The organism is Streptomyces sp. NPDC057565 (genome assembly GCF_042801455.1).
GTDB classification, from domain to species: Bacteria; Actinomycetota; Actinomycetes; order Streptomycetales; family Streptomycetaceae; genus Streptomyces; species Streptomyces yanii.
In genome coordinates this window covers 206936-262970 of sequence record NZ_JBHVFU010000006.1, presented here as the reverse complement: position 1 = coordinate 262970, position 56035 = coordinate 206936, and the positions used below count along the sequence as shown (strand labels likewise).

Here is a 56035-nt window from a genome sequence, read left to right as displayed (position 1 = left end):
TGGAAGGACTGGTCGGCCAGGGCGACCACTGGGGGCCTGAGGCATGGCGTGGCGTGCTCGACGTGCTCCTGCACGCGCTTTCGCCGCACTGCGCCCGCGAGTTGCGCGCAGTGCTCGCCCCACTCGACGAGCGGTTCCTGCGGCACACCCTCAACGATCCTGCGGCCGGATCAGCGGACACCCCGTGGTGGCTGAGCCGCCTGAAGTACCCCTGACCCCGCACCGGTTCCTCAGCCCTGCTGCGGCTGGAAGTACAGGGCACCCTTCTCGATGAGGTGCCCGGCGTACGCGCGCCCGATGGCCGGCTTCCCGCGGTACAGCCCCACGTACCCCTGCGCCGTGTCGACGACGACCGGACGGGCGAAGCAGGCGAACTTGTTGCGCTGCTTCTCCTCCGCCCAGGCCATTGCGGCCGGGTCGATCCGGTCGCTGACCAGGAGGGGGAAGCAGGCGACACCGGTCTGCATGCCGACGGGCAGCCCGCCCTTGTTCTTCTTGGCGTACGCGAGCACCTGTGTGGTGAACGTGTCGATGACCGGGACGGTGATCTCGGGCACGGCGGCGGCCACGGTGAACAGATGCAGGTTGGTGGCCGCCCACCGCATCCGGAAGTCGGCCCGCCGGCCGACGAGAACCGGCACGCCCGCCCAGTCCTCCCAGCGCGGCCCGCAGCCGTCGGCCGCCAGTCGGCCCTCGACCGAGGCCAGGTAGTTCCGTATCGACTCTTCGCTCATGGCGGCGATTGTCCACGGGCCGGGCACGCTCCGGAAGCCCGAGGCCGCCCTGTGGGTTCACAGGGTGCGCCGAGGTCGGCTCCGTAACGGTCGTCGACGCGGTGTGGGGCCCGCTCCGGCAGGATGGCCACCATGACGGACTGCAGGAACAGCCGCGCGGAGCTACTGCAGCGAGCCGGGCGCCAACTGGCCCTGGACGACCCGGAGTCCACCGCCGACCTGGTGGAACGCTTCAGCCGGGACACCCATGAGGAGGTACGCCACCGGGCCGCGACCGACCCACGCCTGTCACCCGTCTCCGCGGTACGGCTCCTCAACGACCCACGGAGATCGGTCCGGCACGCCGCCGCGACCCACCCGCGCCTGCCGGCCCGCACCCTGATCCGGCTGCTGCGGGACACGGCCACGGCGGATTCCGCGGCCCAGAACCCGGCGCTGCCGGTCGCCGTCATGCACTGCATGCTCGACTCGGCCGCGGCCGGACCCGCTTCCCCGCGCGGGCGGTGAGCCGGGCCGTGCCGCCCGGCTTCCCGTATGCGGAACTGCGCCCCCGCCCGTTCCTCGGAACCGGCGTCTGCTGAGAATCGGGGCCGGCATGGGCCCGCGCTGTGCAGGTCCGCCTCGCACATCAGACGCTCACGAAGCCGCAGCGGCACGCAGGCGGAGCAGGACGGTTCCGATGAGCTTGTCCTCGGGGCAGTAGCCCCACTGTTTGGAGTCCGTCGAACCCGGCTTCTCGCCCAGGAGGACGAGCATGCCCGGCGGCACGTGGGTACCGGGGCATCGGCCGGCCCAGTGCGGTACGGGCTCTCCGGCGACGGCGACGATGCGTTTGACGTACCAGGAGTCGGGCGTGGTGCTCGTGACGGAGTGCCAGCCGTGCTCGGGGTGGGGTGCGACGACGACGGCCACCCGGCCCGTGGCGACACGGCGTCTTCCACGGAGCATGAGGATCCGGTCGCCGGGCATGAGGGTCGGCGACATGCTGTGTCCGCGGACGGTCACAGCCACCAGCCGCCCACGAGCCAGCAACAGGGCTGCGGCGAGGACGAGGAGTCCTGCGAGGGCGAGGAGCACCGCGGCTGCGGCGGTCATCGGACGGTCTCCTCGTAGCCTTCGGCTTGCGTGGTGAAGAGCTCGGCATAGGTGCCGTGGGCGGTCATGAGCTGTTCGTGGGTGCCTGTCTCCTGCACGGTTCCGTCGGCGATGACGACGATGGCGTCTGCGGCGCGGACGGTGTTGAGACGGTGGGAGACGAGAATGCTCGTCGCGCCCTGGCGCAGTGAGGTGAGCCGGTCGTGGACGTGGCGTTCGGCGACCGCGTCGAGGCCGGTGCTGGGTTCGTCGAGGATCATGAGATCCCGTTCGGAACGCATCAGGGCCCGGGCGAGCGCGAGGCGCTGCCACTGGCCGCCCGACAGCTGGACACCAGGGCTGGTGTCTTCGGTGTCGTCGGGGAAGAACATCCGGCTGAGCATGGTGTCGTACCCCTGTGGGAGGCGGGCTAGGGCGGTGTGGATGTCCGCGTCGGCGGCGGCGGCGTGGATGCGCCCATGGTCGTGGAGAGAGCCGAGGTCACCGAGACCGATGTTCTCCCCGGCGGTGAGGTCGTACTCCATCGGGTCCTGGAAGACAACGCTGACTCGCCGGCGCAGCTGGTCCGCAGGGAAGTCCTTCAGGTCGATGCCGTCCCAACGGATGCTGCCCCGCTGCGGGTCGTAGAGGCGGCACAGCAGTTTGACCAGGGTGCTCTTGCCGGCGCCGTTGAGACCGACGATGGCCAGGCTGGTGCCGTGCGGGATGGTCAGACTGATTCCGCGGAGGATCCACGGTCCGTCGTCGGTGTAGCGGAACCAGACGTCCCGGAGTTCGATGCCGTGGCTCAGGGACGGTGGGGCGATCGGGGCGGCCGGGGCGGGGAGGTCGTCCCGGACCTGGGTGACATGCAAGTAGTGGCTGAACAGCAGGGCCGTCTGGTGGCTTTGGGCGATGCACCCCACCAGGCCGATGAGTGCCGTCTGCATGCCGGCGAGGGCGGCGACGAGGAGGGACACGTCACCGGCGGTGAGGGCGTGGGCGGCGGCCTGGTGCACGCCCCAGACGAGTGCGCCGGTGGAGACGCCGGCTCCGAGGACGGCGAGGGCCGTCTCGTGGGTGACGAGGCGGCGGTCGAGGCGTTCCTCCTGCCGGTTGATGCTGTCGAGATCGGTACGCATGCGCTGCGCGAAGTAGCCGCCGAGGCCGTAGAGGCGGATCTCCTTCGCCGCTTGCGTGTCGGTGAGGAGCCCTCGGTAGAAGATCTGGCGGCGGGCGAGGTTGCTGGTGCGCCAGAACATGTCCGCGCGATGCCGGCTGTTGGCCAGGTGGGCGAAGAGGGCCGGAACGGCCGCGGCGATGAGGATGGCGGCCAGGGTGGGGCTGATGAGTAGAAGACTTCCCAGGAAGCCCGCCAGGGTGAGGACTCCCTGGGCGCCCTGGAGCGCTGCACCGACGAGTCGCTCGGCCCCCTGCGCGCTTTGGATGGCGAGTTGGACGCGGTCGTGGAAGGCGGGCTGTTCGAGCTTGGACAGACCGCTGAGCCGGTTGACAGCCGTGAGCAGGTCGGTCTGGGCCCGGGTGGAGGTGGCGCGGCGTATGCGGCCGTCAGCGTAGGAGGAGACGGCTGAGGCGGCGGCGAGGAGAACAGTGAGCAGGCCGATGCCGGCCGCGGCCCAGTTGAGGTCCGAGGCACGGAATTCATCCGCGGTGAGTCTGTCGACCACGTACTTGAGCAGCCAGGAGGCGGCTACGGGGGCTGTACCCGCGATGACGACGGTGGCGATGCGGACGGCGAGTGCCCCGGGGCAGGACCGCAGCGTGAGGGCGAGTACGGCGGTGAGGCCCCGCAGGAATTCGGCCGTGCGGGAGGTGGACTGCCCGCTCATGCGGTGAGGAGGTTGAGCGCGGGCAGGGAACCTTGGCCGATGCCTGTCTCGGTGATGGTCCCGTCGGCGTCGAGGAGGACGAAGGTGGGGTGGTGGCGTACGCCGAAGGCGCCGGCAACGGGACCGTTCGGGGGTTCGGTGGCGGTGAGTTCGGTGAGCGGGCCGACTGCTTCCAGCAAGGGGCCGGCCTCGGTGGGCTGTCCGTTGATGACGGCGACGAGATGCGCCCCCGACGGGGTGTTCGCCTCGGCCCACCGCTGGATCTCGGGGAGGCTCTCCCTGGTGGGCCCGCAGTCGGGGCGGAGGAAACAGACGAGGGCGGGGTGCCCGGCCAGGGTGGATTCGCTGACTTCGCCTCGGGGGGTTTGCAAGGTGAAAGCGGGGGTGTGGTCACCTTCGTGTACGGCGAGGGCTGGAGGGCCCGAGGCCGCGGCGGCCGGGGCGGGGGCGGCCATCATGGCACGCCAGCGTTTGACGACCGCGAAGGTGAGGAGGGCGTTGACGAGGGTGACCGCGGCGAGAAGGGCGAGGCCGGTGATGGCGTAGCTCACTCTGTGATCGTCCTTTCAGCGTTGGCCGGTGCGGGCGGAGAAGAAGAAGGCGAGGTCGTCGGTGAAGACGGCGAACGCGGTGAGATAGACGGCGACGGCGACGGCGAGCGCGAGTGCGGGGACGCTGACGGGAGTGGTGGTGCCGTGGGTGAGGGCGATGGCGCCGCCGAGGAGGGCGAGCACAGTGAGTGTGGCGTTGCGGGCGACATGCCAGGGGCCCATGGGCACAGTGGTCCTGCTGCCGAAGCAGGGGCAGCCGGCGGAGCTGCGGCTCCGCATGGTGGTGACGGCGACGGCGCTGAATGCCGCGCACAGGGCGGCGGCGACGGCCAGGCCCGCGGTGAGCGTCCGAGGCAGGGCGAGGAGCACGGCGGCGATGAGCTCGGCCGCGGGCACCAGGACGGCGAGAGCCGGCCGGGCGGCTGCCGGCAGGTAGGTGAGGTCGCCCAGTGCCGTGGCGAATCGGCGGCGGTCGCGCAGCTTGGCGAGACCGGCCACGGCCAGCACGCAGATCAGGGTCAGGCGGCAGACGAGCAGCAGGTCGGACAAGGATGACTCCGAAAGAATGGGTCCTGGGCCGGCGGACACGGGGCGGGCCGCGCGCGGCCCGCCCCGTGGTTGTTCAGCAGTAGTTCCAGCTGCCGCAGCTGACCCCGCACGCGCCCGTGTAGCAACAGCGGCGGCACCGCTGGGCGCTGGTGCTCCACTCGGTCCAGCAGTCCGGCGCGCAGCCTGCCTCGGCTTCGGCCTTGGGCAGAATCCGCTCGAGCAGGCGGCCCGCACCGGCCTTGAGTGTGCGCATGATTCTCCTCTTCCTGTGTGGATGGGATGTGCGTACTCCGCGGTGCGACCGCGGTCCGCGGTCGCACCGGGGTTCAGGAGGCCGCCGGTACCGGTTCGCGGCCGGCGGCGGAGGGAGCGGCGACAACGCCGTCCTGGTAGCTGAGGATCGTGGGGAAGGCGGGGACGCGCAGAGCGCGGAACAGTGGTGATGCCTCGGGCCCCGGTACCACCTCGTCCGCCGGCCCGACGAGTTGGGCGGTCAGACTGCTCTCGTCGGCTTCGGCGCCGATCACCAGGGCCAGGACCCGGCCGCCTGCCGCCCGGGCCCGGTCGGCCCGTTCGGCGAAGTCGGGGAGGCTGTCGGTGCAGGCCGGGCAGTCGTGGGAGAAGACACCCAGAAGCAGTTCCCCGGAGCGGAAGTCGTCCTGGGTCAGGGTCCGGCCGCTGAGCGCGGTGGCGGTGAAGTCCGGGAGTCCGTCTCCGGGTTGCGGCCCCTGGGCTGCGAAGTCGTCGCGACGGCGTACGACTTCGAGCTCCTGCCAGCGACGCATGATGACCATGAGCAGGACGAGGTTGAGCAGGGCGACGGCTCCGACGAGCACCAGACCCGCAATGACGTAAGGCAAGTTGCGACCCCCCTGGCCGGTTGCACGGGGGAGCAGTGTGATAGATGAGGCCTGTCGGAAGGATGCCAAAACCTTGCCAGGAACATGACGAGCTGAGCATGATTGCCGCCATGCTTGCCACGGGGTCGCATTTTCGAGTGCTCGGCAGAGTTGAGTGGTCCGTCGACGGACACCCCAGAGCCATCGGCCGCCGCCGCGAGCGTCTGCTGCTGGGTTTACTCCTGCTGGAGATGGGCCGGCCGCTCCCGATGGACCGGCTGATCGACCTGCTGTCGGACGAGGACGAACGACCGCCGTCCCGGACCGATCTGTATGTGCATGTCTGCCGGCTGCGGGCGAGCCTTCGCCAGGGCGGGTGCGACGGGTCGGTGCGGCTGGTGCGGAGCGGTTCGACGTACGCCCTGACCGGCGATCCGCAGCTGGTGGATCTGCACCGCTTCACCCAGCTGGTCAACCGGGCCCAGCGGGCCACCGAGCCGCAGGAGGTTTCACGACTCGTCTCGTCCGCCCTGGCCGAGTGGCGGGGGGCGGTGCTGGAGGACGTCGCATCCGAGCGGACACGCCGAGGTGTCGGCACCGCTTTCGACGAACTGCTGATCTCGGCACAACTACTGCGTGTCGCGGCGGAGTTCAAGCTGCGTAACTACTGGTCGCTTGCCGCGGAGCTCGCGCGGCTCACCGAGGACCATCCGGAACACGAGATGCTCCTGGCCTTCCGTGCGGCCACGCTCTACGAGTGCGGCCGTCGCGCGGACGCGCTGCGAGTGCTGTCCTCGGCGCGAGCACGAATGACCGCGCGGCTGGGGTTGGATCTGAGCCGCGAGCTGCAGGATCTGCGCGAGGCGATCCTGCGGGGCAATCCCATGGACCGCCGCATCTTCCGCTGTGGCGCCCTGGGCGCCGTGTGATGCGCCGCGGCATCCCCACCGACCCAGCACGGTAGTGGTGAGCAGGGGTGACGGGGGACGAAGAATCAGCTTTCCCGGCACCATCCCAGCACGGGAAAAAACCAGGGGCCCGACTCCGAAGAGTCGGACCCCTTCTGACCTGCGTGTTTACCAGATCAGCGATGTGGTGCTAAGTCGCCCGCTACACGTTGAAGCGGAACTCCACCACGTCGCCGTCCTGCATCACGTACTCCTTGCCCTCCATGCGGGCCTTGCCCTTCGCGCGGGCCTCGGCGACCGAGCCCGTCTCGACCAGGTCCTCGAAGGAGATGATCTCCGCCTTGATGAAGCCCTTCTGGAAGTCGGTGTGGATGACACCGGCCGCCTCGGGGGCCGTGGCACCCTTCTTGATCGTCCAGGCGCGGGCTTCCTTCGGACCTGCCGTGAGGTAGGTCTGCAGGCCCAGGGTGTCGAAGCCGACGCGGCCGAGGGTGGCCAGGCCGGGCTCATCCTGGCCCATGGACTGGAGGAGTTCGAGGGCCTCGTCGTCGTCGAGTTCGATGAGCTCGGACTCGATCTTCGCGTTGAGGAAGATCGCCTCGGCGGGGGCGACCAGGGCGCGCTGTTCGTTCTTGAAGTCCTCGTCGACCAGCTCGTCCTCGTCGACGTTGAAGACGTAGAGGAAGGGCTTGGTGGTGAGGAGGTGCAGCTCGTGGAGGAGCTTGCCCTTCTCGGTGCCCGCGGTGATGCCCGCGGCGAAGAGGGTCTGGCCGGACTCCAGGATCTTCTGGGCCTCCTCGACCGTGGCGAGGACCGCGACCTTCTCCTTCTGGAGGCGGGACTCCTTGGTGAGGCGCGGGACGGCCTTCTCGATGGACTGGAGGTCGGCGAGGATCAGCTCGGTGTTGATCGTCTCGATGTCGTCCTTGGGCGAGACCTTGCCGTCGACGTGGACGACGTTCTCGTCCTTGAAGGCACGGATGACCTGGCAGATGGCGTCGGACTCGCGGATGTTCGCGAGGAACTTGTTGCCGAGGCCCTCGCCCTCGCTCGCGCCGCGCACGATGCCGGCGATGTCCACGAAGTCGACGGTGGCCGGGAGCAGCTTCTGGGAGTTGAAGATCTCCGCGAGCTTGCTCAGGCGCGCGTCGGGGACGCCGACCACGCCGACGTTCGGCTCGATCGTGGCGAACGGGTAGTTGGCCGCCAGCACGTCGTTCTTGGTCAGGGCGTTGAACAGGGTCGACTTGCCGACATTCGGCAGACCGACGATTCCGATCGTGAGCGACACGTTGGCGACTTCCTGCAGTAAGGATGGATGGGCCGATTCTCCAGTTTACGGGCGGGGGCAAGCGGGTAGTCACAGATCCGGTCCGGGCCGATCCGGTTCCCGTTCGGCCATGTGGCATCGAACTCATCGCCAAGGTCACCCAAAGGGCGTGTCCCACGCCTCTGTCCTCCCGCCTCGCGACCTACGTTGTCCCGGTGGAGCAGCCCAGAACACGTCCCCCTCGGCACCGGCAGTCACCTCAGCAGCCCCCGCTGTCCCCGCAGGGCACCCTTGACGAGGCCGACACCGTCCATCGGACCGTGGGCTCGCCCCGACCCCGGGAACGCCCGGGGGCGCCCGCCGTGCTCGCGCTGCGCCGACTGCCCAGTCCTCGGCTCACCGGCATCGGTGCCGGATTGTTCGCCGCCGCCGTCATGTTCTCGCTGGCGTGCCTCGACCGGCTGCTGCTCGACGGTTCGCCGATTGTGTACGGGGTGCTGTTCCTGCCGGTCAGCGCGCTGACCGCACTGTGGGTACGGCCGGCGGACCTGGTGACCGCACCGATCAGCGTGCCGATCGCGTTCACCATCGGTGTGATTCCGATCTCCGGCGGCACGGGCGGCTTCGGCGGGCAGACGATGGCGGTCGTCACCGCGCTCGCCGTCCATGCCGGCTGGCTGTACGGCGGCACGCTCGTCGCGGGGCTCATCGCCACCGTGCGCAAGATCCGGCTGATGCGGCAGCGCCGGCGGCGGATGCTGCTGGCCGCGCGGACGGCGCGGTCCACACGGCGTCCGAAGGATTAGCTCCCCCGGTCAGCTGCCTGCCGCGGCCATGGCCGCGCCGACGATGCCCGCGTTGTTCTGCAGCTCCGCGGGGATCATCTCGGCCCGTACGTGGTCGATCAGCGGCAGGAACTTGTCCGCCTTGCGGCTGACTCCGCCGCCGATGATGAAGAGCTCGGGTGAGAACAGCATCTCCACATGGGTCAGGTACCTCTGCACCCGGTGCGCCCAGTGGTGCCAGCTCAGATCCTCGTCCTCCTTGGCCTTCGTGGAGGCGTGCTTCTCGGCGTCGTGTCCGTTCAGCTCCAGATGGCCGAGCTCGGTGTTGGGCACGAGCTGCCCGTCGATGAAGACAGCGCTGCCGATCCCCGTACCGAACGTCAGCATGATCACGGTCCCCTTGCGGCCGCGCCCGGCGCCGAACGTCATCTCGGCGATTCCCGCCGCGTCGGCGTCGTTGAGGACGGTCACCGGAAGGCTCAGCTTGTTGCCGAGGAGCGTGCGGGCATCGGTGTCGATCCAGCCCTTGTCGACATTGGCCGCTGTGCGGGTGACACCGCTGGTGACTACGCCCGGGAAGGTGATGCCGACCGGTCCCGACCAGTCGAAGTGGCCGACCACCTCGGCCACGCTGTCGGCCACGTCCTCGGGCGTGGCCGGATGCGGTGTCAGTACTTTGTGGCGCTCCTGCGCCAGGTCTCCGCGGTCCAGGTCCACGGGAGCACCCTTGATCCCGGATCCGCCGATGTCCACGCCGAAGATCTGCATGCGACCCACGGTACGGGCCCGCGCCGCACCGCGCCCCACTTCCCGGGGCACGGGCCCGCGCCCCGGGGGGTGATGGACGGGTGAGAGGCCGCCCCACCCACGTGCGCGGCCTCCTGCACCAGGTCGTTACTTCGCGGAGAGCGCTGCAGCCTCTGCGCGCAGGTCCCGGCGGAGCTCCTTGGGCAGCGAGAAGGTGATCGACTCGTCGGCCGTCTTCACCGTCTCCACGTCCGCGTAGCCACGCTCGGCCAGCCACTCCAGTACGCCGTCGACCAGCACGTCGGGGACGGAGGCTCCGGAGGTGAGGCCGACCGTGGTGACGCCCTCCAGCCAGGCCTCGTCGATCTCGTGCGCGAAGTCCACCAGATGGGCGGCGGGGGCGCCCGCGTCGAGGGCGACCTCGACCATGCGGATCGAGTTCGAGGAGTTCTTGGAGCCGACGACGATGACCAGCTCGGCGTCCTCGGCCAGCTTCTTCACCGCGATCTGGCGGTTCTGCGTGGCGTAGCAGATGTCGTCGCTCGGCGGCGAGAGGAGCTGCGGGAACTTCTCCTTCAGCGCGTCCACCGTCTCCATCGTCTCGTCGACCGAGAGCGTGGTCTGGGAGAGCCAGACGACCTTCGACTCGTCGCGCACGGAGACACGGGCGACGTCCTCGGGGCCGTCGACCAGGGTGATGTGGTCGGGCGCCTCGCCGCTCGTGCCGATGACTTCCTCGTGGCCCTCGTGGCCGATCAGGAGGATGTCGTAGTCCTCCTTGGCGAACCGGACCGCTTCCTTGTGGACCTTGGTGACCAGCGGGCACGTCGCGTCGATCGTGGCGAGCCCCCGCTCGGCGGCCTCGGCGTGGACGGTCGGTGCGACGCCGTGCGCGGAGAACATCACGATGGAGCCCTCGGGGACCTCCGCGGTGACGTCGACGAAGATCGCGCCCTTCTTCTCCAGCGTCTGCACGACGTACTTGTTGTGCACGATCTCGTGGCGGACGTAGATCGGGGCCCCGTACTGCTCCAGGGCCTTCTCGACGGCGATCACGGCACGGTCCACGCCCGCGCAGTAGCCACGGGGCGCGGCGAGCAGGACGCGGCGCGTGGCGCCCGCACTCGGGTCGGTGGCGGGTGACGGGCTGGGCGTAGCAGTCATGCGTCCCATCGTAAGGCCGTGCCGAACAGGCGCGGGATCAGCCGGGTCGGGAGACTTGCCCATACGCGACGTACGCCACGTACGCCCCGTACGCGACTGTGTCCGCGCGATCTACGGAGGGCTCATGGCCGGCAGCGGTACGGACAGGGCGGGACTGCACCGGACGCTCGGGTTCCGGGATCTGGTGGTGTACGGGCTGCTGTTCATCGCGCCCATGGCGCCTGTCGGCATCTTCGGCACGCTCGACGCGAAATCGGACGGTGCGGTCGCGCTCGTGTACGTCGTGGCGACCGTCGTCATGGCGTTCACCGCTTTCAGTTACGCCCAGATGGTGCGGGTCGCGCCGCTGGCCGGTTCGGTCTTCGCGTATGCGCGCAAGGGGCTCGGGGAGGGGCCCGGGTTCATCGCCGGGTGGATGGCGATGCTGGACTATCTGCTGATCCCGGCGGTCGCCTATCTCTTCTCCGGGATCGCGATGAACTCGCTGGTGCCGTCGGTGTCGCGGTGGGTCTGGACGGCGCTCGCGGTGGTCGTCACCACGCTGCTCAACCTGTGGGGGGTGCGGGCTGCCGCCCGGGTCGGCTTCGCGGTGCTGGCGATGGAGATCGCGGTGCTGGGGGTGTTCCTGGTGTCGGCGGTGGTCGTGCTCGTGCGGGACGGGGCGCAACGCGGCTGGTGGACGCCGTTCACCGGGGACTCCGGCTTCTCGACGTCGGCGGTGCTGGGCGCGGTGTCGGTGGCCGTGCTCTCGTACCTGGGCTTCGACGCCATCGCCTCGTTCGCGGAGGAGGCCACCGGGGGCTCGGAGAAGGTGGCGCGGGCGGTGCTGTTCTGTCTGGTGATCGCGGGGGTCCTGTTCGTGGCGCAGGGCTATCTGGCGGCCCTGCTGGAGCCGATGACGTCGGCGGAGCTGGCCGCCCATCCGGCCAGGCAGGGGTCCGCCTTCTACGACACGGTGGACTTCGCCGTCGGCACCTGGCTGCACGACCTGGTAGCGGTCAGCAAGGCGATCGGGGCGGCGTTCGCGGCACTGGCCGGGCAGGCGGCGGCGGGGCGGCTGCTGTTCGCGATGGCCAGGGAGCAGCGGCTGCCCTCGATGCTGGCCCGGGTCGACCCGCGGTCCGGGGTACCGCGGACCGCGATCCTGATCGCCGCGGCCGTGACGCTGGTGGCGGCGGTCTGGGCGGCCCGGCGCGCCGACGGCCTCGACCATCTGGTGTCGGTGGTCGACATCGGTGCGCTGACGGCGTTCGTACTGCTGCACGCGTCGGTGATCGGCTGGTTCGCCGTACGCCGGATGGACGGGCCGCCCAGCTGGTGGCGGCACGTGCTGGTGCCGGTGGTGGGTGCGGGGGTGCTGGTCGCGGTGATCGCGGAGGCGACGGCGAGCGCGCAGGTGGTGGGGGTCTTCTGGCTGGCGGTGGGGATCGTGGTCCTGGCGCTGCAGTGGGGGCGGCACCCGGCTGCATGACGGCTGCCCCCACGACAGGGAGCCCACTCCCTGTCGTGGGGCGGCCGGAAGGGGTCTCTCGCGTGTCGTCGGGCTGCCTCGCTGTCCGTGGCGGCGGATACGCTCGCTCGCATGGCTCTCAATACGTCCGCGGAAGCTCCGCTACCCGTCGGCGAGGTGTCACGGCTGATCGGGGGATGGATCGACCGGCTCGGCGCCGTCTGGGTCGAGGGGCAGATCACGCAGTTGTCGCGGCGGCCGGGTGCCGGGGTCGTGTTCCTGACGCTGCGCGACCCGTCGCACGACATCTCCGTGAGCGTGACCTGCTTCCGTCAGGTCTTCGACCGGATCGCGGATGTGGTGACGGAGGGTGCGCGGGTCGTCGTCCTCGCCAAGCCCGAGTGGTACGCGCCCCGCGGCCAGCTGTCCCTGCGGGCCACCGAGATACGGCCGGTCGGCATCGGCGAACTGCTGGTCCGGCTGGAGCAGCTGAAGAAGTCCCTGGCCGCGGAGGGACTCTTCGCCCTGGACCGGAAGAAGCCGCTGCCGTTCCTGCCGCAGCTGATCGGTCTGGTCTGCGGTCGGGCGTCGGCGGCCGAGCGCGACGTGCTGGAGAACGCACGGCGGCGCTGGCCCGCGGTCCGTTTCGAGGTGCGCAACACCGCGGTGCAGGGCGTGCACGCGGTGAACCAGGTGGTCCAGGCGGTGAAGGAGCTGGACAACCTGCCCGATGTCGATGTGATCATCGTGGCGCGCGGCGGCGGCAGCGTGGAGGACCTGCTGCCGTTCTCGGACGAGCAGCTCATCCGTACGGTCGCCGAGTGCCGCAAGCCTGTGGTGTCCGCGATCGGGCACGAGCCGGACTCCCCGCTGCTCGACCTGGTCGCGGATCTGCGGGCGTCCACGCCGACGGACGCGGCGAAGAAGGTCGTGCCGGACGTGGGCGAGGAGCTGGAACGGGTGCAGCAGCTGCGGGACCGGGCCCTGCGGACCGTACGAGGGCTGCTCGACCGGGAGGAGCGGGGACTGGCCCATGCGCTCGGCCGGCCCTCCATGCAGCAGCCGCAGCGGATGGTGGACGAGCGTGCGGCGGAGGTCGACGCCCTGACCGGGCGGAGCCGCCGGGTGCTGGGCCATCTGCTGGACCGGGCGGACTCGGAGCTCGCCCACACCCGGGCGCGGGTCGTCGCGCTGTCGCCCGCGGCGACGCTGGAGCGCGGGTACGCGGTGCTGCAGCGGCCGGACGGTCATGTGGTCCGCTCCCCGGCGGACGCCGGGGCGCCGGGCGACGAGCTGCGGGCGCGGGTGTCGGAGGGCGAGTTCACCGTGCGGGTGGCCGAATGACGTACGCGCCGCCCCGCCGTTCCGGCTCGGACCTGGTTGTCGTACCTCACACATAGGGTGGATCGCATGACGGACGACGCGACGACGGCATCTGCCGCCACGGACACGCTCGGGTACGAGCAGGCGCGGGACGAGCTGATCGAGGTCGTGCGGCGCCTGGAGGCGGGCGGCACGACGCTGGAGGAGTCGCTCGCGCTGTGGGAGCGCGGCGAGGAGCTGGCCAAGGTGTGCCGGCACTGGCTGCAGGGTGCCCGGGCCCGGCTGGACGAGGCGCTCGCCCAGCCCGGGAAGGAACAGCCGGACGGGCAGGGCGACGCGGGCTGAGCCCGGTCCCGGAATAGTTCCGGCGCGCCCGGTGGTTGTGCGCCTCGTCAGAAGGCGGGGCGGCCGGGCGCACTTCGCACACGATTGTGGAGTGGGTCACTCAGGTCAGGTTTTAGTTGAACGTTAACCTATCCCTCGGTTACGGTCGCCGTATCGCTTGATCCGTATTCGCCCGGAAGGTAATTCGCAAGATGTCCCTCGTTCTTGACCCCGCTGCCCAGGACCTCCTCTTCCGTGAGGCCCGCACCGCCAACACCTTCACCGACGAGCCGGTCTCCGAGGAGCAGGTCCAGGCGATCTACGACCTGGTCAAGTACGGCCCGACCGCCTTCAACCAGTCGCCGCTGCGCGTCGTCCTGGTCCGCTCCGACGACGCCCGCGCGCGCCTCGTGAAGCACATGGCCGAGGGCAACCAGCCGAAGACCTCCACCGCCCCGCTGGTCGCGATCCTGGCCGCCGACAACGAGTTCCACGAGGAGCTCCCGGCCCTGATGCCGCACTTCCCGCAGGCCAAGGACGCGTTCTTCTCCGAGCGCCCGGTCCGCGAGTCGTCCGCCGCGCTGAACGCCGCCCTGCAGGCCGCGTACTTCATCATGGGCGTCCGCGCCGCCGGCCTGGCCGCCGGCCCGATGACCGGCTTCGACGCCGCGGGCATCGAGAAGGAGTTCCTGGACGGCGACCACAGCCTGCTGATGGTCGTCAACATCGGCAAGCCGGGCGAGGACGCCTGGTTCCCGCGCCTGCCGCGTCTCGCCTACGACGAGGTCATCACGACCGTCTGAGGCATTCCAGCCGTACGGAGAAGGGCCCCGGAGCATGTGCTCCGGGGCCCTTCTCCGTACGCCCGTATGCGGGGCCGTCCGGCTCGCGGCTCAGGACGTCCTGAGCGCGGCGGCCATCTCCGCCAGCCGCTCCGTCGACGCCGATCCGGTGACGACCGTGGTCGCGCCCTTGTCGTGGCGCACGAGGGCGTCGTACTTCGGGCCCTCCCAGTGCTGCCACGCCTCACCGGCGACCTGCTGCGTGCGCCCGGTGTTCCGCGCGTCCCGGCTGACCTCGGACACGTACTTCTCCGCCGGGGACGTCGACTGCTCCACCGCGACGTACTTGCCGTCCGGGTCGAGGAAGCCCAGGTGCCAGCCGTTGCCCGCCTCGCGCTCATAACTGACCGAGGTCGGCTTCCAGTCCTTGGACAGACCGGCCGGAGCAGCGACCGGATACGGGGCCGCGCGCCTGGCCGTCACGAGCTCCACGCGGTAGTCGACCGCCTTGACCGGGTTGGCCTGGTCGTCGTGCGGGACGAAAATGTAAACGACCCCCGCGACGGCGGAGATCACCGCCATCGACAGGATCATGTCCCGCGCTGTCTGCTTGCCTCGCTTGCTTGCCACGGGTCCATGGTCGCATCACGTCCGACGGGGCCGACCGAGGGGCAGGAGGACGCGGCACCCACCCCATCCTGCCGCTCATAAGTGACCCGGTCTGCTCATTTTATCGACCTGGCGATAGAGTCAGAGCACCCTCTTCCGGTCGTCGTCGTACAGAAAGGTGCGCTCCGATGTCCGAGCATCATCTGCCGTCCCAGCTAGAGGTCTCCCCGGAGGCCCCCGACCGCAACCTGGCCCTGGAGCTGGTCCGGGTCACCGAGGCCGCCGCCATGGCCGCCGGGCGCTGGGTCGGCCGCGGCGACAAGATCGGCGCCGACGGCGCCGCCGTGAAGGCCATGCGTACCCTCGTCTCGACCGTCTCGATGAACGGCGTCGTCGTCATCGGTGAGGGCGAGAAGGACGAAGCCCCCATGCTGTTCAACGGCGAGCGGGTCGGTGACGGCACCGGCCCCGAGGTCGACATCGCCGTGGACCCGATCGACGGCACGACCCTCAATGCCAAGGGCATGCCGAACGCCATCGCCGTACTGGCCGCCGCCGACCGCGGCTCCATGTTCGACCCGTCCGCGGTCTTCTACATGGACAAGCTGGTCACCGGCCCCGAGGCCGCCGACTTCGTCGACATCAACGCCCCGGTGGCGGTGAACATCCGCCGGGTCGCGAAGGCGAAGAACTCCGCCCCTGAGGACGTCACCGTCGTCGTCCTGGACCGCCCGCGCCACGAGGGCATCGTCAAGGAGATCCGGGAGACCGGCGCCCGCATCAAGTTCATCACCGACGGCGATGTCGCCGGCTCGATCATGGCCGCCCGCGAGGGCACCGGCGTCGATCTGCTGATGGGCATCGGCGGCACCCCCGAGGGCATCATCTCGGCGTGCGCCATAAAGTGCCTCGGCGGCGTCATCCAGGGCAAGCTCTGGCCGAAGGACGAGGCCGAGCGGCAGCGCGCGCTGGACGCCGGGCACGACCTGGACCGGGTGCTGTCCACGGACGACCTGGTCAGCGGCGACAACGTGTTCTTCGTCGCGACCGGCATCACGGACGGTGAGCTGATGCGCGGCGTGCGGTACCGCAGCGAGACGGCGACCACCGAGTCGATCGTCATGCGGTCCAAGTCCGGCACGATCCGGAAGATCGACTCGACCCACCGGCTGTCGAAGCTGCGTGCCTACAGCGCGATCGACTTCGACCGCGCGCAGTAGACCGCGCGAGGCACGCGTGAGCGGGCCTCGCCCGGCCGGGAGAACGTGAAGAGGCGCCCCCCATGTGCGGTGGGGGCGCCTCTCCGCGTCGACGGCGGGTGGGGGCGGCCCGTCGCGCCCCGCGAGGCCCCTCCGCTCCGCTGAGGTCAGGTCCGCCCCGGTCAGCCGGCTGCGGCGATGTGGCCGGCCGAAGCAGCGGCCTTGAGCTCCATCTCGCGCCGTCTGCGGCGGGCGAGCACCACACGGCGTTCGGCGGCGGTGAGGCCGCCCCAGACCCCGTACGGCTCGGGCTGCACCAAGGCGTGCTCCTGGCACTCGATCATCACCGGACAGCGCGCGCAGACCCGCTTCGCGGACTCCTCTCGTGACAGTCGGGCAGCAGTCGGCTCCTTCGACGGGGCGAAGAACAGCCCGGCTTCGTCCCGGCGGCACACCGCCTCCGAGTGCCAGGGGCCGGCCTCGTCCTCCCGAGCAGGGGTGCGCTGGGTGGGGACGGCGGCGACCTGCAGGGGCTGATGCGGCTGTTGCAGCACGGTCTACTCCTGACGACGGCTTCGCGAGCGAGAGACGATGCAGCAGTCCCTACCCGCTGTGCGTGCGCCTATGCACTGAGTGGCACCGGGTTCCGGGCAGCGAAATGGTGATCGATCGGAAAATTGGCCTGATTGACACGGTGCGGACCGGCGCGACGTGCCGTGGTTCAGTGGCCGAGGTGTTTGCGCAGCTTGTTGTGGAGATCCGTAATCAGTTTCCCGCGCTTCGGCTTCGCCTCGACGTTGCCGAAGACCGAATAGCCGTTGACGATGACCACTGGTGCTTCCGGGTCTGCGGATTCCAGTGTGACCACTTCGAAATTGCCGAAGACGCCCGTCCCACTGCCGCGCAGCGAGATGTTCTCCGGGACCTTGATCTCGACACTTCCGAAGATGGATGTCGCGTTGATGACGGTGAGTCTCTGGCCGAAAAGCGCCTCGGTCAGATCGATCTCCACGCTGCCGAAGAGCGAGAAGGCGTTCGTACGGCCGCCGACCCGCCAACGGCCCTTGCGGGTGGAGCTGCTGAAGATCGCCACCAGGTTGTCGGCCGGGCCGGTGGGGGCCTCGGGGCCGTACGCGTACGGTGCGGCGGACGACGGCAGGGCGCCCCCTCCGGGGGTCGGCAGATCCCGTACCAGCGGTTCGAGTTCACCGACGGTCTTGGCCCGGTAGACCGCGTCGACCCGCTCGGCATGCTCCTCGGCGGTCAGCCGGCCCTCGGCCATGGCATCGCGCAGGATGTCCGCGATCCGGTCGCGGTCCGCGTCGGAGGCACGGATACCCGCGGGCGCGGATTGCGCCGGGGCGGCGGGCTGCTGGGGGTGCTTTTCGAGGTCCACCGGCCAAGCGTACCCAAACGCGATAGATCGCGACTAGAGCCTCTCCGCCGGATCGGCCCGGGGCGCACGGCGGGCCGATCGGGGAGTCGCGCCCGCCGCACCCGGGGCGGCCGCGTGTGTTCGACTGAGCCTTACCTCACAGCTTCGGCACCCTTGCAACGTTCTACCCTGGTGGGTGCGCTGTCCAAGGGAGGCCAGCCGCTGTCGCCGAGTGAGGAATGGCCGTAATGCCAGAGTTTGCGTACTCCGATCTGCTCCCTCTGGGAGAGGACACCACGCCGTACCGGCTGGTGACCGCCGAGGGCGTCTCGACCTTCGAGGCCGACGGCCGTACGTTCCTCAAGGTCGAGCCGGAGGCGCTGCGCACCCTGGCCGCCGAGGCGATGCACGACATCTCGCACTACCTGCGCCCCGCTCACCTGGCACAGCTGCGGCGGATCGTCGACGACCCGGAGGCGTCGTCCAACGACAAGTTCGTGGCGCTCGACCTGCTGAAGAACGCCAACATCGCCGCCGCGGGCGTCCTCCCCATGTGCCAGGACACCGGCACCGCGATCGTCATGGGCAAGCGCGGGCAGAACGTGCTGACTTCGGGTGGTGACGAAGAGGCGCTCTCGCGCGGCATCTTCGACGCGTACACCAAGCTCAACCTGCGCTACTCGCAGATGGCTCCGCTCACCATGTGGGAGGAGAAGAACACCGGCTCGAACCTTCCGGCCCAGATCGAGCTGTACGCCACCGACGGCGGCGCCTACAAGTTCCTCTTCATGGCGAAGGGCGGCGGCTCGGCCAACAAGTCGTTCCTCTTCCAGGAGACGAAGGCCGTCCTGAACGAGGCCTCCATGATGAAGTTCCTGGAGGAGAAGATCCGTTCGCTGGGAACTGCGGCCTGCCCGCCGTACCACCTGGCGATCGTCGTCGGCGGCACGTCGGCCGAGTTCGCGCTGAAGACCGCGAAGTACGCCTCCGCGCACTACCTGGACGAGCTGCCCGCCGAGGGCTCCCCCACCGGTCACGGCTTCCGGGACAAGGAGCTGGAGGAGAAGGTCTTCGAGCTGACGCAGAAGATCGGGATCGGCGCGCAGTTCGGCGGCAAGTACTTCTGCCACGACGTGCGCGTGGTGCGGCTGCCCCGGCACGGCGCCTCGCTGCCCGTCGCGATCGCCGTGTCCTGTTCCGCGGACCGCCAGGCCACCGCGAAGATCACCGCCGAGGGTGTGTTCCTGGAGCAGCTGGAGAAGGACCCGGCGCGCTTCCTGCCGGACACCACGGACGAGCACCTGGACGAGGCGGGTGACGTCGTCAGGATCGATCTGAACCGACCGATGGACGACATCCTCGCCGAGCTGACCAAGTACCCGGTCAAGACCCGCCTTTCGCTGACCGGCCCGCTGGTCGTGGCGCGCGACATCGCGCACGCCAAGATCAAGGAGCGGCTGGACGCGGGCGAGGAGATGCCGCAGTACCTGAAGGACCACCCGGTGTACTACGCGGGTCCGGCGAAGACGCCCGAGGGGTACGCCTCGGGTTCCTTCGGCCCGACGACGGCCGGGCGCATGGACAGCTATGTCGCACAGTTCCAGGCGGCGGGCGGCTCCAAGGTGATGCTCGCCAAGGGCAACCGGTCCAAGCAGGTCACCGACGCGTGTGATGCGCACGGCGGCTTCTACCTCGGCTCGATCGGCGGCCCGGCGGCGCGTCTGGCACAGGACTGCATCAAGAAGGTCGAGGTCGTCGAGTACGAGGAGCTCGGCATGGAGGCGGTCTGGAAGATCGAGGTCGAGGACTTCCCGGCGTTCGTCGTCGTCGACGACAAGGGCAACGACTTCTTCACCGAGCCCGCTCCGGCGCCGACGTTCACCAGCATTCCGGTGCGCGGTCCCGGTCTCGCCTGACCGGCAGGAATCGGCCCGCTTCGGGGGCGTCACGGTTTCGGCCGGGGCGCCCCCGCGGCGCATCCGTGACGGAGTCGGCGCCCGACCGCCTGCGTCCGCGCCCTTTCGTTCAGGTGTCGAGCAGTCCTGACGTGGCGAGCAGATAGCCCAGCTGTGCGCGGCTGTTGCTGCCCAGTTGTTCCGAGACCTTGCGCATGTGCTCGGCGACGCTGCGGCGGCTCATGCCGAGCCTGCGGGCGATCGACGCGTCCGTCTCGCCGCCGACCACCGCCAGCAGAATGGTGCGCTGGAGGTCGGACGTGATGGCCGGGGAGCGCGGTGGCGCGTCCTTCGGGCGGACCGGGACGGAGCGGGACCATGCGTGGTCGAAGTGCCGGACCAGCAGGGCGATCAGGGCCGGGTGCTGGACCCGCAGGGCTGTGTGCGGCTCCTCGTGGACCGGGACGAATGCGACGTCGCGGTCGCAGACGATGACCCGGTCGACGACCTCGGCGAGCGTCCGCACCTCGGCGCCGGCCGACGTGACCTGCTCGATGTACGAGAGCGTCGCGCGGTGCGTACGGACGGTGTGCTGGTAGATCGTCCGCTGTCGCACGCCTCGCCGCAGCATCGCCAGATCACGCGGCAGTGCCTCGCTCAGGACCTGCGCGGGGCGTCCGCCGCCGGGCTGCGCGGTGAGCAGCTCCTCCCGGCAGCTCCCGACGGCGGCGTCGAGCGCCTTGTTGATGACGGCTCTTCCGGCGAGGCGGCTGAGGGCGGGTTGTTCCGTCCGGTGCACATCCGCGTACGGCCCCTCGAAGGCGGCGAGGGCGGCGCGGGTGGCGCGCAGGGTCCGGCGCTGCCGGACGATCGCCTCCTCGATGGGCCCGAGCGCGGCGAAGGAGGCCGTCTCCGGCGGTACGGGGATCAGGGAGCCCGGCGCTTCGCGGTCCGCCACCACCAGCTGGAGGGCACGCAGACAGGCGGGCGCCTCGGTTTCCGGAAGCCTTCCTTCCATCAGGGCGCGCCGGTAGGCCGTCAGGGCGGTGGCACAGGGGCGGTCCGACGACGATTCGCGGCAATCACATGCGCCTGGGGTGGAATGATCGTCCTTCACAAGCATGCAGATTACATTCATGCAAACGGGCCGACATCCGGGTTCGCGGTTACTCGACCACTATGTGCGGGTGACGCTCCGCACCGACCACTCCCCCGACCATTCGGCCGACCGGCCGGACAACTCGGCCCGCGGCGAGCGGCGTTATCGCTTCCTGGTCGCCGGATACGCCGTCTCCTCCTACGGCACGTTCCTGAATATGGTGGCGCTCAATCTGTTCGTCTACGAGACGACGGGTCGGGCGATCGCCATGGGGCTGTTCATGGCGGTACGGCTGGGTGCCGGCTTCGTCGCCGGCATGACGGCCGGCTCGCTGCTCGCGCGTTTCACGGCCAAGGCCGTCATGCTCTGGACGAACGCGGCGCAGGCGGCCGTGATGTTGTTGCTGATCCTCGCGCCGGACGGGCTGCGGACAGCGGCGCTGGTGACTGTGTCCGTCGTGATCGGTGCCTGCGGAACGCTGTTCATGGTGGCGCTGCGCAGCTCCATTCCCGAGATGGTGGACGAGGAGCGGCGCGGATGGGCGAACTCTCTCTCCATCACCGGGCGTTCGCTGGCGATGGTGGCCGGTTTCGCCTCGGCGGGTGTGGTGGTGTCGCTGGTCGGGTACACCGCCGCGTTCGTGGTGGACATGGTCACGTTCGTGCTGTGTGCCGTGACGGTGGCGCTGCTGCCGGTCGCGGGCGGGGGCGGGACGGGCGAGGCCGCGGAGCGGGCGGGGCGGCGGTCGGGGAAGCCTGGCGCGTTCGCCGCGCTGGCCGCCGCGCCCGGTCTCGGTCTGATGGTGGCGCTGCGCGGGGTGGACGCCTTCGGTTCCTCGTCCCACAACGCGGGCCTGCCGGTCCACTCCGCCGACCTCGACCCCTCGCACCCCGCGGTGTTCGTCAGCTCCTTCTGGTGTCTGTGGGCGGTGGGGAACGTCCTCGCGCAGCAGGTGATCCAGCGGTACACGAAGCGCACCGGCCGGTCGGTGGGCGCGCTGGGCTTCGGTTACGGCACGATCGTGATGTCCGGGGCCTTCATCCTCGCGTTCGCGGGGTTCCCGCTCGTCGCGACGGCCGTGATCGCGCTTGTCGCGGGCGCGGCGGACGGGTTCACGGAGGTCGCGTACACCTCGCATCTGCAGACACTCCCGGCCGGCCCGCGCGGTCACGCCTTCGGGCTCTCCGCGACGTTCGAGAATCTCGGCTTCGGTGTCGGAATGATCCTTGTCGCGGCGGCACTTGACCGCTACACCCCGCTGACCGTGGTCGGGTGGTCCCACGGGGCAGCGATCCTCGTCGCGCTGGTGTTCGTGCTCCGGGTGGCAGGGCTGCGCAGAGGGACGGGATTCAGCCAATCTTGAGACCACCTGCGGGAGCCGCGGACCGTATCGGAGCAGGCGGGGACTGCGCCCTGGACCCCGCGCCGCTGTGCCCTCCTCCCAGCGACCCCTGCGACGGGGCCTCGAACGCGACAATCCCGCACCGCCGCTTTCACGCAGGGAGCAGCGGATCGGGCTTGCGTCGCTCCGGGACCGCGCCAAGGGTTGGTGGACGTTCCCGGAGCACTCCGCCGATTCCCCGCGCCGCCGGCCGCGCCTCCACCCGCGTGCCACCCCGCTCCACCCCCTCACTCTCGCTACCGAACACCGGAAAGGTGGACGCCGTATGACGCCGACCCCCCGTCTCAGCCACGCCAGCCGCCGCAGCCACTCCGACGACCTGCTCGCCTTCATCGGCGCCGCCCCGTCCCCCTACCACGCGGTGGCCGAGGCCGCCCAGCGGCTGGAGAAGGCCGGCTTCCGTGAGCTGCACGGCACGGCCGACTGGACGGGCACGACCGGCGGCAGCTTCGTCACCAGCAGCGGCGCGCTGATCGCCTGGTACGTCCCCGAAGGCGTCCCCGCCCACACGCCGTTCCGGATCATCGGTTCGCACACCGACTCACCGAATCTGCGAGTCAAGCCCACCCCCGACACCGGCTCGGCGGGCTGGCGCCAGATCGCCGTGGAGATCTACGGCGGAGTCCCGCTCAACACCTGGCTCGACCGGGACCTGGGGATATCCGGGCGGCTCGCGCTGCGCGGCCGTGGTGGCGCGACCACGTCGCGGCTCGTCCGGATCGACGAACCGATTCTGCGCGTACCTCAGCTGGCGATCCATCTGGACCGTACGGTCAATGACGGTCTGGCGCTCGACCGGCAGCGCCATGTCGCCCCGCTGTGGTCGCTCGGCGCACCCGAGGACGGCGCGCTGGTGCGCCGGGTGGCTGCGGCGGCCGAGGTGGACCCGGCCGATGTGCTGGGCTGGGACCTGATGCTGCACGACGTCCAGCCGCCCGGATACCTGGGCGTGGAGCAGGAGTTCGTGGTCTCGTCGCGGCTGGACAACCTGGTGTCGGTGCACGCGGGCGTCACCGCCCTGGCCGACGCGGCGACGGGCGCCGAGCCGCCCTCGTACATCCCCGTCCTGGCGGCCTTCGACCACGAGGAGGTCGGCAGCGGCTCCGAGACGGGTGCGCAGAGCCCGCTGCTGGAGCGGCTCCTCAGCCGCTCGGTCGCCGCGCGCGGCGGAAGCTCCGAGGACTGGTCGCGCGCCTTGTCGGGTACCTTCTGCGTCTCCGCCGACATGTCGCATGCGGTCCACCCCAACTACGCGGAACGACACGACCCGGATCACCACCCGCTGCCCAACGGCGGACCGGTGATCAAGGTCAACGTCAATCAGCGGTACGCCACCGACAGCACCGGTATGGCGGTCTTCGCGTCGGCGTGCGAACGGGCCGGCGCACCGTGGCAGCATTTCGTCTCCCACAACGCGATGCCGTGCGGCACGTCGATCGGCCCGCTCACCGCGGCCCGGCTGGGCGTCCCGACGGTCGACGTGGGGGTGCCGGGGCTCTCCATGCATTCGGCGCGCGAGCTGTGCGGGGCGGACGATCCGGGGTATCTGGCCGCCGTACTGGGAGCGTTCGTGAGCGAGGCCGCGGGCCGGTGAGCGGAACGGGGCAGGGCGATCGCACCGGGCGGCCGCCCTGCCCCCGTCGGCCGTTACGCGAAGCGCTGCTTCGCCGTCCCGTCGCACGCCTGCAGCTTCAGCGGGTCCTTGGCCGCCGCCAGCGTCAGACACAGGCCGGTCGACGCGGCCGGGCGCACGGTGCCCGACTGCCTGACGAACTGCTGGTTGGCCGCGCCCGAGCAGTTCCACAGGATGACCGTGGCGCCCGCCCTGTAGTCGGCGCCCGGCACATCGAGGCACCGGTCGTGGCTCAGCTCGGTGTGGATGCTCTTGCGGGCGGTGTCGTACCACCAGCCCTGGTTGCGGCCGCCGTGACAGTCCCAGCCGCCGATCGGGGTGTTGTTACGGGTCACCGAGGCGGGGACGTCCACACAGGTGCCGGTGGCCTCGTTCTTGAGGGGCTTGAAGAGCGAGTCCCAGGCAGCCGGCTCCAGGACCGGCTTTCCGGCGCCGGCCGGGTCGGCGCAGCTCGCCTCGCGCAGACCGGAGTTGTAGATCTGGGTCAGGCACGATGCGAAGGCCGCGTGCCCGTTCGCGTTCGGGTGGAAGGACTGCCGGACGGAGTTGGAGTCCGGCGGGAAGTGCGAGAGGTCGATGTAGAGACCGCGGGCCCAGGTGGACTCGCTGCAGACCTCGTGGCCGTGGAAGAGACGGGAGTTGTCGAGGTAGACGGCTCCGGTGTCGGCGGCGGCCTTCCGCATCCCGCGCTCGAAGGCGGGGACGGCGGCGTTACGGCCCCAGGCGGCGTCGGAGTCGTATCCGGCGCAGCCGCCGGGAAGCTTGCCGGGGAAGTTCGGGTTGTCGTAGAAATCCGGGCCGATCGGGCTCGGATAGCCCATGACCACGAGCTTGTAGTCGCTGCTCCTGTAGCCGGCGTCGGACATGACGGTCTTCAGATCGCGGACGGTCTGCTCGACCTTGGGAACGAGCCCGTCGACACGCGCCTGCCAGCCGCCCTCGTACTTCGGCTGGCAGGCGCCCTGGAGGAGGACCCAGCGTTCGACGCAGTCCGTCATGACCGGGCCGAACTGGAGGTCGTCGTTGGCGCCGGCCACGAGCACGATCATCTTGATGCGGGTGTTGCGCGCCTTGATGGCGAGGTTGTCGCTCTGCACGAGCTCGTCGGCGTACTGCTTCGAGCCGCCGATGACGATGTTGCCGGTGTACGCGCCGGAACAGGAGACGTTGTACGTGACGTCGGCCGGGATCCCGGTGCGGTGGATAGCGGAGTCGGGCGATCGGTGGCACCAGTTGTCGGGGCCGTTCGTCCCCGCCTCGTACGTCCCGACGCCCTCGCCGGAAATCTCGCTGTCGCCGAGCGAGATCAGCCCGGTCCTGCGGTCGGCGAGCGGGCGCTCGGCCGGGCTCCCGTACAGCTGGGTGGCTTCGGCGGCGCGGATGGCCTCCAGCTCGGGCGAGAGGGGGGTCGATGCGGTAGTGGTGGTACCGGACCGGTCTGCCGCGCCTGCCGGTCCGGCGGCAGCGGCCATGCCGCCGAACGCCGCCGCCATGGCCGCCGCGGCCGCGACCGTACAGCGAAGTCTGTGCCTGGTGCGCCTCATTGCGCCTCCCTGGGTTGTGGTTACCCCCGGTATTTACTGGTCGGTACGCAACTTGGGAATACACAGAACAAGACAAGTGCTCAACTTTTTCAGGAGGTTGAACCACATGAACAACGCACAGGTCCCGGCGGACAGCGGCACAGCCGGAGAGAACTACCGCATCGAGCACGACTCGATGGGCGAGGTGAAGGTCCCCGCGGACGCCCGGTGGCGGGCCCAGACGCAGCGAGCCGTGGAGAACTTCCCGATCTCCGGCCAACGCCTGGAGCGGGCGCACATCGAGGCCCTGGCCCGGATCAAGGCGGCCGCGGCGAAGGTCAACGCCGAGCTGAAGGTGCTCGACCCGGACATCGCCGGCGCGATCCAGGACGCTGCCGCCGAGGTCGCCGAGGGCCGCTGGGACGCGCACTTCCCCATCGATGTCTTCCAGACCGGGTCCGGCACGTCCTCCAACATGAACACCAATGAGGTCGTGGCCACCCTCGCCACCGAACGCCTCGGCCGCGACGTCCACCCCAACGACCACGTCAACGCCTCGCAGTCGTCCAACGACGTCTTCCCGTCCTCCATCCACATCGCCGCGACCGCCGCCGTCACCGGCGAGCTGATCCCGGCGCTGGATCATCTGGCGGCCGCCCTGGAGCGCAAGTCCGTCGAGTTCGCGGCGGTCGTGAAGTCGGGACGTACCCACCTGATGGACGCCACGCCGGTGACGCTGGGCCAGGAGTTCGGCGGCTACGCGGCGCAGATCCGGTACGGCATCGAGCGGCTGTACGCATCGCTGCCGCGCCTCGCCGAGCTGCCGCTGGGGGGCACGGCCGTCGGCACCGGCATCAACACCCCGCCCGGCTTCTCCGCCGCCGTGATCGCCGAGGTCGCCCGGGTCACCGGACTGCCGTTCACCGAGGCCCGTGACCACTTCGAGGCGCAGGGCGCGCGGGACGGGCTCGTCGAGACGTCCGGCCAGCTCCGTACGATCGCCGTCTCGCTCACCAAGATCTGCAACGATCTGCGCTGGATGGCCTCCGGGCCGCGCACCGGATTGGCCGAGATCAGTCTTCCCGACCTCCAGCCGGGTTCGTCGATCATGCCGGGGAAGGTGAATCCGGTCATTCCCGAAGCCGTGCTGATGGTCGCGGCCCAGGTGATGGGGAACGACGCGACGGTCGCCGTCGCGGGCGCGGCGGGCAATTTCGAACTGAATGTCATGCTGCCGGTCATCGCGAAGAATCTGCTGGAGTCCGTCCGGCTGCTGTCCAACGTCTCCCGGCTACTGGCGGACCGCACCGTCGACGGCATCACCGCCGACGTGGAGCGGGCCAGGGAGTACGCGGAGTCCTCGCCGTCCGTCGTCACGCCGCTGAACAAGTACATCGGCTACGAGGAGGCGGCGAAGGTCGCCAAGAAGGCGCTCGCCGAGCGGCGGACGATCCGCGAAGTGGTGCTGGACTCGGGGTATGTGGAGCGCGGCGATCTCACGGTGGAACAGCTCGACGAGGCACTCGACGTGTTGCGTATGACCCGCCCGTGACGTGGATCGCAGCGACCGGGCGGGCGCATCCCTAAGATCACTCCATGGCAGGTACCGGAGACAGCGAACCCGGAGAAGTCGAGCCCGGGGAGACCGGGTTCTGGGCGCCGGGTGATCAGATTCTGTGGCGCTACCGCGGCAACGGTCCGCGGTCGCCCGGCCGCGCCCACAGCCCGGTCCACATCTGCCGTCCCGTCACCGTGGTCCAGGACACCGCCGAGCTGCTCGCCGTGTGGATGGCACCCGGCACCGAATGCGTGAAGCCGGTCCTCGCCGACGGCACCAATGTGCACGCCGAGCCGCTCGCCACCCGGTACACCGCGCCCCGTACCACCGCCCGTTCGATCTGGTTCGGCACCGGCGTGCTCAAGCTCGCCCGGCCCGGCGAACCCTGGTCGGTCTGGCTGTTCTGGGACCGCGGCTGGAGCTTTCGCAACTGGTACGTGAACCTGGAGGAACCGCGCACCCGCTGGGCGGGCGGCATCGACTCCGAGGATCACTTCCTCGACATCGCCGTCAGCCCCGACCGCAGCTGGCGCTGGCTGGACGAGGACGAGTTCGCGCAGGCGCAGCGGGTCGGGCTGATGGACCGGGACACCGCGCGGCGGGTACGGGAGGCGGGCCGCGCGGCCGTCCGCGTGATCGGCGCGTGGGGGGCGCCGTTCCGGGACGGCTGGGAGAACTGGCGGCCCGATCCGCAGTGGCGGGTACCCGCGCTGCCGGATGACTGGGACCGTACGCCCTCGCATATGCCGTCGTGAGACCCTTGATGCACCCCAGGGGGGCAAACGTAGGATCGTCCTCCGGAGGGCTGCTCCGCTTCAACCGGCGGGCGCGGCGCAGGACCTGACCGCAAGTCATCGCACGAGTTGCACGATCTTCATGAGCCGCATCAGTTGTATGAGTCGCAAGAACCGCATGGACCACGACGAGGGGGTGGAGACGTGCACGCTGTCCGCCGCCCACGCGCCGGAAACGTTGTCACCTACACACCTCGCAGGCATACGGTTTCGGCCCCGTCGAGCGGGGCATGCGGTGACAGCCGTTGTCATCGCCGCTCTTGCCGGGGCACAGTGGCGCCCCACAAGGTGATTGCCTCATACAACCGGCCCGGACGGACGGAACCCCACGCGTGACGGAGCACCCCACCTCCCACGAAGGCCGGCAGCCTCTCGCCGCCCGGTCACAGGAACGCACCCGGCCACGGCAGCAGGATGCCGCGCCGCAGGCCGCGCCTGCCTCCGCAGCGATCCCGGGGCCGGCCCCGGCGCCCGGCTCCGGCTCGAACCCCACGGCGATTCCCGGCCCCGCCGGCGCACCGAACCCGGCGACCGCGCCGAGCGCCGCCGCTGCCGGACCGGACCCGCAGGCGGTGGCCCGCCGCGAGGGCGACCGGTTGCGCTTCGTGGGCGCCGCGACCCGCCGGATCGCCCGCGGCATCGACCTGGACGAGATCGTCCTGGGGCTGTGCCGGGCCAGCGTGCCGACGTTCTCCGACGCCATACTCGTCTACCTCCGCGACCCGCTCCCGGTCGGCGACGAGCGTCCCGTCACTCCGTTCGTGCTGCGGCTGCGCCGGTCCGACCGGCTGCGTTTAAGCGATGAAGACTCCGAGGCCTCGCCCTCCGCGGAGGGCGAGCGGCTGCGGCTGCCCGCCCTCGACCCGCACGCCGATCTGATGCCCGCGGCCGAGCTCTGCGAGGTCCGGGCGGGCGGCGCGCTCGCCGAGGTGCTGCGCGGCGTACGGCCCGTCTTCGGTGACTCCGCGACGGCCCGCGTCGCCCTGCCCGAGCTGCTCGGCGCCGGGCGCACCGTACCCTCCGGCCACCGGGCGATCCTCGCCCCGCTGCGCGGCCGCCGGAGGGTGATCGGTGCTGCCGTCTTCCTGCGCGGGACCGAGCGGCCCCCCTTCGAGGCCAACGATCTGCTGGTGGCCGCGCAGCTGGCGACGCACACCGCGCTGGGTATCGACAAGGCCGTGCTGTACGGGCGCGAGGCGTACATCGCCGACGAGCTGCAGCGCACCATGCTGCCCGACTCGCTGCCGCAGCCCACCGGTGTCCGGCTCGCCTCCCGCTACCTTCCGGCCGCCGAGACCGCCCGGGTCGGTGGCGACTGGTACGACGCGATCCCGCTGCCCGGCAGCCGGGTCGCCCTGGTCGTCGGCGACGTCATGGGCCACTCCATGACCTCCGCGGCGATCATGGGGCAGCTGCGTACCACCGCGCAGACCCTCGCCGGGCTCGACCTGCCGCCGCAGGAGGTCCTGCACCACCTCGACGAGCAGGCACAGCGACTCGGCAGCGACCGCATGGCGACCTGCCTGTACGCGGTCTACGACCCGGTCGCTCACCGGATCACCATCGCCAACGCCGGGCACCCGCCGCCCGTCCTGCTTCACCTGGGTGGCCGCGCCGAGGTGCTGCGGGTGCCGCCCGGTGCCCCGATCGGCGTCGGCGGGGTCGACTTCGAGGCGGTCGAGCTGGACGCGCCCTCGGGCGCCACGCTGCTGCTGTACACCGACGGTCTGGTGGAGTCCCGGCTGCGGGACGTCTGGACCGGGATCGAACAGCTGCGCGAACGGCTCGCCGCCACCGCCCGGCTCACCGGACCGGACCATTCGCCGCCGCTGGAGGCGCTCTGCGACGACGTGCTCGACATGCTCGGCCCCGGCGACCGGGACGACGACATCGCGCTGCTCGCCGCCCGCTTCGACGGGATCGCGCCGAGCGATGTCGCGTACTGGTTCCTGGAACCGGAGGACTCCGCCCCCGGACGGGCCCGCCGGCTGGCCCGCAGGGCGCTCGGCCGGTGGGGGCTCGACGAACTCTCGGACTCGGTGGAGCTGCTGGTCAGCGAGGTGGTCACCAATGCGGTGCGGTACGCGGAGCGGCCGGTCACGCTGCGGCTGCTGCGGACCGACATCCTGCGCTGCGAGGTCGGTGACGACGCCCCGCAGCTCCCCCGGCAGCGCCGGGCACGCGACATGGACGAGGGCGGCCGTGGGCTGTTCCTGGTGAACCGGCTGGCCAGGCGGTGGGGGGCGACCCGGCTGTCGACCGGCAAGGTCGTCTGGTTCGAGATGCCGACCCGCAGCCAGTAGGAGGAGACACCACCTCGCCACATTTGGACAAATAGGGACGATCGCCACATGTTGCCATCCTCCCGTCGTCGGAGTTGACTTCAGTCGTGACCGGGCGCCGCCTGGACGATTTGACCGACACCCCGCACCGACGGGAGGACGCTCGTGTCCGAGAAGACCAAGAACACTCCCTACACCACGAACAACGCCGGGAACCCGGTGGAGAGCGACGAACATTCGCTCACCGTCGGATCCGACGGGCCGATCCTGCTCCAGGACCACTACCTGATCGAGAAGATGGCCCAGTTCAACCGTGAACGGGTCCCCGAGCGGGTGGTCCACGCCAAGGGCTCCGGGGCCTACGGCACCTTCGTCGTGACCAACGACGTCAGCCAGTTCACCAAGGCGGACCTCTTCCAACCGGGCAAGCAGACCGCCATGCTCGCCCGATTCTCCACGGTCGCCGGCGAACAGGGCTCCCCGGACACCTGGCGCGACCCCCGCGGTTTCGCGCTGAAGTTCTACACGGAACACGGCAACTACGACATGGTCGGCAACAACACGCCGATCTTCTTCGTACGGGACCCGATGAAGTTCCAGGACTTCATCCGCTCGCAGAAGCGCCGCCCGGAGAGCGGGATCCGCGACCACGACATGCAGTGGGACTTCTGGACCCTCTCCCCCGAGTCCGCGCACATGGTGACGTGGCTGATGGGCGACCGGGGCATCCCGAAGACCTACCGCAACATGAACGGATACAGCTCGCACGCCTACATGTGGGTGAACGCGGGTGGCGAGCGGTTCTGGATCAAGTACCACTTCAAGACCGACCAGGGCATCGACTTCTACACCCAGGCCGATGCCGACGAGATCGCGGGTATCGACGGCGATGTCCACCGCCGCGACCTGTTCGAGTCGATCAAGCGCGGCGATCACCCGAGCTGGACGCTGTACGTCCAGGTGATGCCGTTCGACGACGCACCGGACTACCGGTTCAACCCGTTCGACCTGACCAAGGTGTGGCCGCACGGCGACTACCCGCTGATCGAGGTCGGCCGGATGACGCTGAACGAGAACCCCGAGGACTTCTTCGTCCACATCGAGCAGGCGTCCTTCGAGCCGTCGAACCTGGTGCCCGGCATCGGTCCGTCGCCCGACAAGATGCTGCTCGGCCGGCTCTTCTCGTACCCCGACACCCACCGGTACCGGATCGGCCCGAACTACGCGCAGCTGCCGCCGAACCGGCCGCGCTTCGGTCGGAACTCGTACGCGAAGGACGGCCCCATGCGGTACGAGCCGACGCGCACGGGAGCGGTCTACGCACCGAACTCGTACGGCGGACCGGCCGCGGACACCGAGCGCTACGGCGACCCGGCGGGCTGGGCCACGGCGGGCGAGATGGTCCACGAGGCGTACAAGCTGCACAGGGAGGACGACGACTGGGGCCAGGCGGGCACCATGGTCCGCAAGGTGCTCGACGACGCGGCGCGCGAGCGGCTCGTGTCGAACATTTCCGGCCATCTCCTGGACGGTGTGAGCCGCCCGGTCCTGGAACGGGCGCTGCAGTACTGGCGCAACGTGGACAAGGATCTCGGCGACCGGATCGCCAAGGAGGTCAACGGCGGCTGACCGCGCACGCCGGACACACGGCGAAGGGTGCCACGGAACGTATCCGTGGCACCCTTCGCCATATCAGCCGGGTGAGCTGTGCGTGAGCCGCGTCAGCCCTGCACGCGGCTGTTCTGCCTGCCGTCCGCCGGTTTCAGCGGGACTTCGGCACTGTCCGTCGGATCCGGGACGGTCGGCGGGCCGCTCGACGTGCCGCCCGAGGGCGTCGGGTCGGACGGCGCCGACGGGGGCGGACTGTCCGTCGGCGGCTCGGAGGACGGTGCCTCGCTGGACGGCTGGTCCGACGGGCTGGCCGATTCCGACGGCTGTCCGCTCGGGCTCGGCGAGGTCGAGGACGGCGGCGGCGTCACGGCCGCCCCCATGTCCGTGTCCAGGTCGAAGGCGCTTCGCCCGCCCATCACCTGGAACGTGTAGTCCGCCCAGATCTCGGCCGGGAAGCCACCGCCGTTGACGCGACCGCCGCCCGCGGTGCCCTTCAGGGTGACCTGCGAACCCTTCTGGACCTGCTTGCCGTCGGCCCCCTTCTGGGACTCTGCGGCCTCACCGAAGAGACCGACCGAGGTGACGAGCTTCGGGGTGTAGCCGGTGAACCAGGCCGACTTGTTGTTGTCCGAGGTACCCGTCTTGCCGGCCACCTGCTGGCCGCCGCGGCCCGGGGCCTCGCGCACCGAGACCCGGGCCGTGCCGTCGTCGACCACGCCGGTCAGCACCGAGGTCACCGAGTCCGCGGCCTGGCGGCTGATCACCTGCTCGCCGATCGGGTCGGGCAGCGCGATCGGGGCGCCGCCCTGCCGGGAGGCGGACTTCACGATCGACGGGGTGACCTTCTTGCCGTGGTTGTCGAGCGTCGCGTAGATCCCGGCCATCTCCATGGGGCTCGCGCCCATCGAGCCGAGGGTCTGCGCGGGCACGACCGGCAGGCCCTCGACGTCCATGCCGAGCTTGCCCGCGGTCTCCATCACCTTGTCCATGTGGACGTCCACGCCCATCTGTGCGAAGACGGAGTTGATGGACTTGTTCATCGCCGTCTGGACGGTGACCTGGCCATAGTTCGCGTTGTCCTCGTTGGGCGGCGCGAAGGCGATGTCACTGCCCTCGACCGGACGCCGGCTGTTGCCGTCGTACCGGGTGTTGGCGGTGATCGGCTGCCCGTCCTGCGTCTGGGCCTCCTGGTCGAGCGCCGCGGCGAGGATGATCGGCTTGAAGGTGGAGGCGGGCTGGTAGTCGCGCCGGGTGGCGTTCGACGTCCAGTGCTCGGTCAGCCCGGTGCCGCCGTACAGGGCGACGACCGCCCCGGTCTTCGGATTCACCGAGACCGCGCCGGCCTGCACGTCCTTGTCGACGCTGCGGCCCTTCGTGTCGAGCTTGCTGGTCAGCCTGGCCTTGACCGACTGCTCCAGCTGCTGCTGCTTCTTCTTGTCGATGGTGACCGTGATGGTCCAGCCGCCCGCGTCGAACTGCTCGTCGCTGAGGTGCTCCTGCTTCTGCACCACGGCGCGCGCCGCGTTGACGATGTAGCCCTTCTGGCCGGTGAGACCGTCCGCGGGCTTGGGGTCCTGCGGCACCGGGAACTGCAGCCCCTGGCGCTTGCCGGCGTCCAGCCAGTGCTCGCCGACCATGTTGTTCAGTACGTAGTTCCAACGCTCCTTGACCAACCGCTTGCCCGTGGGCGAGGCGACGGCCCAGTCGTACTGGCTCGGTGCCTGGAGCAGCGCCGCGAGGTAGGCGCCCTCGGCGACGTCCAGGTCCCGGGCGTCCTTGCCGTAGTACGCCTGCGCGGCGGCCTGGATGCCGTAGGCGCCGCGGCCGTAGTAGCTGGTGTTGATGTACCCGGCGAGGATGTCGTTCTTGCTCTTCTTCTGGTCGACCTTGAGGGAGATCACCAGCTCCTTGAGCTTGCGGGTGACCGTCTGGTCCTGGTCCAGGTAGTAGTTCTTGACGTACTGCTGGGTGATGGTCGAGCCACCCTGCTTGCCCTTGCCGGAGATCGTGTTGATCAGACCGCGCGCGGTGCCCTTGAAGTCGACGCCCTTGTCCGTGTAGAAGGACTTGTTCTCGGCGGCGACGAAGGTCCGCTGCACGTCCTTGGGGACCTCGGACAGGCCCACTATCTCCCGGTTGACCTTGCCGGTGCGGGCCAGGACGGTGCCGTCGGGGTACTTGTAGACGTTGCTCTGGAGCTTGGCCTGGGCGTTGCCCTCGGGTACGTCCACGATCATGTAGAGCACGAAGAACGCGCCCATGCCGAGCAGGCAGAACCCGAAGAACGTGCCCAGCAGTTTCTTCCACGTGAAGAGTCTGCGTATGCCGCCGCTCTTCGTAGCCCGTCGCGCACCGCGCTGTTGGGCTCGTCGCGCATCCGCTCGACCCATCGCTGTGTTGCTCCCTGTTTCTCTGCTCGCCCGGATCCCCCTCGGCCCAGCCAGCTAACACTGTCGGCAGGGACAAAAGGCAAGAGATCCGGTCCTTTGTGGACGTGACAATCAGCACCCGTTCCTTAGGGAACCGACGAACGAGAGGTGCACAAGGTTGCGAGAACAGCTAATCTGATATCAGATTGCTAGTACTCTTCCAGCAGGCAAACAGGGGGATTCCATGACCGACCACCCCAGTTCGCACAGCGACCAGCTCCCCGAGATGCCGGAACCCCGGGTCCGGGAGACCACGGCCCACTCCATTCCCGGTGGGCTCGGCCTCCTCCTGACCGTCCTCGGCGTCTTCCTCGGCGTCGGGCTGGCGATCCTCGGCGGCGTCCTGGGCGCGAACGGGCACAACGGGGTGGGCATCCCGATCTTCATCCTCGGCCTGCTGCTCGTCATCGCCTCGTTCTTCTGCATGAGCGGCGTCAAGATGGTCGCGCCCGGCGAGGCCCGCGTCATCCAGCTCTTCGGCCGGTACGTCGGTACGATCCGCGCCGACGGACTGCGCTGGATCAACCCGCTCACCAGCAGCCGCAAGATCTCCACCCGGGTCCGCAACCACGAGACCGCGGTCCTGAAGGTCAACGACGCGTACGGCAACCCGATCGAGCTCGCCGCGATCGTCGTCTGGAAGGTCGAGGACACGGCTCAGGCGCTCTTCGAGGTCGACGACTTCCTGGAGTTCGTCGCCACGCAGACGGAGGCGGCGGTCCGGCACATCGCGATCGAGTACCCGTACGACGCCCACGACGAAGGCGGCCTGTCACTGCGCGGCAACGCGGAGGAGATCACCGAGAAGCTGGCCGTCGAACTCACGGCCCGGGTGCAGGCCGCCGGCGTACGGATCATCGAGTCCCGCTTCAGCCACCTCGCGTACGCCCCCGAGATCGCCTCCGCCATGCTTCAGCGACAGCAGGCAGGGGCCGTCGTCGCGGCCCGTCAGCAGATCGTCGAGGGCGCGGTCGGCATGGTCGAGATGGCGCTCACCCGGATCGCCGAGCAGGACATCGTGGAGCTGGACTCCGAACGCAAGGCGGCGATGGTCAGCAATCTGATGGTCGTGCTGTGCGGAGACCGGGCGGCGCAGCCGGTACTCAATACGGGCACCCTGTACCAGTGACAGGAGACAGGCCACCCGCCCGCAAGCAGGTACTGCTGCGGCTGGATCCGGCGGTGCATGACGCGGTGGCGCGGTGGGCGTCGGACGAGTTGCGCAGCGCGAATGCGCAGATCGAGTTCCTGCTGCGCAGGGCGCTGGCGGAGGCGGGCCGGCTGCCGCGCGCCGCCGGCCCCCTGCCGCGCCGCGGCCGCCCTCCACGATCACCGGCCCCCGACGGGGACGAGTAGCCCTCGACCGCCGGCGGGCCCGCATGCCCCCTCGGCGCGGGAAGGGCTTGCCCTTCCCCCGCCGGAGAACTTGCCCCCGATCGCCGGAGGGGCCGGGACACCCAGCCGGGGTCGGCCCGAAGCCAGGTATACACACCAGGTATACACGCCGTGTACAGTGCTGGACATGTCTATCGGCCACACCCTGCTGGGACTCCTGGAGTCCGGCCCCCGCCACGGCTACGACCTCAAGCGCACGTTCGACGAGAAGTTCGGCCATGACCGCCCCTTGCACTACGGCCAGGTCTACTCGACCATGTCCCGGCTCCTCAAGAACGGCCTCGTCGAGGTCGACGGCATCGAGAGCGGCGGCGGCCCCGAGCGCAAGCGGTACGCCATCACCGAGGCCGGGATCACCGATGTCTCGGCCTGGCTCGCCCAGCCCGAGAAGCCGGAGCCGTATCTCCAGTCGACGCTCTACACCAAGGTCGTCCTGGCCCTGCTCACCGGCCGCAGCGCCGCCGATCTGCTGGACGCCCAGCGCTCCGAGCACCTGCGCCTGATGCGTATCCTCACCGACCGCAAGCGCAAGGGCGACCTGGCCGACCAGCTGATCTGCGACCATGCGCTGTTCCACCTCGAGGCCGACCTCCGCTGGCTGGAACTGACCACCGCGCGACTCGGCCAGCTCGCGAAGGTGGTGAACCCGTGACCCCCGCCGGTTCCCTGCTGACCGCCCACGACCTGCACAAGTCGTACGGTTCGACGTCGGCGCTCGACGGCGCCTCGTTCTCCATCCACCCCGGCGAGGTCGTCGCCGTGATGGGTCCGTCCGGCTCCGGCAAGTCGACCCTGCTGCACTGCCTCGCCGGGATCGTCACCCCCGACCGCGGCACGATCACCTACGCGGGCCGCGAGCTCTCCACGATGTCCGACGCCGAACGCAGCGCCCTGCGCCGCACCGAGTTCGGCTTCGTCTTCCAGTTCGGCCAGCTCGTCCCGGAGCTGACCTGTGTGGAGAACGTCGCCCTGCCGCTCCGGCTCAGCGGAGCCCGGCGCAAGGACGCCGAACGCACCGCCCTGACATGGATGGAGCGACTGGAGGTCGACGATCTCGGCGCCAAGCGCCCGGCCGAGGTCTCGGGCGGCCAGGGTCAGCGCGTGGCCGTGGCCCGAGCCCTCGCCTCCTCCCCCAAGGTGATCTTCGCGGACGAGCCGACCGGTGCCCTGGACTCCCTCAACGGCGAGCGGGTCATGGAGCTGCTCACCGATGCCGCCCGGTCCGCCAACGTCGCCGTGGTCCTGGTGACGCACGAGGCCCGCGTCGCCGCGTACTCCGACCGTGACGTCACGGTGCGCGACGGCCGGGCCCTCGATCTGGAGCACGCGGTATGACCCTGCTCGACCGCACGACGGACCCGGTCACCGAGCGGCCCCGGCCCACCGAGCCCTCCCGTTTCACCGCACTTCTGCGCGATCTCGGTCTCGGCATACGGTTCGCCTGCTCAGGGGGGCGCGAGGGCTGGACCCGCACCCTGCTCACCGCCGTCGGCGTGGGTCTCGGTGTGGCGCTGCTGCTGGCCGCCGCCTCCGTACCGCATCTGATCGACCACCGATCCGCGCGTGAGCAGGCCCGCACCGAGGCCGCGGGCCCGTCCCGATCCGCCGTCCCGAAGTCGGACACCACGGTCCTTCGGATCGACGCGGAGACCGAGTACCGCGGCCGCACCGTCACGGGCTTCCTGATGCGTCCGGACGGTACGCACCCGGTCACCCCGCCCGGAGTGACACGCTTCCCGGGTCCGGACGAGATGGTCGTCTCACCTGCCCTGAAGGATCTCCTCGGTTCCTCGGACGGCGGTCTGCTCAAGGAGCGGCTGCCGTACAGGATCATCGGCACAATCACCGACACCGGCCTGATCGCCCCCGGCGAACTGCATTTCTACGCGGGCAGCGACACGCTGACCCCCGCCCGTGGCGGTCACCGGCTGGCCGGCTACGGCGACCCCGGCCCGGCACGGCCCCTGACCCCCGTTCTCATCGTCCTGATCATCATGATCTGCGTCGTGCTGCTGGTCCCGGTCGCGATCTTCATCGCGACGGCCGTCCGCTTCGGCGGCGACCGCCGCGACCGCCGGCTCGCCGCACTGCGCCTGGTGGGTGCGGGCATCCGGACGACCCGCCGGATCGCAGCCGGCGAAGCGTTCTTCGGTTCGGTACTCGGCCTCCTCGCCGGCCTGGCGTTGTTTCTGGTGGGGCGTGAGTTCGTCGGCAGCATCGAGGTGTGGGACGTCAGCGCGTTCCCGTCCGACCTGGTGCCCGAGCCCTGGCTGGCCGCGCTGATCGCCGTGGCGGTTCCGGTGTCGGCTGTGATCGTCACCCTGACCGCCCTGCGTTCCGTGGTGATCGAGCCGCTCGGCGTCGTACGCAACAGCCGCAGCCGCAGGCGCCGGCTCTGGTGGCGGCTGCTGGTGCCGGTCGCGGGACTGGTGGTGCTCGGGGTCACCGGCAAGGTCTCCCCGGGCGCCCCCGTCGATCCGTATCCGATCGCGGGCGGTGCCGTGCTGGTCCTGGTGGGGCTCGCACTGCTGCTGCCGTGGCTGGTCGAGGCATGCGTGAAGCGGCTGCGCGGCGGACCGGTCCCCTGGCAGCTCGCCACGCGCCGACTGCAGTTGAACAGCGGGGCGGCGGCCCGCGCGGTCAGCGGCATCACGGTCGCGGTGGCGGGCGCGGTGGCTCTGCAGATGCTGTTCGCCGCGGTGGGCGACGAGTTCAACCGGTTGACGGGTCAGGACCCGGCGCGAGCCCAGTTCTTCACGATCTCCGAGAACGTGAGCGGCGACGCCGCCACCCGGACCATCAAGGAGTTCCGGGCCACCAAGGGCGTGGAGGCGGTCATCGGCACGGTCGAGGTGTACGTGACCAAGCCGGGCACGTACACCGACGACGAGATCCAGCCCACCGCCTTGCTGACCATCGGCGACTGCGCGACTCTGCGCGAGCTCGCCCGGATCGGCTCCTGCGAGGAGGGCGACGCGTTCGTCGTCCACCCGCGGAACGACAAGAAGATGAGCGACTGGGTGGACAAGGCCGCCCGCAAGGGCAAGGAGGTGGAGATCGGCTCGGGCTCGGCCCAGCAGAACGGCAAGGGGGCGAAGCGCTGGACGCTGCCCGCCGACGCCCTGACGGTGGTCGACCGCCGCGACCCGATGGGCGAGGACCACTGGGGCATCATGGCGACCGTGGGTGCGATCGACCCGACCAAGCTGCCGGGCGCGACGACCAGGGCGCAGATCCGGGTCGACGAGGGCGTCGAGGACGTCGCCGAGTACGTACGGAACACGGCGGCCCGGCTCGATCCCGGCATGCGGGTGGTCACCCTGCGGTCGGTCGCGCGCGACCGGCAGTACGCCAGCGTGCAGCAGGGACTTCAGGTCGGCGCGACCGCGACCCTGCTGCTGATCGCCGCGTCGATGCTGGTCTCCCAGCTGGAGCAGTTGCGGGAGCGGGGGCGCCTGCTGTCGGTCCTCGTCGCCTTCGGCACCCGGCGGACCACCCTCGGCTGGTCGGTGCTGTGGCAGACCGCCGTACCGGTGGTCGTCGGTCTGGTGGTGGCGGTCGCGGGCGGGCTCGGGCTCGGCGCGGTGATGATCCGGATGATCGCCAAGAAGGTCACCGACTGGTGGCTGTTCCTGCCGATGATCGGCGCGGGTGCGGGGCTGATCCTGCTGGTCACTCTGGTCTCGCTGCCCGCCCTGTGGCGCCTGATGCGGCCGGACGGTCTCCGTACCGAGTGAGGGGGGGCGGGGCGCGGTTCCTCCGGGAGGACGGACCACGCCCCGCGATCCAGTGCCGGTCACGGCACTGGGGCGTGTGTCGGAAGTCCCGCCTGCCCCGCGACGCCCGGCACGCACGCTCGCTGCGTTGTCGGGCCCGCCCTGCGGGCGGACGGCGGGACTTCCGACACACGCCCTAGGTGTCCGTGGCCACCCGTACGGGCAACACCCGCATCGCCTCGCGCAACGCGGCGGCGAACTCCTCGAACTCGCCCTGCCGGGCCGCCCCTGTCCGCATCCCCAGCGCCACCCGCCGCGAAGGAGCGGGGTCCGCGAAGTACCCCGTGGTCAGTGCGTCGTTGCGGGCGGTCTCGACGGTCACGGCGGTGCGCGGCAGCAGTGTCACCCCGAGTCCGCCCGCGACCAGCTGCACCAGCGTGGAGAGCCCGGCCGCGGTGGTGGTGACCGGCGCCCCCTCCGTACGGCCCGCCTCCCGGCAGATGTCGAGGGCCTGATCGCGCAGGCAGTGCCCTTCGTCGAGCAGCAGCAACGGCAGTTCGCGCAGCGCCTCGCGCGGGATGTCGGCGCGCCCGCCCAGCCAGTGGCTGCGCTCCATGACCAGCACGAAGTCCTCGTCGAAGAGCGGGAGTTCGGTCACCTGTGGTACCCCGAGCGGTACGGCGAGCAGCAGCAGGTCCAGCCGTCCGGCGGCCAGCCCCTCCAGCAGCGACGAGGTCTGCTCCTCGTGCACCTGGAGGTCGAGCTCCGGGTAGCGGTCGTGGACCAGCCGCAGCACGGCCGGCAGGAGGTACGGGGCGACGGTCGGGATCACACCGAGTCTGAGCACTCCGGTGAACGGCGCCCGGACCGCCTCGGCCTCCTCCATCAGCTCGCCCACGGCCTCCAGCACCACCCGGGCCCGCACCGCGAGCCGCTCCCCGGCGGGCGAGAGCAGCACCTTGCGCGTCGTACGCTCGATGAGCTGGACACCGAGTGCCTCCTCCAGTGCGGACACGGCTCCGGAGAGCGCGGGCTGACTCATCCCGATCGCTGCCGCCGCGTCCCTGAAGTGCAGATGTTCGGCCACGGCCGTGAAGGCGCGCAGCTGCGACAGGCTGGGCTGTTTGGGGCGATTACCCTGCTTACTCTGCACCACTGATAGGCACCTCCGATCATCACGACCAAGTGTAGCTATTTCCGCGATCAATGCACTCTGTGCCATGGTGGACACCGTCCAACCCTCAGGAAGTCCCGCAAAAGGGAATTCCTACGCTGCAAGGAGAGCGCGTGCTCACTGTCGGTGACAAGTTCCCCGAGTTCGACCTGACTGCTTGTGTTTCGCTGGAGAGCGGCAAGGAGTTCGAGCAGATCAACCACAAGACCTACGAGGGTCAGTGGAAGATCGTCTTCGCGTGGCCGAAGGACTTCACCTTCGTGTGCCCCACCGAGATCGCCGCCTTCGGCAAGCTGAACGACGAGTTCGCCGACCGTGACGCCCAGATCCTCGGCTTCTCCGGTGACTCCGAGTTCGTGCACCACGCCTGGCGCAAGGACCACCCGGACCTGACCGACCTGCCTTTCCCGATGATGGCCGACTCGAAGCACGAGCTCATGCGTGACCTCGGCATCGAGGGCGAGGACGGCTTCGCGCAGCGCGCCGTCTTCATCGTCGACCAGAACAACGAGATCCAGTTCACGATGGTGACCGCCGGTTCCGTGGGCCGTAACCCCAAGGAGGTCCTCCGGGTCCTCGACGCCCTGCAGACCGACGAGCTGTGCCCCTGCAACTGGACCAAGGGCGAGAACACCCTGGACCCGGTCGCGCTCCTCTCGGGCGAGTGAGCTGACACCGACATGGCACTCGACGAACTGAAGGCCGCTGTTCCGGACTTCGCCAAGGACCTGAAGCTGAACCTCGGTTCGGTCATCGGGAACAGCGAGCTCCCGCAGCAGCAGCTGTGGGGCACCGTCCTCGCCTGCGCGATCGCCTCGCGCTCGCCGAAGGTGCTGCGCGAGCTGGAGCCGGAGGCCAAGGCCAACCTCTCCGCCGAGGCGTACACCGCGGCGAAGTCGGCGGCCGCCATCATGGCGATGAACAACGTCTTCTACCGGACCCGGCACCTGCTGTCGGACCCCGAGTACGGGACGCTCCGTGCGGGTCTGCGGATGAACGTCATCGGCAAGCCGGGCGTGGAGAAGGTCGACTTCGAACTGTGGTCGCTCGCCGTCTCCGCGATCAACGGCTGCGGCCAGTGCCTGGACTCCCACGAGCAGGTGCTGCGCAAGGCCGGCGTGGACCGTGAGACCATTCAGGAAGCCGTCAAGATCGCCTCGGTGATCCAGGCGGTCGGCGTCACCCTCGAAGCCGAGGCCGTGCTCGCCGAGCAGTAACAGCAGGACCCCTGATACGAGAAGGGCCCCGAGGACGACCGACCGTCCTCGGGGCCCTTCTTTCTGCCCTACTCCGTCTCCGGCTGCGCCACTCCCCCATAGGCGTCGCCGTCGCGGTGTTCCTCGGGTGGCGGCGCCGGCGCCCGGGTCGGCGCGACGCCGACCGTCGTGGCGCCGCGCGGCTGCGGTGCGTGCCGCAGCGCCTCCTCCTGCCCGTACTTCCGCAGATAGCCGACCACCGTGTTGGTGACGGCGACCAGCGGCACGGCGACGACCGCACCGCTGATGCCCGCGACCATGCCGCCCGCTGCGACCGAGAGGACGACGGCGAGCGGGTGGACGCGTACCGCACGGCCGAGGATGAACGGCTGCAGCACGTGGCCCTCGATCTGCTGCACGGCCAGCACCACGAGCAGCACCATCAGCGCGGTGAACACGCCTTCGGTGACCAGCGCGACGACCACCGCGAGCGCTCCGGAGATCACGGCGCCGACGAGCGGGATGAAGGCGAAGAGAAAGATGAAGACAGCGAGCGGCACCGCCATCGGCACATCGAGGAACCAGATGCCGAGCCCGATGAAGATCGCGTCGATCAGGGCGACCAGCACCGTGCCCCGCACATAGGCGGTCAACGTCCGCCAGGCACGTGGCCCGGCGCCCGCGACACCCGGCCGCGCCTGCGCGGGCACCAGCTTCAGCACCCAGCGCCAGATGCGCTTCCCGTCGTACAGCAGGAAGAGCGTCGAGAACATCGCCAGCAGTATCCCGGTGAGGACCTCCACCATCACGGTGACGCCCTGGAGTCCGGCGGAAGTTATCTCCTCGGTGTTGGTGCCGATGGTGTCGCTGAGATTCTTCGCGACATCGTTGATCTGCTGCTCGGTGACGTGGAAGGGGCTGTCGAGCAGCCAGCGCTTCAGCTCGTCGATACCGTCCCGCACCTTGTCGGAGAGGGTGTCGAGGTTGTCCATGACCTGCCAGACCACGAACCAGCCGACCAGGCCCATGATGATGAAGCCCAGTATCGCGGTGACGGCGGTGGCGAGACCCCGCGGAAGTCCGTACCTCCGCAGCCGGGCGACGGTCGGCTGCAGCATCGCGGTGACGAGCAGCGCGGCGGCGAACGCCAGCACCACCAGCTGTACGGCGCTGATGACCTTCATCAGCACCCAGAGCGTGCCCGCGAGGACGAGCAGCCGCCAGCCGGCCTCGGCCGCGACGCGCATCCCCCAGGGGATCGCCGCGACCGGATCGGGGCGGGCGGCGACTGCGGGTGCGTAGGCGGGCGGCGCCGGGACCCGGCCGGGGTCGGTGGACCGGTCTTCGGCGGTGGACACCGCGGCGACGAACGCGACCGGGACCACGGCCTGCGCGTCCCTGTCCCCCTCGATGTCCTCCTCGGCCTCCGCTGCGGCGCGACGTTCCTCCAGGCGGTCGCCCAGCTCGGTCAGTTCGGCGCCCAGCCGCCCGAGCCACCCTGGCAGTTTCGACATAAGTGTTCCTCTACCCCCGAGTTCTCTCCCCACCACTCCCCCCGGAGTCGTCCGGACGACGGTACACGCGCGAAGCCCCCCACCGTAGGACGGTGAGGGGCTTCGCAAGGTTGAGACCGGAACCTCGGAAGGTTCTAGTACCAGTTGTTCGCCTGCCAGAAGGACCAGGCGCCGCACGGGGAGCCGTAACGGCTGTCCATGTAGTTGAGGCCCCACTTGATCTGGGTGGCGGGGTTGGTCTGCCAGTCGGCACCGGCGGACGCCATCTTGGAACCGGGGAGCGCCTGGACGAGCCCGTACGCACCGGAGGACGCGTTGGTCGCCCGGTAGTTCCAGCTCGACTCGTGGTTCACGATGTTGCTGAAGCACTGGTACTGGTCGCCGGGGATCATCTGGCGAGCCATCGCCTGGACTTCGGCCACGGTGTACGAGCTCTGCGTGGCGAAGGCGGAGGCGGAACGCACCGCGGACCGGCTGGCGCGCTCGGCCTCTTCCTTGGCCTTGCGCTCCTTCTCCAGCTTGGCCTCGGCCGCCTGCTTCTTCGACTCGGCGTCCTTGGCGGCCTGGATGCGGGCCGATTCTTCCGCGGACTTCTTCGCTGCCGCGTCGGCTGCGGACGCCTGGGCGTCCGCCTGCTGCGTCAGCGAGGCGGTCTGCACCTGGGCCTGCTGGCCCGCAGGGATGTCGGCGAGAAGCGTCGTGTCGGCTGCGGTCGCCTCGAAGTTGTTGTCGTCGGCAGCAGGAGTGCTACCCGATGCAACGCCTACGACGGCGCCGACGGTGGTGACCGCAGTGGCAGATGCCACGGCGAACCCCCGGACCGAGATCCGGCTCACACGGTGTCCTTCCAGCATCGCCCGCTTAGGTGACCTCGCGGACGCAATCGTGCCCCTGGCACTGGCCTCCCTACTGCTTGGGTCACGGGAGGCACGGGCCCGGTGGGCAACTCCTCTGGAGGAGCGCCGCGTGGTACTCGCGGGCGGCATACGGACGGCAATTGTTGAGTTGTCTGATGCGTGGCACCTCTGGAGGTGCGGGTGTGCCGTATGCGGGGCCTGACGGAAGCAAGACTCTGCCGGAACGGCCCACCGCGAAGCAATTCTCCGTTGCGTGTGAAAGCTCACACCCCGTTTGGTCCACGGGTTTTACGGAAAAGGTGCCGCAACACGATGCCGCCCGGCTAAGATCTTCGGCTCGCCGGGCGGCATCAATAGTCGTATCCCGTATCAGATCTGGCCTTCCTCCAGCATTTCGGTCACCAGTGCGGCGATCTGCGAGCGCTCGGAACGGGTGAGCGTGACGTGCGCGAAGAGCGGATGACCCTTCAGCTTCTCGACCACGGCCACGACTCCGTCGTACCGGCCGACCCGAAGGTTGTCCCGTTGCGCCACGTCATGCGTGAGCACGACCCGGGAATTCGCCCCAATTCGTGACAAGACGGTCAGCAGGACGTTCCGTTCGAGCGACTGCGCCTCGTCGACGATCACGAACGCGTCGTGGAGCGAGCGGCCCCGGATGTGGGTGAGCGGCAGAACCTCCAGCATCCCGCGCCCCAGCACCTCCTCGATCACCTCGCGCCCGGCGACCGCCGAGAGCGTGTCGAAGACGGCCTGCGCCCACGGGCTCATCTTCTCGGCCTCGGTGCCGGGGAGATAACCGAGCTCCTGGCCGCCGACCGCGTACAGCGGCCGGAAGACCATCACTTTCTGGTGCTGCCGCCGCTCCAGGACGGCCTCCAGACCGGCGCAGAGCGCCAGCGCCGACTTGCCTGTGCCGGCCCGGCCGCCCAGCGACACGATCCCGACCTCCTGGTCGAGCAGCAGATCGAGAGCGATGCGCTGCTCGGCGCTGCGGCCGTGGATCCCGAAGGCCTCCCGGTCACCGCGGACGAGGCGCACATTGCCCTCGGCGGTGATCCGGCCGAGCGCCTTGCCGCGCTCGGACTGCAGGACCAGTCCGGTGTGCACGGGCAGGTCGGCGGCCTCGGGGACGTAGAGCGTCTCCTCTCCGAAGAGCAGATCCACCTGTTCGGCGGAGAGGGGCAGTTCCGACATGCCCGTCCAGCCGGAGTCGGTGATGGCGAGTTCGGCGCGGTACTCCTCCGCGAGGAGGCCGACCGAGGATGCCTTGATGCGTAGCGGCAGATCCTTGGAGACGACCGTGACGTCGTACCCCTCGGCCTGGAGATTGCGCGCGACCGCGAGAATCCGTGAGTCGTTGTCCCCCAACCGGTAGCCGGCGGGCAGTACGCCGGGGTCGGAATGGTTGAGTTCGACGCGCAGCGTCCCGCCGAGATCCCCGAGCGGAATCGGGGCATCCAGCCGGCCGTACCGGACCCGGAAGTCGTCCAGCAGACGCAGGGCCTGCCGGGCGAAGTAGCCGAGCTCCGGATGGTGCCGTTTGGCCTCCAGTTCCGTGACCACGACGATCGGGAGCACGACTTCGTGCTCGTCGAACCGGGCCATGGCGTTCGGATCGGCCAGCAGGACGCTGGTGTCGAGAACATAGGTGCGCCTGTCGGGCATGCGGCGCTTTGTGCTGGTCACCACGGAAGGACGTACCCCCTCGGACGAGGTTGGGGTGCGACGGCGTCGCGGAGCATCCCAAAGGGAGAGGACGGACCGGGCTGTGACCCTCTTGCGCGGGCCGAGCGTCGGCCCTCCGCGTCAGCCGCACAGTATGTACGGTCCTTCGTGTGCAAAGGGCCTCCCGGGCGAGCGGACTCCATGCCGCTCACTTGGACACGACGTCCGCCTGGTTTTTGACCGGACGTCGACCTGACAGGGGTATTCCCTCGAACACGCGAAGCCATGCCGCCCGGGGCGGGCGGGCTGAGCTGGGAGTGTGCCCCCCGGGCACGTGGATATCTGCTGCGCCGGCCTCCGGCGCAGCCGTGGGCGGCCGTGGTGCCCCTGGGCCGCACGGGCCCGGGGCCTCGGGCCCGATGCTCGCGTCCTCGATCGCCGGACGGATGCTTTCGGGCCCACCCCGGAACACGGGTCCGGACCCGCATTCTTGAGCCGTTCGGGCGACCAACTCCGGCCCGTCCGGCGTTCGAGGGCCGGGGCCGACGAGGCCCCCGGCCCGGTTCGTGGAGGAGACGGGCGGCGTCAGCCGCCGAAGCGGCGGCCTCGGGCGGCGTAGTCGCGCAGCGCCCGAAGGAAGTCGACCTTGCGGAACGCCGGCCAGAAGACTTCGCAGAAGTAGTACTCGGAGTGCGCGCTCTGCCAGAGCATGAAGCCGGACAGCCGCTGTTCACCGCTCGTGCGGATCACCAGGTCCGGATCCGGCTGCCCCCGCGTGTACAGGTGCTCCGAGATCAGGTCGGTGGAGACGATCTCCGCCAGGTCCTCGAAGGACGTTCCCTTGGACGAGTGGTCGAGCAGCAGCGACCGGACCGCGTCCGCGATCTCCTGCCGCCCGCCGTAGCCGACGGCGACATTGACCAGTATTCCGTCGACCCCGACCGTGGCCTGTTCGGCCTCCTTGAGAACGGTCTGCGTGTGCGCGGGCAGCAGGTCGAGGGTGCCGACGTGGTGGACGCGCCAGCGCCCGTCCGCCGCCAGGTCGCGCACCGTGTTCTCGATGATGCCGAGGAGCGGCGTCAGCTCGGACTCGGGCCGGTCGAAGTTGTCCGTGGACAACAGCCACAGGGTGACGACCTCGACATCGGTCTCACTGCACCAGCCGAGAAGCTCCTGGATCTTGTCCGCACCCGCCTGGTGCCCCTGCGCGGCCGTGCCGCCGGACGCCTTCGCCCAGCGCCGGTTGCCGTCGAGGATGACACCGATGTGCTTGGGCACCTGGGCGTGGTCGAGGCGGGCCTCCACCCGGCGCGCGTAGAGCCCGTACACCAGGTCGCGCAAGTTCACTGAGTTCACCTCTCGGTTCTGTGCGGGCCCTCCCGCCCCATTTCCCGGGGTCCGGGGTCGACCCCGTGGGGATCGTCGCATTGGTCCGCAGAGTCCGTTGCTCCGCCGTGCCGTGGCAGTCCCCCAAGCCGCCACATTACTGCGCAGGCACCGCACCGGCCCAACCCGGCCTGTCACAAGTCCGTGATAAGGAGAGAAACGTGACTGAATCTTCTCTCTCCTACCGGGCCGCCGGTTCGCGCTACGACTCCATGGAGTACCGCCGCACCGGCCGCAGCGGCCTCAAGCTCCCCGCCGTCTCGCTCGGCCTCTGGCACAACTTCGGCGACGACCGCTCCCTGGACTCCCAGCGGGCGATTCTGCGCCGCGCCTTCGACCTCGGCGTGACCCACTTCGACCTGGCCAACAACTACGGGCCGCCGCCCGGCTCGGCCGAGCTCAACTTCGGGAAGATCTTCCATCAGGACTTTGCCCCGTACCGGGACGAACTGATTATTTCTACCAAGGCCGGGTACGAGATGCACCCCGGCCCGTACGGCGAGTGGGGCTCCCGGAAGTATCTGCTGTCGTCGCTCGACGCCTCGCTGAAGCGGATGCAGCTCGACTACGTCGACATCTTCTACTCGCACCGCTTCGACCCGGACACTCCGCTCGAGGAGACCATGGGTGCGCTGGCCTCCGCCGTGCAGCAGGGGAAGGCGCTGTACGTGGGCGTCTCCTCGTACAACTCGGAGCAGACCGCCGAGGCGGCCTCGCTGCTCAAGGAGATGGGCGTGCCTGCCCTGATCCACCAGCCGTCCTACTCGATGATCAACCGCTGGACCGAGGACGACGGGCTGCTCGACACCCTGGAGGAGGCCGGCATGGGCTGCATCTCCTTCGTGCCGCTGGCCCAGGGACTGCTCACGAACAAATACCTGAAGGGCATCCCGGAGGGGTCGCGCGCGACCCAGGGCAAGTCCCTCGACCCGGATCTGCTCTCGGACGAGGTGATCCGCCGGCTGAACGGGCTGAACGACATCGCGCAGCGGCGCGGGCAGTCACTCGCCCAACTGGCGCTCAACTGGGTGCTGCGGGACAGCCGGATGACGTCGGCCCTGATCGGCGCTTCGAGCGTGAAGCAGCTGGAGGAGAACGTCGCGGCGCTCGCCGGACCGGCACTGTCGGCCGAGGAGCTGAAGGAGATCGACACCTTCGCCGTGGACACCGCGGGCACCAACATCTGGGCCGGACGGGGCTGAGCTCCTCTTAGCCGGACGGGTACAAAAAACGGGCCGGTCCGTGGGGGGGATACGGACCGGCCCGAGGGGGGGTTTCCACCATAACCCTTCGTAAGTGATGCCGCGTGCCACGCCACCCGACAATTACTCTCCGAGTTCGGTGGACTCCGGTCCGAGTACGGCACCCGGGGGCGGAAGGGGCGGATGAGGCGGGTGCGCTGCCGGAGGCGTCGGCTTGACGCCGGGCACTCCCCGCCGGATGTCAGTGACCGCCTTCCGGCTTCACGCAGCCGGTGCCCTCGATGTATCGGCCGTGCGCCTCGGCCGTGACCTGGCCGCGGCTCGCGCCGTCCGTCGCGCCGTACACCACGCCTTCGAGGCAGATCGGGCCGTTGTCGATCAGGTACCTGTGATCGTGGCCCCAGGAGCTGGTCGTGATGGCCCTGGAAACGTAGCCCAATTCGGTGAGGATCTCGCGGACACCCGAGTCGGTGGTGTGCGGGTCCTGGGCCGCCGGGGTCAACGCCTCCTTGATCCGCGCGGCCCGTGCATCGCCCTCGGCCCGTTCGGCCGGGGACAGTTCGCGCGCCTGTTGGAAGGCGTGGTTCTCCTTGTAGTGCGGCGCGCCGTCCACGGTGCCGGGTTCCTGGTACGGACTCGCGCCGACGGGCGGGGAGCCGGACGCCGTGACAGGCGCGGAGGCGCTCGTGGCAGCCGGGCTCGTGGGCGCGGTCGCCGTCGTGGCGGAGACAGAGGCAGCGGCGGGGGCCGCGGCGGTCGGTCCGGCGCTCGGGGTTTGCCCCTTCCCGCAGCCCGCCAGTGCCGGAGCCAGGAACAGCACCGTCGCGCCGATCAGGACCGCAGCTGTACGTCTCGCGAAGACCATGGGCCGAGTATGGGACAGACTCTGACCTGATGGGCCGCTAGATTCCGAATCATGACGACCCGAGCAGCAACCGTGACCTGGACCAGGGCGAACGCACGCCGGATCGAGCGCCAGGGACTCTCCGCCCCTCTGCCCTCCTCCCCCGCCGACGCCGTGGCGGCGATGCTCGCCGCACACGCGCAGGTGCGGTCAGCCTCCGAGCTGTCCGTCGGGCTGCGGCTGACGGGCGGGACGCGTGCCGACGTACGCACCGCGCTGTGGACCGACCGCACCCTGATCAGGACGTACGGTCCGCGCGGCACCGTGCATCTGCTGCCGGCGGCCGAACTGCCGATGTGGACCGGCGCGTTGTCCGCCGTTCCCACCGGGGCCGGTCCGTCCCCGGAGGACGTCCGGATGAGTCCGGGGCAGACCGAGGAGGTCCTGGCGGCGATCGGCGATGCGCTGACGGACGCCGAGCTGACCATCGACGAGCTGTCCGACGCGGTGGTCGCCCGCACGGGTCCGTGGGCCGGGGAGCGGGTGATGCCCGCGTTCCAGGAACTGTGGCCGCGCTGGCGGCAGGTGATGCATCTGGCGGGCCACCGCGGTGTGCTGTGCTTCGCCCCGGACCGGGGCCGCAAGGTCACGTTCACCAACCCGGGCGTCACTGCACTCGACGGTCCGGCGGCGCTCGCCGGACTTGTGCGGCGCTATCTGCACGCGTACGGCCCTGCCACGCCCGCACACTTCGCCAATTGGCTCGCGGCGCCGAAAAGTTGGGCGGTGTCGGTCTTCGCAGAGCTGGCCGGGGACGGGGCGATCGAAGAGGTGGCGTACGAGAGCGGCGGTACGGCGTGGCTGGTGGCGGGCGACACCGGATTCCCCGCCGGACCGGCGCGCGGGGTGCGGCTGCTCCCCTATTTCGACGCGTTCGCCATCGCGTCCCGGCCGCGCGAGCGGCTCTTCTCCGGCGCGGCGTACGAGCGCGCGCTGGCACGCGGCCAGGCGGGGAACTTCCCCGTGCTGCTGATCGACGGAACGGTCGCCGGGGTCTGGCACCAGCGCCGCTCGGGCCGCCGGATCGCGGTGACCGTGGAGCCGCTGTCCCCGCTCACCGCCGTGCAGCTGCGGGAGTTGGAGGAGCAGGTGGAGCGGGTGGGGGCGGTACTGGAGGGGACGGCGGAGCTGACAGTGGGGAAGGTGACGGTGGGGCCGCACGCGTAGGGTCGTCCGTCTGGAATCCGCACGAGCGGCCCCACTCGCTACGTGACGGCTTCCGCGCCGCGGTGCCCCCGGGTGAAGCGGATCACCACCATGTCGCCGCCGATGACGACGAACCACGTCGGTGGAGAGGGTGGTCCCGTCGGGTACGGCGGCCCGCTCGTCCGAAGTGAGCTGCGGTACGAGCCGGTTGGATGCGGCGACCGTTGCGCCCTCGGGGATCTCGGCGAAGAGAGCGCGAACGGTGCTGATCGCCTACCGCGGCTTGCGGGCCTCGATCAGGAAGCGGGTGGTGTGCGCGACGAACGGCCCCTCGGTCTCGATGAGGTGGTGCAGGGCGGCCAGCTGCGGCCGGTACTGCTCGACCGTGAAGCCGGGCACCATCCAGATCACCTTCCGCAGGAAGTAGACGACGGCGCCGATGTCGAAGAACTCGGTACGCAGCGTCTCCAGCCGCAGATCGACGACCTCCAGCCCGGCCGCCTCGGCCTCGGCGCCGGCTTGTTGCGGATCGCGGGCGCCGCGCACCTCGGGCGGCTGCGGGCCGAGGAAGTACTCGACGAGTTCGAAGACGCTCGCCGGACCGACCTGCTGCGAGAAGTACGTGCCACCGGGTCGCAGGACGCGCGCGATCTCCGTCCACCAGGTGGTCACCGGGTGACGGCTGGTCACCAGGTCGAAGGCCGCGTCCCCGAAAGGCAGCGGCGGCTCGTCCGCATCGGCGACCACGACGACGCCGAGCGGGTGCAGCCGGGCGGTGGCGCGGGCGATGTTCGGCGGCCAGGACTCGGTGGCGACGGTGAGCGGAGGAAGCTTCGGTGCGGAGGCGAGGACCTCGCCGCCGCCGGTCTGGATGTCGAGGGCGGCGTGGGCCCGGCCCAGCCGCTCCCCCATGGCGCGCACGTATCCCCAGGAGGGGCGTTGTTCGGTGGCCCGGCCGTCGAGCCAGGAGAAGTCCCAGCCGTCGACGGAGACGGCATCGGCCTCGGCCACGAGCGCGTCGAAGCGTGCGCGTTCCTCTTCGGGTGTTCCAGGCATACGGGGATGGTGTCACCGGTGCGCCCGCGGACGCGACCGAATTCCGGGTGCCCCGCGCCCGGCGTTCCGTGAGCGGTACGACAGGTCAGGCGGCCAGACCGCCCAGCACCAGCCCGAGCAGGGCGCCCCCGATCATGAACGGCCCGAACGGGATGCCCGTCTTGCGCCCGGCCCGTCGCAGGATCATCAGCCCGAACCCGTACACCGAGCCGAACACGAACCCCGCGAAGCCCCCCGCGCAGACGATCGCCCACCCGTACCAGCCGAGGGCCACGCCCAGCGACAGGGCGAGCTTGACGTCGCCGAAGCCCATCCCGTTCGGGTTGATCAGGAAGAGCAGGAGGTAGAAGCCGCCGAGCGCGAGGCCGCCGAGCAGTGCCGAGGTCCACGATCCGGCATGTTCCGGAAGCAGCGCCGCACCGCCCAGGAGCAGGGCGGCCGCGCCGGCGAGCGGCAGCGTCAGCTGGTCGGGCAGCCGGTGGACGCGGCGGTCGATGGTGGCGAGAAGCACGGCGACAGGGGCGAGCAGCAGCCAGACGACGAGCTCGGGGCGGAGCCCGGTGGCCGCGGCCAGGACGGTGCAGCCGAGGGCGGTCACGACGGGGGCGAGGAGGGACGGGGCGTAACGCTCAGCCGTTCTCCCGGCTTCATCACTGCCTGCATCCGACGCGGAGGCGGCAACCGCCGCCGCCCGCGGAGCCGTCCGTACCCCGGTACACGCGGCGCACCGGGGAGAACCGAGCCAACCGCGGGCCACCCCGCTGAAGGGGTGGCCGGCGGGGCAGCTGTCCCGCCATGCGTCGTCCGGTTCGACCGAGAACCGGTAGGCGGCGCGAGGGACCAGCAGTCCGGCCGCGGCGCCCCAGAGCGCGGCGACCCCCAGCAACATGGCGAACACGGAACCGACCCTAGGCCGGTGGACGCGCACGGGTCATGGGTCCAGGGGCCCACTGCGTACGGTTCCGGGCCCAGCGAAGGTCACCGGGCGCTACGGTCGTGGCCATGGGTCAATGGCGCAATGGAAACGGGACGTTGACGGTCACGGACCGGGAGGGCGGACCGGAGCAGGAGGTGCCGCTACGGATCGCCGCCTCGTACGGGGCGCGGTCCAAGGGGCTGCTCGGGCAGGACGGGATCGACGGGGCATTGATGATCACCCCGTGCGGGAGTGTGCATACGTTCCGGATGCGGTTTGCGATCGATGTGGCGTACCTGGACCGGAAGTTCAACGTTGTGGCGGTCCATACGATGAAGCCGGGGCGGCTCGGCATGGTGCGGCTGCGGTCGCGGCACGTGATCGAGTCGGAGGCCGGGACGATGGAGAAGTGGGGACTGCGGCCCGGGGCCCGGGTGCGGGTCGTCCAGACCTCCTGACGCGGGGACTCGGGTCAGGAGGGCCGGAGAGATCTGTCTCGCCGCCCGCCGGGCACGGTCCGGGCGGTCGCGGCGGGCGATGGCGTACGGCTCAGGAGGCCGGGCGGCGTGTACCCAGGCCGCGGCCGACGAGCGGGGTCACCGTGCGGATCAGTTTCAGCTGGGTGGAGCGCAGGACCTTCACCGTGATGTCGTCGGACCAGCCGGTGGTCGTGGACCATTCGTATCCCGAGCCGACCATCTCGCTGGCGAACGCCAGCTCCGTCGCGAGCAGGGCCCGCGCCCAGTCCATCGGTTCCAGGGGCTCCTTGGCCGCAAGTGCGTCACGGATCCGGGCGCCTCGCCGGTTCAGGTCGTCCGCGTCGTCGAAGCCCATGGCCACGGCGAACTCCTCCGTGCACCGTGCCGGGCCGCTCCACTCGATCAGGCCCTGTTGCAGGAGCCGGGACTCCTCATCGGTCAGCGTCAGCTGTTCCGCCGTCTGCACGCCAGTCGTCACTCTTCCACCCTTCCGGGAGCCCGCCCGGCTCCGCAGTCGTGGTGCGTACGTGGGTGCCGGCGGAACGTTCAGAACCTCAGGGATGCGACGCTAACGACCCATCGGCCGGGCCGTCTTGGGTCCCAGGGCTCATGCAGGGGCCCAGCCCGGGCCGTTGCGGAAGCGGCAGGACGGTCCTTTTGCAGGTCCCGTGGCCGTCGGCCGGCCGACGGTCGCTCCCGGTCCACCGGGGTGCGCGGGGTGTCGGCCGGACCGGGACGGCACTCCTCACCGTCCCGGTCCACCGGAATCGATTGCCGGATCCGCAGCCACGTCACAGCTCGCCGAATTCACCGCCACCGCCCTGCACTTGGGCCCGATTTTGGGGCCAAGGGCCCAGGTCACGCGGCCAGTTCGCCCGTACGCTCACGCCACACCCGAGGTTCGGTCAGCGGGGCAGGTGCAGGGCGAATGAGCGTCGGAGAGGGAGAGCCGTGAGCAGTGGCGGGGGCTGGGGACACGGAAGCGCAGGCCGCATACCGCCGGGGCAGGGACCCGGCCGGCCGGGCGGCGGTGGCGGCCCCGGCTGGAACGGCGGAGCCGGGGGCAGCGGCGGTGCCTTCTTTCCGCTGACGCGCAGTTGGGCCGTCGGCGCCCTCGTCTACATCATCGCCGGGTTCCTGGTGAGCCGCGGGGTGGTGGAGACCCTCGCCACCGGTGAACGGCTCGAAGAGTTCACCTGGCGGCTGGGCCTGCTGCATGTGCCCAGCGTCATCACCTCTCTGCTCACCGTCCTGGCCGCCGCCCGCGTCCTGCCCGAGGAGCAGCGGGAGTCCCGCCCGGTGTATCTGGCCGCCGCCCTGGGTGTGCCGGTCGCCGGACTCGCCTACGGCCTCATCGTCTCGTGGCATCTCGTCGGCATCGAGGGCGTGTTGATGCCGTTCGTGGTGCTGGTCACCGGCTCGGCCGCCGGGCTGGCCGTCGACCGGCTGCTGGAGGAGGACGAAGCCGCGGAGTCCGTCACGCCGAACTCGTACTCATGGCGGGACAGCGGTGCCACCGCCATGGAGTACCTCGGGGTGATCGTCCTCGTCGTCACGATGATCGGCGCGATGGCGATGGCCGGTGTCGGCGGTCAGATCGGCGAGCGGATCCGGTGTGCGATCAGTTCGCTCGGTGGCGGCGGTGGCGGGTGCACCACCGGTGGCAACAACCCGGTCGCGAAGCCGAAGACGGATGCCGACTACGAGCCCAAGCTCTGCCAGATCTCCAGCGTCTCCGACACAGTCGGTGACAAGGTCAAGATCGGCTGGTTCGAGTGGGGCAACGAGTACGGCTTCCAGCAGAAGGTCAGCCAGGCCAACACGGATGTGAACGAGGACGGCAAGGTCGACGAGAACGACAAGCTGGTCTACATGACGTTCACGGATGCCGCGTCCGTGGGCGCCACCGCCAGCACCCCCGGCTTCAAGCTCGGCAAGCTGGGCAAGGCTGATGTCGACGTCGGCGGCGGCGTCAAGATCACCAACGGTGACACCTGGGTCTTCAAGAGCGAGGAGGACGCCAAGAAGATGCGGGACGACATCGAGGAAATGAAGATGTGGGAGACCTCCACGAAGTACAGCGGCGCCTACGGCGGCGGTTGGTACTCAGGGATGAAGTGGGCGGACAAGAAGGAGGACGTCGAGAAGCAGATCGGCAACAAGAAGATCTCCTACTCGACGATCGGCCTCAATGTGTACGCGGACGGCGGTCTCAACATCAGCGCGGCCGACGAGTCCAAGCTCGGCGCGAAGCTCGGCGGCAAGGCCAAGTTCTCCCCGGACGTGACCATCTCGAAGGACGACGTCAACGGCAACGAGTCGTACACGTACACCGCCAAGCTCGAACTGGAGGGCAAGGTCAGCGGTTCGGCCGGCCCGCTCACCGGTACGGCCGGCGCGAAGGACACCCGTACCGGGGCCATCACCGTCACCCGTGACCAGAAGACCGGCAAGATCGTCCGTATCGACATGACGAAGACGGTCGAGACGGGCTCCACGTCCGACAAGGGCGAGGCCAAGGGCGACAACGGCAAGAAGGACGGTGACAAGCGCGGCGGCAAGGCCGGCGCCACCGACTCGTCCGGCGACACGGGGATCGAGGTCCAGACGAACTCGATCGTCTTCGGCAAGGACACCGACAAGGCGACCGAGGACAAGCGGGCCATCGCCGAGCAGTGGCTGGACGGCAGCGGCAACAACACCGCCCCGTTCGAGTACATGTTCGGTGACAAGTCCCTGCAGCAGAAGCCCGACGGAACCGACCCGTTCGACCAGATGATGTTCCAGGACGGCCTGTCGAGCACGATGCAGTACCACGGCGAGACGGACGCCCAGGAGTTCGGCTTCGAGGTCTCGCTCGGCATGAGCCTCGGATTCTCCCTCTCGGACGAGCACAAGAAGGAGACACTGACGGACGCGCAGTTCCTCGGAGCTCCGCAGGGCGACAAGCGCACGTTCCTCCCGTACAGCTACTGCGCGAAGTGAGCCCCGTACGCAGCACCCCGCACAATGAAAGGCGATGACGGCAGTGAGGAAGTCCCGGACGTCCGGCGCGGTTGTTGCCGCCGCCCTCGGTCTCACCCTGCTCACCGGCTGCGGCTCCTCGGACGCCGCCGCCGTCCCGGACGGCTGGGGCACGCTCGACACCAGGAGCGTGTCCGTGGGCTACCCCGAGGACAAGGGCTACAAGGAGCAGTCCGCCGCCGACCGCAACAAGAACAATGCGGCCGTCGCGCTCAAGAAGGAGGGCGGGCTGCGTACCGGCATGGTCTCGGTCCAGCTCGACTTCGCGACCGGCATCGACGACGCGAGCGAGGCCGCCTCGGCGGCGGGCGCGGGCATCGGCCTCGGTGCCACCCGCAAGGGCACCACCGACGTGCGGCTCGCGGGCGAGGAGAGCGCCCGTGAGGCGCGTCGGATCGACTACGAGTTCACCTCGTCCGGCAAGGAGCAGACCCCGGCGAGCGGCACCCGGATGACGGGGGTCGTGGTGGCGGGGGTCGATTCGAAGGACGTACCGTTCGCCATCCGGATCAATGCGGTGAAGGGCTCGCTGAGCGCCAAGGATCTCGACGCGTTCGTGGGCTCGATCACCGTGAAGTAGCGGGTGGAGGACTGGCGTTCATGGATGTACTGCCCGGCGGGACCGCCACTTTCCTGCTGCTGT

At 69.9% G+C, this 56035-nt stretch carries 54 protein-coding genes (2 of these 54 cut by a window edge); 29 read left to right on the top strand and 25 right to left on the bottom strand.

Going from position 1 to position 56035, the window contains the following annotated elements; all coding sequences use genetic code 11:
• Positions 1-215, top strand: the end of a protein-coding gene (locus tag ACFU8W_RS15745) for a hypothetical protein (protein WP_384036760.1). Its footprint begins 226 nt before the window's first position; only the last 215 of its 441 coding nucleotides appear in the window; its start codon lies off the left edge, out of view; its stop codon occupies positions 213-215.
• Between the two features lie 15 nt (positions 216-230).
• On the opposite strand, the gene ACFU8W_RS15740 is transcribed toward ACFU8W_RS15745, so the two are convergent.
• Positions 231-734, bottom strand: coding sequence for a levansucrase (locus ACFU8W_RS15740; protein ID WP_384036758.1), 504 nt, complete (start codon positions 732-734; stop codon positions 231-233).
• A gap of 132 nt (positions 735-866) precedes the next feature.
• Here ACFU8W_RS15740 and ACFU8W_RS15735 point away from each other — a divergent pair, with 132 nt between their 5' ends.
• Positions 867-1241, top strand: coding sequence for a hypothetical protein (locus ACFU8W_RS15735; protein WP_384036755.1), 375 nt, complete (start codon positions 867-869; stop codon positions 1239-1241).
• A 129-nt stretch (positions 1242-1370) separates the two neighbouring features.
• Here ACFU8W_RS15735 and ACFU8W_RS15730 read toward each other — a convergent pair whose 3' ends face one another.
• The 6 genes from ACFU8W_RS15730 to ACFU8W_RS15705 form a co-directional block, all read right to left on the bottom strand.
• The gene (locus ACFU8W_RS15730; RefSeq protein ID WP_384036752.1) at positions 1371-1829 is read right to left on the bottom strand and encodes a S26 family signal peptidase; all 459 of its coding nucleotides are present in this window, start codon (positions 1827-1829) and stop codon (positions 1371-1373) included.
• Positions 1826-3658 carry an ABC transporter ATP-binding protein gene (locus tag ACFU8W_RS15725; RefSeq protein ID WP_384036749.1) on the bottom strand — a complete coding sequence of 611 codons (1833 nt, stop codon included), beginning with the start codon at positions 3656-3658 and terminating at the stop codon, positions 1826-1828. The genes ACFU8W_RS15730 and ACFU8W_RS15725 overlap by 4 nt, the downstream gene beginning before the upstream one ends.
• Positions 3655-4209 (bottom strand): TlpA family protein disulfide reductase, encoded by a 555-nt coding sequence (locus tag ACFU8W_RS15720; protein WP_384036746.1) that lies wholly within the window; start codon positions 4207-4209, stop codon positions 3655-3657. The genes ACFU8W_RS15725 and ACFU8W_RS15720 overlap by 4 nt, the downstream gene beginning before the upstream one ends.
• A gap of 15 nt (positions 4210-4224) precedes the next feature.
• Entirely contained in the window at positions 4225-4758 is a 534-nt protein-coding gene (locus tag ACFU8W_RS15715) for a MauE/DoxX family redox-associated membrane protein (RefSeq protein ID WP_384036743.1), read from the bottom strand.
• A 73-nt stretch (positions 4759-4831) separates the two neighbouring features.
• Positions 4832-5011, bottom strand: coding sequence for a hypothetical protein (locus ACFU8W_RS15710; protein WP_345515323.1), 180 nt, complete (start codon positions 5009-5011; stop codon positions 4832-4834).
• A 73-nt stretch (positions 5012-5084) separates the two neighbouring features.
• The gene (locus ACFU8W_RS15705) at positions 5085-5618 is read right to left on the bottom strand and encodes a redoxin domain-containing protein (RefSeq protein ID WP_345515321.1); all 534 of its coding nucleotides are present in this window, start codon (positions 5616-5618) and stop codon (positions 5085-5087) included.
• Between the two features lie 137 nt (positions 5619-5755).
• Here ACFU8W_RS15705 and ACFU8W_RS15700 point away from each other — a divergent pair, with 137 nt between their 5' ends.
• Complete coding sequence (locus tag ACFU8W_RS15700) at positions 5756-6526, top strand: BTAD domain-containing putative transcriptional regulator (protein ID WP_384036738.1); 771 nt, start codon at positions 5756-5758, stop codon at positions 6524-6526.
• Between the two features lie 181 nt (positions 6527-6707).
• Here ACFU8W_RS15700 and ychF read toward each other — a convergent pair whose 3' ends face one another.
• Positions 6708-7796, bottom strand: a complete 1089-nt coding sequence (ychF, locus tag ACFU8W_RS15695) for a redox-regulated ATPase YchF (RefSeq protein ID WP_384036735.1) — start codon at positions 7794-7796, stop codon at positions 6708-6710.
• Positions 7797-7990: 194 nt separating this feature from the next.
• Here ychF and ACFU8W_RS15690 point away from each other — a divergent pair, with 194 nt between their 5' ends.
• Entirely contained in the window at positions 7991-8581 is a 591-nt protein-coding gene (locus ACFU8W_RS15690; RefSeq protein ID WP_384036732.1) for a DUF6542 domain-containing protein, read from the top strand.
• A gap of 9 nt (positions 8582-8590) precedes the next feature.
• Here the strand turns inward: ACFU8W_RS15690 and ppgK are convergent, their stop codons facing one another.
• Positions 8591-9328, bottom strand: a complete 738-nt coding sequence (gene ppgK / locus ACFU8W_RS15685; protein WP_345515317.1) for a polyphosphate--glucose phosphotransferase — start codon at positions 9326-9328, stop codon at positions 8591-8593.
• Between the two features lie 126 nt (positions 9329-9454).
• Positions 9455-10480 carry a 4-hydroxy-3-methylbut-2-enyl diphosphate reductase gene (locus tag ACFU8W_RS15680; RefSeq protein WP_384036730.1) on the bottom strand — a complete coding sequence of 342 codons (1026 nt, stop codon included), beginning with the start codon at positions 10478-10480 and terminating at the stop codon, positions 9455-9457.
• A 115-nt stretch (positions 10481-10595) separates the two neighbouring features.
• Here ACFU8W_RS15680 and ACFU8W_RS15675 point away from each other — a divergent pair, with 115 nt between their 5' ends.
• The 4 genes from ACFU8W_RS15675 to ACFU8W_RS15660 all read left to right on the top strand — a co-directional run bounded on the left by ACFU8W_RS15675 (position 10596) and on the right by ACFU8W_RS15660 (position 14371).
• The gene (locus tag ACFU8W_RS15675; protein ID WP_384037142.1) at positions 10596-11942 is read left to right on the top strand and encodes an APC family permease; all 1347 of its coding nucleotides are present in this window, start codon (positions 10596-10598) and stop codon (positions 11940-11942) included.
• A 111-nt stretch (positions 11943-12053) separates the two neighbouring features.
• Positions 12054-13265, top strand: coding sequence for an exodeoxyribonuclease VII large subunit (xseA, locus tag ACFU8W_RS15670; protein ID WP_384036727.1), 1212 nt, complete (start codon positions 12054-12056; stop codon positions 13263-13265).
• A gap of 66 nt (positions 13266-13331) precedes the next feature.
• Positions 13332-13589 (top strand): exodeoxyribonuclease VII small subunit, encoded by a 258-nt coding sequence (locus ACFU8W_RS15665; RefSeq protein ID WP_384036723.1) that lies wholly within the window; start codon positions 13332-13334, stop codon positions 13587-13589.
• Between the two features lie 191 nt (positions 13590-13780).
• Positions 13781-14371: a malonic semialdehyde reductase gene (locus tag ACFU8W_RS15660; protein WP_384036720.1), complete on the top strand. Its 591-nt coding sequence runs from the start codon at positions 13781-13783 to the stop codon at positions 14369-14371.
• 90 nt (positions 14372-14461) lie between these two features.
• Here ACFU8W_RS15660 and ACFU8W_RS15655 read toward each other — a convergent pair whose 3' ends face one another.
• Positions 14462-14980: a DUF4245 domain-containing protein gene (locus ACFU8W_RS15655; protein WP_345515313.1), complete on the bottom strand. Its 519-nt coding sequence runs from the start codon at positions 14978-14980 to the stop codon at positions 14462-14464.
• Between the two features lie 167 nt (positions 14981-15147).
• On the opposite strand from ACFU8W_RS15655, the gene glpX reads away from it, so the two are divergent.
• A complete protein-coding gene (glpX, locus tag ACFU8W_RS15650; protein WP_345515312.1) occupies positions 15148-16179 on the top strand; it encodes a class II fructose-bisphosphatase in 1032 nt (343 codons plus the stop codon).
• Positions 16180-16340: 161 nt separating this feature from the next.
• Here the strand turns inward: glpX and ACFU8W_RS15645 are convergent, their stop codons facing one another.
• Together ACFU8W_RS15645 and ACFU8W_RS15640 are read right to left on the bottom strand one after the other, a co-directional pair.
• Positions 16341-16712 (bottom strand): WhiB family transcriptional regulator, encoded by a 372-nt coding sequence (locus ACFU8W_RS15645; protein WP_384036716.1) that lies wholly within the window; start codon positions 16710-16712, stop codon positions 16341-16343.
• A 167-nt stretch (positions 16713-16879) separates the two neighbouring features.
• Positions 16880-17554: a DUF1707 domain-containing protein gene (locus ACFU8W_RS15640; RefSeq protein WP_266981999.1), complete on the bottom strand. Its 675-nt coding sequence runs from the start codon at positions 17552-17554 to the stop codon at positions 16880-16882.
• 227 nt (positions 17555-17781) lie between these two features.
• Here ACFU8W_RS15640 and ACFU8W_RS15635 point away from each other — a divergent pair, with 227 nt between their 5' ends.
• A complete protein-coding gene (locus tag ACFU8W_RS15635; protein WP_345515310.1) occupies positions 17782-19449 on the top strand; it encodes a fumarate hydratase in 1668 nt (555 codons plus the stop codon).
• A gap of 109 nt (positions 19450-19558) precedes the next feature.
• On the opposite strand, the gene ACFU8W_RS15630 is transcribed toward ACFU8W_RS15635, so the two are convergent.
• Positions 19559-20545 carry a LuxR C-terminal-related transcriptional regulator gene (locus ACFU8W_RS15630; RefSeq protein WP_384037139.1) on the bottom strand — a complete coding sequence of 329 codons (987 nt, stop codon included), beginning with the start codon at positions 20543-20545 and terminating at the stop codon, positions 19559-19561.
• Between the two features lie 154 nt (positions 20546-20699).
• Between ACFU8W_RS15630 and ACFU8W_RS15625 the strand changes: the two genes are divergently transcribed.
• Both ACFU8W_RS15625 and ACFU8W_RS15620 read left to right on the top strand, forming a co-directional pair.
• Positions 20700-21890 carry an MFS transporter gene (locus tag ACFU8W_RS15625; protein WP_384037136.1) on the top strand — a complete coding sequence of 397 codons (1191 nt, stop codon included), beginning with the start codon at positions 20700-20702 and terminating at the stop codon, positions 21888-21890.
• 304 nt (positions 21891-22194) lie between these two features.
• Positions 22195-23523: a M18 family aminopeptidase gene (locus ACFU8W_RS15620; protein WP_384036712.1), complete on the top strand. Its 1329-nt coding sequence runs from the start codon at positions 22195-22197 to the stop codon at positions 23521-23523.
• 53 nt (positions 23524-23576) lie between these two features.
• Here ACFU8W_RS15620 and ACFU8W_RS15615 read toward each other — a convergent pair whose 3' ends face one another.
• Complete coding sequence (locus ACFU8W_RS15615; protein WP_384036709.1) at positions 23577-25106, bottom strand: ricin-type beta-trefoil lectin domain protein; 1530 nt, start codon at positions 25104-25106, stop codon at positions 23577-23579.
• Between the two features lie 106 nt (positions 25107-25212).
• On the opposite strand from ACFU8W_RS15615, the gene ACFU8W_RS15610 reads away from it, so the two are divergent.
• The 4 genes from ACFU8W_RS15610 (at position 25213) to ACFU8W_RS15595 (ending at position 31348) form a co-directional block, all read left to right on the top strand.
• A complete protein-coding gene (locus ACFU8W_RS15610) occupies positions 25213-26637 on the top strand; it encodes a class II fumarate hydratase (RefSeq protein WP_384036706.1) in 1425 nt (474 codons plus the stop codon).
• Positions 26638-26681: 44 nt separating this feature from the next.
• Positions 26682-27398: a DUF402 domain-containing protein gene (locus tag ACFU8W_RS15605; RefSeq protein ID WP_384036703.1), complete on the top strand. Its 717-nt coding sequence runs from the start codon at positions 26682-26684 to the stop codon at positions 27396-27398.
• Positions 27399-27769: 371 nt separating this feature from the next.
• On the top strand, positions 27770-29740 hold the full coding sequence (locus ACFU8W_RS15600; RefSeq protein WP_384036700.1) for a SpoIIE family protein phosphatase: 1971 nt from the start codon (positions 27770-27772) through the stop codon (positions 29738-29740).
• Between the two features lie 144 nt (positions 29741-29884).
• The gene (locus tag ACFU8W_RS15595; RefSeq protein ID WP_384036697.1) at positions 29885-31348 is read left to right on the top strand and encodes a catalase; all 1464 of its coding nucleotides are present in this window, start codon (positions 29885-29887) and stop codon (positions 31346-31348) included.
• Positions 31349-31440: 92 nt separating this feature from the next.
• Here ACFU8W_RS15595 and ACFU8W_RS15590 read toward each other — a convergent pair whose 3' ends face one another.
• Complete coding sequence (locus tag ACFU8W_RS15590) at positions 31441-33720, bottom strand: transglycosylase domain-containing protein (RefSeq protein WP_384036694.1); 2280 nt, start codon at positions 33718-33720, stop codon at positions 31441-31443.
• A gap of 223 nt (positions 33721-33943) precedes the next feature.
• Here ACFU8W_RS15590 and ACFU8W_RS15585 point away from each other — a divergent pair, with 223 nt between their 5' ends.
• From ACFU8W_RS15585 to ACFU8W_RS15565, 5 genes are all read left to right on the top strand, one after another.
• On the top strand, positions 33944-34888 hold the full coding sequence (locus ACFU8W_RS15585) for an SPFH domain-containing protein (protein WP_384036691.1): 945 nt from the start codon (positions 33944-33946) through the stop codon (positions 34886-34888).
• Entirely contained in the window at positions 34885-35115 is a 231-nt protein-coding gene (locus tag ACFU8W_RS15580) for a hypothetical protein (RefSeq protein ID WP_266982019.1), read from the top strand. The genes ACFU8W_RS15585 and ACFU8W_RS15580 overlap by 4 nt, the downstream gene beginning before the upstream one ends.
• Before the next feature lie 166 nt (positions 35116-35281).
• Positions 35282-35806 carry a PadR family transcriptional regulator gene (locus ACFU8W_RS15575; protein ID WP_345515299.1) on the top strand — a complete coding sequence of 175 codons (525 nt, stop codon included), beginning with the start codon at positions 35282-35284 and terminating at the stop codon, positions 35804-35806.
• Complete coding sequence (locus ACFU8W_RS15570; protein WP_384036686.1) at positions 35803-36489, top strand: ABC transporter ATP-binding protein; 687 nt, start codon at positions 35803-35805, stop codon at positions 36487-36489. The genes ACFU8W_RS15575 and ACFU8W_RS15570 overlap by 4 nt, the downstream gene beginning before the upstream one ends.
• Positions 36486-38891, top strand: coding sequence for an FtsX-like permease family protein (locus tag ACFU8W_RS15565; RefSeq protein WP_384036683.1), 2406 nt, complete (start codon positions 36486-36488; stop codon positions 38889-38891). The genes ACFU8W_RS15570 and ACFU8W_RS15565 overlap by 4 nt, the downstream gene beginning before the upstream one ends.
• Before the next feature lie 175 nt (positions 38892-39066).
• Here ACFU8W_RS15565 and ACFU8W_RS15560 read toward each other — a convergent pair whose 3' ends face one another.
• Positions 39067-40026, bottom strand: coding sequence for a hydrogen peroxide-inducible genes activator (locus ACFU8W_RS15560; protein ID WP_345515295.1), 960 nt, complete (start codon positions 40024-40026; stop codon positions 39067-39069).
• A 131-nt stretch (positions 40027-40157) separates the two neighbouring features.
• On the opposite strand from ACFU8W_RS15560, the gene ACFU8W_RS15555 reads away from it, so the two are divergent.
• Positions 40158-40712: a peroxiredoxin gene (locus ACFU8W_RS15555; protein ID WP_037688641.1), complete on the top strand. Its 555-nt coding sequence runs from the start codon at positions 40158-40160 to the stop codon at positions 40710-40712.
• A 12-nt stretch (positions 40713-40724) separates the two neighbouring features.
• A complete protein-coding gene (locus ACFU8W_RS15550) occupies positions 40725-41261 on the top strand; it encodes an alkyl hydroperoxide reductase (RefSeq protein ID WP_266982030.1) in 537 nt (178 codons plus the stop codon).
• A 68-nt stretch (positions 41262-41329) separates the two neighbouring features.
• Here the strand turns inward: ACFU8W_RS15550 and ACFU8W_RS15545 are convergent, their stop codons facing one another.
• The 4 genes from ACFU8W_RS15545 to ACFU8W_RS15530 all read right to left on the bottom strand — a co-directional run bounded on the left by ACFU8W_RS15545 (position 41330) and on the right by ACFU8W_RS15530 (position 46626).
• The gene (locus ACFU8W_RS15545) at positions 41330-42754 is read right to left on the bottom strand and encodes an AI-2E family transporter (protein WP_384036678.1); all 1425 of its coding nucleotides are present in this window, start codon (positions 42752-42754) and stop codon (positions 41330-41332) included.
• Positions 42755-42888: 134 nt separating this feature from the next.
• Complete coding sequence (locus ACFU8W_RS15540) at positions 42889-43590, bottom strand: transglycosylase SLT domain-containing protein (RefSeq protein ID WP_384036675.1); 702 nt, start codon at positions 43588-43590, stop codon at positions 42889-42891.
• A gap of 390 nt (positions 43591-43980) precedes the next feature.
• The gene (locus ACFU8W_RS15535) at positions 43981-45303 is read right to left on the bottom strand and encodes a PhoH family protein (protein WP_345515291.1); all 1323 of its coding nucleotides are present in this window, start codon (positions 45301-45303) and stop codon (positions 43981-43983) included.
• Between the two features lie 561 nt (positions 45304-45864).
• On the bottom strand, positions 45865-46626 hold the full coding sequence (locus ACFU8W_RS15530) for an isoprenyl transferase (protein WP_327244588.1): 762 nt from the start codon (positions 46624-46626) through the stop codon (positions 45865-45867).
• Positions 46627-46826: 200 nt separating this feature from the next.
• Here ACFU8W_RS15530 and mgrA point away from each other — a divergent pair, with 200 nt between their 5' ends.
• Complete coding sequence (gene mgrA / locus ACFU8W_RS15525) at positions 46827-47867, top strand: L-glyceraldehyde 3-phosphate reductase (protein ID WP_384036671.1); 1041 nt, start codon at positions 46827-46829, stop codon at positions 47865-47867.
• A gap of 241 nt (positions 47868-48108) precedes the next feature.
• On the opposite strand, the gene ACFU8W_RS15520 is transcribed toward mgrA, so the two are convergent.
• Positions 48109-48732: a hypothetical protein gene (locus ACFU8W_RS15520; RefSeq protein ID WP_384036668.1), complete on the bottom strand. Its 624-nt coding sequence runs from the start codon at positions 48730-48732 to the stop codon at positions 48109-48111.
• Between the two features lie 51 nt (positions 48733-48783).
• Here ACFU8W_RS15520 and ACFU8W_RS15515 point away from each other — a divergent pair, with 51 nt between their 5' ends.
• The gene (locus ACFU8W_RS15515; protein WP_384036665.1) at positions 48784-49938 is read left to right on the top strand and encodes a winged helix DNA-binding domain-containing protein; all 1155 of its coding nucleotides are present in this window, start codon (positions 48784-48786) and stop codon (positions 49936-49938) included.
• Positions 49939-50190: 252 nt separating this feature from the next.
• On the opposite strand, the gene ACFU8W_RS15510 is transcribed toward ACFU8W_RS15515, so the two are convergent.
• Together ACFU8W_RS15510 and ACFU8W_RS15505 are read right to left on the bottom strand one after the other, a co-directional pair.
• Positions 50191-50973, bottom strand: a complete 783-nt coding sequence (locus tag ACFU8W_RS15510; protein ID WP_384036662.1) for a class I SAM-dependent methyltransferase — start codon at positions 50971-50973, stop codon at positions 50191-50193.
• Positions 50974-51058: 85 nt separating this feature from the next.
• A complete protein-coding gene (locus tag ACFU8W_RS15505; RefSeq protein ID WP_384037133.1) occupies positions 51059-51862 on the bottom strand; it encodes a prepilin peptidase in 804 nt (267 codons plus the stop codon).
• Positions 51863-51975: 113 nt separating this feature from the next.
• Here ACFU8W_RS15505 and ACFU8W_RS15500 point away from each other — a divergent pair, with 113 nt between their 5' ends.
• Positions 51976-52347 (top strand): DUF192 domain-containing protein, encoded by a 372-nt coding sequence (locus ACFU8W_RS15500; protein WP_345515284.1) that lies wholly within the window; start codon positions 51976-51978, stop codon positions 52345-52347.
• Positions 52348-52438: 91 nt separating this feature from the next.
• Here ACFU8W_RS15500 and ACFU8W_RS15495 read toward each other — a convergent pair whose 3' ends face one another.
• A complete protein-coding gene (locus ACFU8W_RS15495) occupies positions 52439-52846 on the bottom strand; it encodes a hypothetical protein (protein WP_345515283.1) in 408 nt (135 codons plus the stop codon).
• A 473-nt stretch (positions 52847-53319) separates the two neighbouring features.
• Here ACFU8W_RS15495 and ACFU8W_RS15490 point away from each other — a divergent pair, with 473 nt between their 5' ends.
• The 3 genes in view from ACFU8W_RS15490 to ACFU8W_RS15480 are tightly spaced (at most 34 nt apart) and all read left to right on the top strand, a layout consistent with a single transcriptional unit that may run on beyond the window.
• Entirely contained in the window at positions 53320-55353 is a 2034-nt protein-coding gene (locus ACFU8W_RS15490) for a hypothetical protein (protein WP_384036658.1), read from the top strand.
• Positions 55354-55387: 34 nt separating this feature from the next.
• Positions 55388-55972 (top strand): hypothetical protein, encoded by a 585-nt coding sequence (locus tag ACFU8W_RS15485; protein ID WP_384036655.1) that lies wholly within the window; start codon positions 55388-55390, stop codon positions 55970-55972.
• Positions 55973-55992: 20 nt separating this feature from the next.
• Positions 55993-56035, top strand: the beginning of a protein-coding gene (locus tag ACFU8W_RS15480) for a DUF3592 domain-containing protein (protein WP_384036652.1). It continues 407 nt past the right edge of the window; 43 of the gene's 450 nt are visible here — the first part of the coding sequence; its start codon is at positions 55993-55995; the stop codon falls past the right edge of the window.

Bases quoted from the DNA above. Each gene is read 5' to 3' on its own strand.
- ACFU8W_RS15590 (WP_384036694.1), bottom strand. From the start codon at position 33,720: ATGGGTCGAGCGGATGCGCGACGAGCCCAACAGCGCGGTGCGCGACGG.
- ACFU8W_RS15635 (WP_345515310.1), top strand. From the start codon at position 17,782: ATGCCAGAGTTTGCGTACTCCGATCTGCTCCCTCTGGGAGAGGACACC.
- ACFU8W_RS15615 (WP_384036709.1), bottom strand. From the start codon at position 25,106: ATGAGGCGCACCAGGCACAGACTTCGCTGTACGGTCGCGGCCGCGGCG.
- ACFU8W_RS15585 (WP_384036691.1), top strand. From the start codon at position 33,944: ATGACCGACCACCCCAGTTCGCACAGCGACCAGCTCCCCGAGATGCCG.
- ACFU8W_RS15675 (WP_384037142.1), top strand. From the start codon at position 10,596: ATGGCCGGCAGCGGTACGGACAGGGCGGGACTGCACCGGACGCTCGGG.
- glpX (WP_345515312.1), top strand. From the start codon at position 15,148: ATGTCCGAGCATCATCTGCCGTCCCAGCTAGAGGTCTCCCCGGAGGCC.
- ACFU8W_RS15500 (WP_345515284.1), top strand. From the start codon at position 51,976: ATGGGTCAATGGCGCAATGGAAACGGGACGTTGACGGTCACGGACCGG.
- ACFU8W_RS15660 (WP_384036720.1), top strand. From the start codon at position 13,781: ATGTCCCTCGTTCTTGACCCCGCTGCCCAGGACCTCCTCTTCCGTGAG.
- ACFU8W_RS15730 (WP_384036752.1), bottom strand. From the start codon at position 1,829: ATGACCGCCGCAGCCGCGGTGCTCCTCGCCCTCGCAGGACTCCTCGTC.
- ACFU8W_RS15620 (WP_384036712.1), top strand. From the start codon at position 22,195: ATGACGCCGACCCCCCGTCTCAGCCACGCCAGCCGCCGCAGCCACTCC.
- ACFU8W_RS15520 (WP_384036668.1), bottom strand. From the start codon at position 48,732: ATGGTCTTCGCGAGACGTACAGCTGCGGTCCTGATCGGCGCGACGGTG.
- ACFU8W_RS15485 (WP_384036655.1), top strand. From the start codon at position 55,388: ATGACGGCAGTGAGGAAGTCCCGGACGTCCGGCGCGGTTGTTGCCGCC.
- ACFU8W_RS15610 (WP_384036706.1), top strand. From the start codon at position 25,213: ATGAACAACGCACAGGTCCCGGCGGACAGCGGCACAGCCGGAGAGAAC.
- ACFU8W_RS15545 (WP_384036678.1), bottom strand. From the start codon at position 42,754: ATGTCGAAACTGCCAGGGTGGCTCGGGCGGCTGGGCGCCGAACTGACC.
- ACFU8W_RS15665 (WP_384036723.1), top strand. From the start codon at position 13,332: ATGACGGACGACGCGACGACGGCATCTGCCGCCACGGACACGCTCGGG.
- ACFU8W_RS15510 (WP_384036662.1), bottom strand. From the start codon at position 50,973: ATGCCTGGAACACCCGAAGAGGAACGCGCACGCTTCGACGCGCTCGTG.
- ACFU8W_RS15735 (WP_384036755.1), top strand. From the start codon at position 867: ATGACGGACTGCAGGAACAGCCGCGCGGAGCTACTGCAGCGAGCCGGG.
- xseA (WP_384036727.1), top strand. From the start codon at position 12,054: ATGGCTCTCAATACGTCCGCGGAAGCTCCGCTACCCGTCGGCGAGGTG.
- ACFU8W_RS15515 (WP_384036665.1), top strand. From the start codon at position 48,784: ATGACGACCCGAGCAGCAACCGTGACCTGGACCAGGGCGAACGCACGC.
- ACFU8W_RS15505 (WP_384037133.1), bottom strand. From the start codon at position 51,862: ATGTTGCTGGGGGTCGCCGCGCTCTGGGGCGCCGCGGCCGGACTGCTG.
- ACFU8W_RS15740 (WP_384036758.1), bottom strand. From the start codon at position 734: ATGAGCGAAGAGTCGATACGGAACTACCTGGCCTCGGTCGAGGGCCGA.
- ACFU8W_RS15565 (WP_384036683.1), top strand. From the start codon at position 36,486: ATGACCCTGCTCGACCGCACGACGGACCCGGTCACCGAGCGGCCCCGG.
- ppgK (WP_345515317.1), bottom strand. From the start codon at position 9,328: ATGCAGATCTTCGGCGTGGACATCGGCGGATCCGGGATCAAGGGTGCT.
- ACFU8W_RS15725 (WP_384036749.1), bottom strand. From the start codon at position 3,658: ATGAGCGGGCAGTCCACCTCCCGCACGGCCGAATTCCTGCGGGGCCTC.
- ACFU8W_RS15710 (WP_345515323.1), bottom strand. From the start codon at position 5,011: ATGCGCACACTCAAGGCCGGTGCGGGCCGCCTGCTCGAGCGGATTCTG.
- ACFU8W_RS15605 (WP_384036703.1), top strand. From the start codon at position 26,682: ATGGCAGGTACCGGAGACAGCGAACCCGGAGAAGTCGAGCCCGGGGAG.
- ACFU8W_RS15550 (WP_266982030.1), top strand. From the start codon at position 40,725: ATGGCACTCGACGAACTGAAGGCCGCTGTTCCGGACTTCGCCAAGGAC.
- ACFU8W_RS15575 (WP_345515299.1), top strand. From the start codon at position 35,282: ATGTCTATCGGCCACACCCTGCTGGGACTCCTGGAGTCCGGCCCCCGC.
- ACFU8W_RS15680 (WP_384036730.1), bottom strand. From the start codon at position 10,480: ATGGGACGCATGACTGCTACGCCCAGCCCGTCACCCGCCACCGACCCG.